Origin of the sequence: Paraburkholderia fungorum, from assembly GCF_046027605.1 — a bacterium.
In the GTDB taxonomy this organism is placed as follows: domain Bacteria; phylum Pseudomonadota; class Gammaproteobacteria; order Burkholderiales; family Burkholderiaceae; genus Paraburkholderia; species Paraburkholderia fungorum_F.
Window position 1 is genome coordinate 1 of record NZ_JAQQEF010000010.1, and the last position, 57,671, is coordinate 57,671.

Sequence of the window (57,671 nt, forward strand, 5' to 3'; positions counted from 1 at the left end):
GTCCGAGTCATTGAGCACGCGAGCGCGTCGAATGTCGTATTCACCCTACGCTACATGCTGGCCAAGCCACGCAAGTAATGTGTCAGTGACGAAGGACTGATTTTCAAGGTTTGAGATGTGGCCGGCGTCGGGTATTAGCATTTGCCGGCAGCCAATCACCGCAGCCATCCGTGCCATTTCCGTTGGCGGGCGCGGAATGTCGAGTTCGCCGCACATGATCAGCGTACTGGCGGCATCAAGACCGGCAAGACTGGCAAGCGCGTCGGACCGCCCGAAAATTAACCGGCCCAACGGTATAACCGACCGTCGCAACTGGTCCGCAGAGAATCCCGCCAGCGCTTTTCGAAACCTTGCGTGCACTTCACCGTCCAGCGTTGCGCCCCGGCGGAAAAACAAAGGCACGATGACGTCGATCATCGGTGCGGGGATGCTGCCAAGCGATTCGATCGCGTTGAACATCTGGGAATATTGCTTGAGCGTCGCATCAGGTTCGGCGCTCCTGTCGGTATCCATCAGGACGAGGCACTTGACACGGCCCGGTTCGCGCAACGCGAGTTCGGACCCCCACATTCCGCCAACCGACAAGCCGACTATCGCGCATTGTCCGATACCCAGGGCATCCAGAAGGCGGCCCGCATGTGTGGCCAAATCGCCAAGCGAATGCGTATTCTCCGGGAGCCGCCCGGATTGCCCGTGGCCCCAAAGGTCCGGAACGATGACCTGATAGTGGCGAGACAACGCGTCGATTTGCGGCGCCCACATTGACGAATCCCACAAGTAGCTGTGCCCCAGCAGTACCGGGAATCCCGTGCCGCGCGTCTGATAGTGGAGCGGCCTTCCTTCAATTTCGATGAATGGCATGTTTGATCAGGTAAAGGTATTGAGTTCCGTGCGGCAGGCTCGCTCCGTCGCAACGAGTGCTGCGTAACAACGCTTGAACCGATCAAGGCATTCCATCGGTTCGTCATGTTCCTGGGGCGCAACATTGTTGAGGCACAGTCGTGCTAGACCGCGGGCACGGGAGGAGAGTTCCGCGTATAGGCCCCGCCGCAAGTCGGCCCGAAGCCATCAGTCAAGCACTTGTGCCACCATCGACCTTCAGACTGGTGCCCGTTATGAACGCCGCGTCGGGGCTTGCCAGCCAGGCGACAAGTCCCGCAATATCGTCGCCTGATCCGTACCGGCCCAACGCAATTGAGCCCCGGATCTGGTCGGCCATCGGACCGTTAGCTGGGTTCATCACCGTATCGATCCGTCCGGGCTGGACGTTATTGATCGTAATTTCCCGAGTGCCAAGATCCCTTGCCAGCGCCCGCGTCATGCTGGTTACAGCACCTTTCGTCGCGGCGTAGACGGACACGCCCGAAATCGGCATGTAGTCGCTGCTGATGCTGCCGATATTGATAATCCTCCCGCCTTTTTCCATGAAACGGAGCGATTCCTGAATGGCGACAAGCAGGCTCCTCACGTTGATGGCCAGCATCCGGTCGATATCTTCCAGTGGGAAGTCGTCGATCAGGCCGCGGCGGAACATCGCCGCGTTGTTCACGAGAATATCCAGTCCTCCGAAGCGTTTCGAGGTCGATCCGACCGCGGCTTTTACCGCTTCCGCGTCGGCACAATCCGCGCGAATTGGCACGCCCCGTCCCCCGGCGCGTTCGATGTCCTCGATGACGCGATCCGCGTCGGCACTCGAGTTCGAATAGGTTATCGACACGGCCGCGCCATCGCGTGCGAGCCGTCTTGCGATGGCCGCGCCTATCCCGCGAGAGCCGCCGGTCACGAGCGCCACTTTGCCAGCCAGTTGTCCTTTAGAAAAAGTCACGTTTGCTCCTTTCAATTGCATTCTCTGCTCGTTTCAGATCGGCCCCGTTTGCCTCGTATATCAGCAAGCGGGAAGCGCGGGTGAGGGGCTCACTTCTGAACCTGGTATCGCTGCGCTGCTGCGACAGGACACGACATGTCGTGTGAAAAATTCTAGCTAGTCTGCGCCGGTCGTACGTGCCAAAATTAGCCAATGAATTAACCCTGTGTGGCAACGTTAGGCACATTTTCGTGTTTATTTGAGACGATGAGCCAATGAAATTGGACCGGATCGACATTGACATCTTGCAGGCGCTACAGCGGGACGCTCATGTCAAGGCTGCGGACCTCGCTGAATCGCTGGGCATTTCGCTTTCGCCGTTCTACCGGCGCATTCGTCTGCTCGAAGAGGCGGGCGTCATTACAAAATATGTGTCGCTTCTGGACCAGGAGAAGGTTGGATTTCCAGTCACCGCCTACGTATCGGTCGCAATGGAAAAATCCGCGGCAAAGCTGGCTGCTTTCGAGCGCGCCCTGCTGGGTTGCGAGGAGGTGATGGAGTGCTATCTGATGACGGGCGCGTTCGATTACATCGTGCGGGTGGTGGCCAGCGACATGGCGGGAATCGAGCGATTCGTGATGACACGGCTCGCGACCATCGAGGGTGTCCGCGACGTCAGCACGTCGATCACCTTGCGGCGCGTCCAGTACAAGACCGTGCTACCGGTTCGCGAGGGCGGAGAGTAAAAAAATATCGATTGACCTTGCGCACGCTCAGCCAGAGCCGCCCAGCAGCCCGCCCGGGCTTCAGTCCCATCTCGACGATCGCCTGAATGACCTTCAGTCTGTCCAGTTCGCGCATGTTCAATGTCACCAGTTCGGCTGCACGCATGACGAACTCCCGACCTCAGACCGGAAGCACCCAGCATGGCACCCGCTGCAAATTCGCTGATTGCGCGAAAGTTATCAAACGGCCGAGCCTTGCTTCAAGCGGCTCTGCGCGCGGCTACCGCCAGATTTTGCATGGAAAGTACGACAACCCCTCCATGCGCTTGGTCTACGCCTGCCGAACAAACTGTAACGATACATCCCCGGATGTACGACATTGGGATGCTGAATTTACGCGGACCATGTATGCCACTTGCGTGCAGCCGAAGATATTCCAAGAGGCTGAGTGCGGCATGACAGCCACTCTTCGAAGCGCTCAGCGAGCGGGTGCGGGCGGCGGTCTCAGGGCGTGCGGCAAATTTCTGAGGCTTGCCCCAGCGGTTGAGATCTGTCCTCTACGCTGCCGGAGTTTCGGCGACATAGCCAAGTCTGGCGCTGATCGCTTGTGCCTCGCGCCGCACGGCCGCAGCGATTGGCCCATCGATCGATGAGTCGAATCCTCCCGTTGCGCCGAGCGCCGTCAGCGTTCCGCACAGCCGGCCGTTGAAGTCGAAGAGCGGCGCAGCGACCGCGCTGATTCCTTTCAGGTTGGTGTCTTTGACCGTTGCACATTGCGCAGCCTGGACTTCGGCTCTGAGCCGCCCGACAGGATCGTTGGCGTCGAGCTGGCCTCGTAGGTCGGCTGGAGCGTGCGCCAGTTCGTCTTCCGCCATTGCCCGGACGCGGGACTCGTCCAGCATCCCCAGAAAGACCCGGCCCGTCGCAGACCACAGCACCGACATTACGGAGCCGACTCGGACGTTGACCGTCACCGGCAGGCCAGGCTCCTCAAAACGCACGATCGTTGGACCCCGGTTACCCATCACCGCGACGAAACAGGTGACCTCAAGACTTTCCCTCAGCAGCACCAGTGACGGCTCGGCCACCCGGATTGGGTCGACCATCCGCATCGCAGCGAGTCCGATCGCGAGACATTCCGTCCCCAGCACATACAACTGGGTGAGCGACTCCTGCGCGACCAGAGATTCTTCCATCAGGCTGACCAAATAGCGATGCACCTTCGCCGGACTCTCGTCGACGTAGGCTGCGAGCGCCGTCAGCGACGCGCGTCCCCCGAGAGTGGCCAGGCCTTTCAGCAAGACCACCGCAGTCGTTGCGGATTGCACCCGCTGGCGGCGTCCGCGCTCCGGTGCGGCGGCTGCTGTCGTCTCGGCCGGCGTGATAACTGAGCTTTTTTTCATGGTTGCATTTTAACGGGGCGCGCCTTGTGGCAACGGATCATCTCGTAAACCCTGACGGCAATTTACGCAATGCGTATTATAGTTACGCAAATCGATCTTACATCCGGAGACTCAGATGAGCGAGACCCTTTCCACGGAGCGTGGCTCCGCCTGTCCCTTTCACCATGGCGCGCGAACTAACCCCAGCCGCACGGGGTCGGGTTGCCCTGTCAGTCAGCGGGCCGCGGAGTTCGATCCGTTCGAAGATGGCTATCAGCAGGACCCGCCGGAGTACGTGCGCTGGGCACGCGAACAGGAGCCGGTGTTCTACAGCCCGAAGCTCGGCTACTGGGTGGTCACCCGTTACGACGACATCAAGGCGATCTTCCGCGACAACCTCACGTTCAGTCCCTCGATCGCGCTCGAAAAGATCACGCCGACCGGCCCCGAAGCGAACGGTGTGCTGGCCTCGTACGGTTACGCAATGAACCGGACGCTGGTGAACGAAGATGAACCGGCGCACATGCCGCGTCGGCGCGCGCTGATGGATCCCTTCACGCCCGAGGCGCTCAGGCATCACGAGCCGATGGTGCGGCAACTGGCGCGCGAGTACGTCGACCGTTTCATCGACGACGGCAAGGCGGACCTTGTTGACCAGATGCTCTGGGAAGTGCCGCTGACCGTCGCGTTGCATTTCCTCGGCGTGCCCGAAGAAGACATGGACACACTGCGCGAATACTCCATCGCGCACACGGTCAACACCTGGGGGCGCCCCAAGCCCGGAGAGCAAGTCGAAGTCGCGCATGCGGTCGGCAAGTTCTGGCAGTTCGCCGGCAAGGTGCTCGACAAGATGCGTCAGGATCCGGACGGCCCTGGCTGGATGCAATACGGCATTCGCAAGCAGAGAGAGCTGCCCGAAGTCGTAACCGACTCATACCTGCATTCGATGATGATGGCCGGCATTGTGGCCGCGCACGAAACCACAGCGAACGCAACTGCGAACGCCATGAAGCTGCTGCTCGAGCATCCTCAGGCATGGCGCGATATCTGCGAAGACCCAGGTCTGATTCCGAATGCAGTGGAAGAGTGCTTGCGGCACAACGGTTCGGTCGCAGCATGGCGGCGTCTTGCAACACGCGACGTGACCATGGGCGGCATCGACATTCCTGCGGGATCGAAGCTGCTGATCGTCACGTCGTCAGCGAATCACGACGAACATCAGTTTGCCGATGCCGATCTGTTCGATATCCGTCGCGAGAACGCCAGCGACCAGTTGACGTTCGGCTACGGGTCGCATCAATGCATGGGGAAGAACCTCGCCCGCATGGAGATGCAGATCTTCCTCGAGGAGTTCACGCGTCGGCTTCCGCACATGCGGCTCTCTGCACAGCGCTTCTCGTATGTGCCCAACACGTCGTTCCGCGGCCCGGAGCATCTGCTTGTCGAATGGGACCCGGCGATGAATCCCGAGCGCCACGACGCTTCAGTGCTTAAGCCGCGTACCGCGGTACGCATCGGCGAGCCGTCGGCACACGCGCTCAGCCGGCCGGTCATCGTCACGTCGGTGTCCCGCGTGACGCCCGATATCGTCCGTGTCAGGTTCGCATCGCCGGATGAGCGGCCGCTGCCGCGCTGGACGGCGGGTTCGCACGTCGACGTTGAATGTGGTGCTACGGGTATCTCGCGCCAGTACTCGCTTTGCGGGGACCCCGGTGTTGCAGGAGCGTTCGAAATCGCAGTGCTCAGGGAGAAGGAAAGCCGGGGCGGTTCGGCGTGGATGCACGATAACGTCAAGGTCGATGCGCAGTTAAGAATTCGCGGACCGCGCAATCATTTCCGACTCGACGAATCAGCGAAGAGGCTAATCCTGATCGCGGGCGGCATCGGCATCACGCCCATCAGTGCCATGGCGCGACGCGCCAGAACGCTTGGCATCGACTATGAAGTTCATTTCAGCGGACGCACGCGGGCCTCGATGGCTTTGCTACCGGAGCTTGCCGAGCTTCATGGTGAACGGCTTCGCGTGTACGTGTCGGATGAAGGCAAGCGTAACGATTTCACTGCACTGAACGTGGAAAACGGCACACAGGTGTATGCATGTGGACCCGTTCGCATGCTCGACGCCCTGCAGGAAGCGAGCGCCACCTGGCCCGATGACTCGCTAAAGGTCGAGCATTTTGAATCGAAGCTCGGCGCGCTCGATCCCGCTAACGAACACGCGTTCGAAGTGGAGTTGAAGGATTCCGGACTCGTTGTGGTGGTTCCCGCCGATCAGACACTGCTCGAGGCGCTGCGCAAGGCGAACGTCGATGTGCAGAGCGATTGCGAAGAAGGCTTATGCGGGTCGTGCGAAGTTCGTGTGCTCGCCGGCCAAGTTGATCATCGTGACGTGGTGTTAACCAAAGGCGAGCGGCAATCCAATACCCGAATGATGACCTGCTGTTCCCGCGCGGCAGGCAGGAAGCTCGTGCTGGAACTTTGAAAACATTTCTTTTGTATTTACTGCCGAGCCGCCAGAACGAACAGGTCGTGAACAAGAGCGGCCGGCTCACCAGGAGACATCCATGAGCAACAAACTTAACGTCAGCGAGTTGATTGACGACGGTCGCTTCGGCATCTATCAGTTAATGATCGTGACGCTCTGTGCGTTATGCCTTGTCATGGACGGATTCGACGTCCAAGCGATGGGTTACGTCGCGCCCGTTGTGATCCGCGAGTGGGGAATTGCCAAGGAGACATTGTCGCCCGTGTTTGGCGCCGGGCTGCTTGGTATGCTGGTTGGTTCCCTTGCGTTCAGCACGCTTGCGGATCGGGTCGGGCGCCGACCTGTGCTGATTGCGGCCACATTCTTCTTCTCGATCTGCATGTTCGCGACGGGATTTTCGCATTCGATCGCGGAACTGGTCGGCTGGCGCTTTGCCGCAGGGCTGGGGCTTGGCTGCATCATGCCGAACGCGATGGCGCTGGCTGGAGAATACAGTCCGCGCCGGATCCGCGTGACGCTGATGATGATCGTGTCCTGTGGCTTTACGATCGGCGGTGTCATAGGGGGGCTCATCACGGCGTCGTTGATCCCGCATTTCGGTTGGCGTGCGGTGTTTTTTGTCGGCGGCGCGATCCCGTTCGTACTCGGCATGCTGATGTGGCTGGCGCTGCCGGAGTCGATCCAGTTCCTGATTTTCCGCAAGGGCGACGCTGAGCATATTCGCCGAAGCCTCGCGAGGATTGCGCCGGCTGTAGCCATTCCCGCAGGTCACGTGTTCGAAGTCGCCGAAGAGAAACCGCGCGGCGTGCCGTTCATAGAATTGTTCAAGGACGGGAGAGCGCGCGTGACGTTACTGCTGTGGATCGTCAATTTTGCCAATCTGCTCGACATGTATTTTCTGTCGAACTGGCTGCCGACGGTGGTGCGCGAAGCAGGCTATACGACTTCGGTTGCGGTCTACGCGGGTACGGCCCTTTGGGGTGGTGGCGTGATCGGCACGCTTGCGCTGGGCCGTATCATTGACCGCATCGGCTTCACGCGTGTCCTTATCACAACCTTCATGCTTGCGATCGTGACGATTGCCGCGATCGGAAATCCGACTGTGCTTGTCTCCGTCGGTGCGTTGTTCCTGTCAATCTTCCTGACGGGCTTTTCGATCATCGGCGGACAGCCCGCACTCAATGCGCTCGCCGCCACCTACTACCCGACGGCTTTGCGATCGACCGGCATCGGCTGGAGTCTCGGGATCGGGCGAATCGGATCGGTTGTCGGTCCGGTGCTCGGCGGCACGCTGATGCATCTGCAGTGGTCGTCGGCGTCGCTTTTCCTGGCTGCGGCCGTGCCCGCATGTGTCTCGCTGGCGGGTGTATTCGCGATCCAGCTTTCGATGCGTGGCCGCATGGGAACGGGTGAGGCAGCGGGCGCGTTACATTAAACCGGCGGCCCCGGGCCGCCTCGTTTCATACAGGGCGAAACTTGCTTTGCGAATGTCATTCTGGTCAAGTGCATCTGACCGTCAGGACATGCCTGAAAACGCTCCATACGGGTCTAAAAGCGGCCCTTCGATCGGGGAATAAAGGGTCCAGGTTGTGTAAAAACGCGACGCGGACGCATTGAGGTTGTGTCGCGATAAGAAGGGCACGTCGAGCCAGTTCGGATATGAAAAGGACTGCTTACATCACAATAGAATAGAATTGCTCAGCAGGATTTCGGGCGATGCCATCGTCTCGCATTTGCCCTTTCCGGATCATATGCATGACTTCTATGCCTGCCAGGATAATCCGGGCGCAGCGAAAATCCTTGAAGCCCATCATCGGCTTGACAATACGTTTGATGGCACGATGATCCTGTTCGACGACATTGTTCAGATACTTGACCTGTCGGACCCTGATGGGCGTTTCCCGTTCAGCGTTGATGGCCTGCAAGGCCGCCAGATTGGCCCCGCTTTTATCCATGGTCACGGTCTCAGGAGCGCCGTTCCGATCGATGGCCTTCTCGAAGTAGCGGCGCGCGGCAGCCTTGTCGCGATGCGCCCGCAACAGGAAATCGACCGTACTGCCGGCCTTGTTCACTGCGCGATACAGGTACTTCCACTGGCCACGCACCTTGACGTAGGTTTCATCCATCCTCCAGCTCTTACCGACCGGATGTTTGTGCTTGCGAAAGGCCTTCTCGAACAACGGTACGAGCTTGATGACCCAGCGATGCACGCTCGAATGATCAACCTCAAAGCCGCGCTCAGCCATCATCTCTTCGAGATTGCGAAGGCTTAGCGAGTAGGCCACGCACCAGCGCACACACAACAGGATCACATCGAACGGATAGTGCAGTCGCTTCAGCACTTTCGCGATCCCTGGGATAATGTTTTGCGCGGCGTCTTGCCCATCATGGCCATCGTAGTCGTCTCAATTTCGGGTGCCGAATTTACATGATCGCCTTAGCGAGACAGAGCCCGAATGTCAGCTTCCGACCGAGGCATGGGACCGGGGTCGACCGCAACTGCCGTTCGGGTGAGCCTTGCCCCACAGGCCGTTCGGGCGACAGCGGCCATTTATCCTTTCGCGTGGATCGGCAACTCGTCGTTCATTGCGGTCGTTGGATACTGCGCCGAAGCAACTCTGTGGTGCGCCCGCGTTCCCAGTGCAACGACTTCCGCTGACGACCCGATATACATAGTCATCCGGAAGGGAGGAATATCAATGGGTTCGGCATAGCCGCAGGCTAACCGCGGGAACTGAAGGTTTGCCCCTGCTACGGCTTCTCCGGCATGACCGATGAGTGATGACTTGTAATTAGCCATTGCGCCCCATCCCAGTGATAGGTGTAGGTGTAACGAGCCTTAACAACCACTCCAGTTCTTGCGAAGGTGAATGTGTAAAGCCCGGCATCCACGGCGGAATTGCACCCCAGTTCAATGTAGCGGAAGTCAATCTTTCCCGATGGACGATCCTGTAGAAAATAATAGAAATAGTCCTCCTTGTCCGCCACCGTCAAGCGCGGCTTGTTGGATACCGTTGGAAGAAGAATGGACCGCTCCGCATAGTTGGCGACGACCTTGTGCGGATCACCGGTTTGCAGCGACTGATTCCATCGCTCGAACAACGCCGCAATCTCCTGATCTGACGTGACCTTACAGCTTTCCGTGCGCGCCGCCGGCGCATTGTTTGACATACCTTGGTTCGCGGCGCATCCGGCGAGCACGACCGCCAGGATAGCAATGGTAAATAGCTTCATGGCAGCACTCTCCTGTCAGGCGGTGAGAGGAAGGCATCACGCTTGAAGTATGGTCCGTCCCGTGCGTGTTAGCCACATTTGACTGACGGCTTCTCCGATCACTGCTTGACGGCGACGGCGGCACGCGACCGAGGATTGCGGTAGGGATGCCCATTACTGAGCACCCCCGCACAGATCCCGGCGTGCCCAATTCGGGCACCGGGCTCCTACCTCGGGTGTTTGACGGCGAAGCGCCGATCAGGCCACGGATGAAGGATTCGAGGGGGCGGAAGCCAGGCATTGGCGATTCGTCTCATTCGCTCCCACGTCATGGCGTCCTTTTGACTGCGCGCCGGAGCATGCGCCGCCATAGATCGGTGACGTGATGTCGGAATGCGACGAGTGCCCGCGAGTTGGTAGGCACCGCGTGATACGCGAAGTATCCGCGAACCACCTGCCTGAGCCATTGCCCTTGCACTGGAATCGGTTCGTGCATGCGCTTCCGCAGCGCCTCCTTGATCTGCCCGAGTCTCGCCCGCATGCGATCCCCTCGGTCTTCCGCTGCAATTGGAAAGCCCCGCGACGAGATCTGCCGCAGATAAAGATGAAACCCAGGAAGGTGAAGGTCTTCGGTCGGCCAAGACCCCGACTCAGGCGGTTGGCCGCTGCATAGCGGCCGAACTCCAGCAGCCTCGTCTTGTCCGGATGTAGCTCAAGCGAGAACTCTTCCAGCCTCGATCGCATCGCGTCCCAGAAGCGCCGCGCGTCGGCTTCGTGCTCGAAGCCAACAACGATGTCATCCGCATACCGCAGGATGATCACGTTGCCTTTGGCTTTCGGGTGTCGTTTTTACCCTTCCCAAGTCACTGCCAAGCCAATACAGCGCGATCTGAAGGGCCGATTTTCTTGAGAACCTCATTCAACATGCGTTTCACACAGCCTCGTTCGTTTTCGGACAGGCTCGATACATAGCGTTTACCCGTATTCAGCAACAGTCCCTTCCTGACATCGGCCTTAATCTTAAGCGCATGCTTACTTAGACTGTAGTCACTGATTTACGAACAGGGCTGTTCGTAGCAGGACAAAACAAAGTCTCGAGGTAAGTATCATGAAGTCCCTTATTCAAGCTGTTGTTGTTGCCGCTGCGCTCGCTGCGCCGGTCGTGTCGTTCGCCCAATCGAATGCGCCTGTCACCCGTGCACAGGTACGCGCCGAACTGGTCCAGCTCGAAAAGGCTGGTTATCACCCCGGCGATGGTGACAACAGCACTTATCCGGCGCAGATTCAGGCTGCCGAAGCCAAGGTGGCAGCACAGAACGGCGCAGCAAATGGTTACGGCGGCGTCGTGAGCGGCTCGTCGGCATCGGGTGCCCCCGCAGTTCGCCCTGCTGCCAATGACGGCATGAAGTCGATCTACTTCGGCAATTAAACCGTCACGTTGGCGAGCCGCTGGCGCCCTACCCGGTTGTGGGGATCGTTAATTGTGCTAGCGGCGATGGCGGGTGATTGACACGTACGACTCCCTGCCTGGTGGTCAGCCCAACGCTGGCTGTCCATTCATCAAAGGCGATCGGTGCGCGCCTGTCAAGTCAGCGAAGGCGAATGTAAAGCTTCTAACCGTCAGTCGTGACAGAGGTTGGAATAATTGCTCCGGTTTCGATGCGACTCACTCCTCCCACGGCAACAGGATCATTCGCCGGAAAGGTTTCTTCGAGCGCCTCATCGAGAGAAGCCTCCGATCGGGACCTTGAGGTTCTTCCGTCTGCAGGGAGGGGGTAAGCGCAGAAGACACGCTGAAATCAGATCGTGATTTTTGCATGACGCAACATTTTCTCTTCCATCTGAAACGGTAGGGAAAAACAAAGCGGCATGGCGACAGGCCGTATCGGCGAAGAACCTGTGCTGCTCTTTTTCAATCCGCGGCTCAGCAACGATTAGTTCTTGCACCCTCTTCCTGCTCCTGTTGCAAACGCGCCCGTCTGTGAAACATAGCGAATCGCCATGCAGATGATTGTGGTGAGTCTTCAGGCACTGTTTCCGAGTCTCGCGAAATGAGATATCACGGCTCCCGCGCTCGGGACGCCCCTCTCAATACACCCGATGCTGTCGGATTGAATGTCTGATGTAGTTTGATTTTACCGTCGGCAGTGCGCTCAACGACGACGGCATCTTTAAGTTGCACCCATAGTGTCCTCAATCATTAGCTAAAGAAAGTCGGGTTAGACTCGCAGCAACAAAGGGCGCTGTCGATTTTTTTCCACACACGCCTGATCCGACGAGGCACCCATCAATTTTTCTACCACTATCGCCCCAGTCTGCGCGCGATCGCCCGCGACCGCTCTTGATACGGGACTTGGACCCCTCTTCGCCCTTAAAAAGGCATTAGGAATTTGACAAACGTTGTCGACCTCCAGAGAAGTAACGTTGGCGTGCGGCCCTGATCGCTGTATCAAACTCCTGTTCCGTCGCGAGGTGCTTATGGTCAACGCTTACCAGCCAACCCTCGCCTGCCTTGCACCATCTTATGCGGCCCTCATCGTATAAGCCACAAAACCACCGCCACAACGAGGCGTCTTCCTCGTTGGCACGACTGGCAGCTTGACGCCGTAGTTGTTCATGATGAATTGTCGACATATCTGACTCTCGGAGTTTCACGTTCGCGATGTCGACGCCCGTGCCGTCCGACTTGACCCGGACTTTTACGTTGTAGTCGACCACTCGCTTCGGGGCTACAAGGATTCTCATTTCTCAACTCCAACAATCGCAACATTCCAAAGGCGAACTTCCGAACTCCAAGGAAGGCGTCCGAAAGACCGACGCTGCCTCCGCTGAATAGCAAAGATGTAATGACTGAGCGAAAATCCCATTCAAAGATCAACGTCTTTAGTCTCTGGCCCCAGCAGCGCACCGATACATGCGATGACGCCGCCAATGCAGAGTAACGCGACCGGTGTGTATTGCATCGGCATGAGCGCGCCGAGCCAGTTCATATAGAACGCGTAAAACGAGGGAATGATGACTGAGAGGCTGTAACCGACTCCGAAGCCTGTGGCTCGAACACCGGTCGCGAAACGTTCATTGATGTAAGTAACGATGACCGCCCACGCAGAACTTACTGTAATCGCCAGTGCGCAAACAACGAGCACGATAACTGGAAGGCCCACACCGGTTGCTCCGATGAGGAAATACAGGAGGGCTGCGCCGACGGTTGCTGTCGCAGCACCAATGAGAGAAAGCATCTTGCGGCGACCGAATCGCTGCCCCAACATACCGGCGCCGATATAGCCGAGGCAAAGAACCGCGTATGCCAGCATCAACGTTCCCGTCATCTCAAACGGCGTCAGATGCAGACTCTTCAATAGCACCCCAGTGGGCAGAAACAGCCCGACGATGTTCTGCGTGAGCCAAAATCCGGTCATCATCAAAAGGACCTGCACCAGATTGCGTCGAGCCTGGCCCGTGACGAGCCGACTAGCAGAAGCTGTCTGCGGATTTCCCGATAATTTGCCTTTCCATACCTGGGACTCGGACACCTTGCGGATGTAATACACGGCAAGGAGCGCGGCCATGGCAGCCCCAAGAACAAACGGAATTCGCCAACCCCATTGGGCGTAGAGGGATTGCGGACCATCCATCGGGAAGACAGCAAACATGATCATCGCAAGAAGGTTGATTGCGACATAGGCAGCCGGAAATCCCGCAAGGATCAATCCGCCCACCAAGCCTCGCTGCTCCTTCTTCGAATACTCGATTGCAAGAGGCAACGCCCCGGTGTATCCACCGCCGAGAAAAATTCCGTCGACGAATCTCAGAATCACAAGGATCCAGTAAGACGCGATCCCAATGGACTGGTACCCGGGGATCAAGGCGATCAGGAACGTCGCAACCGCAAAGCCGCTTACAGAGGTAATCGACGCCGCTCGCCTTCCTACCCGATCCGCAATGCGGCCAAACAGCAATGCGCCTAGTGGACGCCCGAGAAGCGTCATGATGAACACAAGCGACTCTAGGATTACCTGATGGCCTGCAGACACATTCTTTGGCAGGAAATATGCCTGCATCGGCGCGAGAATGATCACCGGAAGGTATATATCGAACATGTCGATAAATTCTGAGAAGACCGCGCCTTTGATGGCACTTTTTCGCCTCTCCTCAATGGTCTGTTCGTTCGTCACGTTCCCAATACCACCAACGCTTGCCGTTTTCATCACAGTCTCCATTTTTTTATACGCTCTAACACGTTCTATGTGCAGATCGATTTCGCCCACGATCGGTTCGATCAGGACTCTCGTCTATCAAATCAATGCTGCTTTTTCATTCGACCCAAACATCCGGGAACAGGTCTCGCCGCCTGCTTAGCCGAAATGCCCGTGGTCCGTCATCGCGCCGCTGCGAAACCACCGGCGCCTTGCAATGCGCTACTTCTTCACGAGTTGACAACTGCTTTCAGACAAGGGCTCAAAACGCCTCTTCCTTCAGAATTAATGTCAACTGGTTCTACCTTCGCTGCATCGGATGCCTGACAGATGCTTGTTGCCGCTGCGAGTGAACAAGTCATCGTGGCTCTAAAGGCAGCGCTCATACCAAACCAATGTTGTGTTTTCATTTCGTGTCTCCTGACGTTCTTCTAGTTAATTTCTCTTCGGACCCACCCTTCAACCGATGACTACCGTCGCCCTCAATAAATAAACTTTGCCTGGCGTCTTGTTATTAGGATGTCTAATTTCGTCGTGCTAGTTTATTTTGTGATCTACGTTATCTAGCTACTATTTGAAGGTAAGGATGACCCTACCGGCGATAGCTCGCCTGTCCACTTCGCTTAGCGCCTGAGTGGCGTTTTCAACCCGCACCTTGAGAGCGACGCGAGCGTTTATTTTACCGGCCTCGAAAAGCTCGTGCAGTTTGTGCTGCACTTCGCTCACGCGTTGCGGCTGACGATCCCGATAGTCACTCCATTGGACACCCGACACCTCTATGTTTTTTACAAGGAGATAGTTGACCTTGATCTGGGGGATTTCACCTGAAGCAAACCCTATTACCACTGCCCTGCCGCCCCATGTGAGGGCCCGAAGGGCGGCGCCGAACACGTGTCCACCGAGCGCATCCAGCACGATATCGGCTCCCCGCCCATCCATAGCATCTTGCACCTGCTTCCGCAGACTTTCCCGGATATCAGGCATTGAGAGGTCAACAACGTGCGAAGCTCCGTCTATAAAGGCTTGCTCAGCCTGCTCGGGACGGTTGACTGCAGCTATCGCAATTCCGCCAAGAGCGCGCACCAACTGCAAGGCGGCCGCACCTACTGCGCCGCTGGCGCCGGTGACCAGGACCGTATCACCGGGAGCAAATCTGCCGCGCTCGCACAGAGCAAAGAAGGCCGTCTGAAATGGCAAGCCGATCGCAACGGCATCATCAAAGGAAATGGATGGCGGCAACGTTACACAATTGCCCACGGGAACTGCCGCGCATGACGCATATGCACCGTATTCCATGTGGGCCACGACTCTGTCACCGGGCTTGAAAGTGCGCACCGCCGATCCCACCTGACGCACGACACCAGCTGCGTCCTTTCCGGGCGCAAATGGTAACGGCGGCAGGTTCTGGTAGCGACCACGGATGACAAGGAGGTCCGGATAGTTAATAGCCGCTGATCGAACGTCCAGCAGCACGGAGTGCTCGCCGACCAGCGGATCCGGGATGTCACCAAACTCGGTCTCTCCCGGCTCTCCGAATTTTCGAACAATCAAGGCTTTCATTCGGCAGCACCCCGTTGCCCTTCGGGTCGAAAGAACACGGGATGCTGGTCCAACCGTGGCGCGTCGATCGTCTGTTCCTGCGAGCGGAACTGTTGATCTACTGGGACAGGCAGAGCGGATATCGACGCCCCTCCGGACAGCTTCACGTTCTTCGCGAAGATCCCGCGATGTTCAAAATGCGGATCCGCTGCCGCGTCGTTCAGATCAACGACACGTGCAACGCAAGTGTCCATGTCAGCGAACTTCTCAAGCCAGAAATTTGCCGGTTGCTGCCGAATGACGGTTGCGATTTTCTCTTTGACTCCGTCTTCCGTGCCCTCTGCTGCGGCAAGTTCAGGCAGACCTATCGCACTTACAAAATTGCGCCAGAATTTTTCTTCGAGCGGCGCGGCGGCGAGATATTGACCGTCGCCCGCTTCATAGATCTGATACCGCGCCGTTCCGCCAGTCACGAGTTCGCCCGCGGGACGCGGCCAACCATTTCCGGTCAGACCCTGGCCCAGGCCCCAATAAGCGAACGTAAAAAGATTGTCCGACATCGACACATCGAGATGCCGCCCCCTTCCGTCGATATCGCGCTGACGCAATGCGAGAAGAATGTTCATCATCGCCGGATACGCTCCGCCGGCGATGTCGGCTACCAGCACTTGCGGAAGGACCGGGGCGCCATCATTGCCACGGGACAAGCCTAGCAAACCGCTTTCAGCCATGTAGTTCAGATCGTGAGCGGCACGGTTTGCTTTGGGCCCAGTCTGACCATAGCCAGTAATTGAACAGTAAATAAGCCTTGGGTTGACTTCTCTGAGTGTCTCGAAACCCAGCCCCAACCTTTTCATGACGCCCGGCCGAAATTGCTCAACCACAATATCGGCTTCGGCAACAAGCGAGATTACCGATTTCACACCTGTGTCGGATTTCAGGTCAACAGCAACGGATCGCTTTCCGCGGTTAAGCAAGCCAAAATTGACACTGTCATCACCGGACTTGGGGGTGTAAGAGCGCATGTCGTCGCCAACGCCAGGCTTCTCAACCTTGATGACCTCCGCGCCCGCTTCGGCGAGCAGCAACGTGCACATAGGACCGGGCAAGAGTGTGCTGAAATCCACCACCTTCACGCCAGTCAGGGGCTGACTTTTCATCATTCGGCTCCTGAGGCGCGCTGATTTGCCACCTGTGCCCGACGCGCTGGCGCGTAAGCCGAATCTCCAAGCGCCATATACAGCGCTGTTGTGACGGCGCAATGATGATGCAGTCCCGTCCGGTTAAGCAACGCAATGGGACCTTCCGGGTATCCAAGCCCAAGGCGCAGCGTCTTGTCCAGATCATCGGCCGTGGCAAGCTTCTCGTCGAGTCGACGCAAAGCGGCGTTGTAGTAAGGACGAACCAGTCGGTCAACGATGCGTCCGGGGAAGTCGCCGCAGACCGCTACGCGAAATCCCGCGGCCTCAAATGCCGCTTTGGCAAGGGCGATGGCTTCGGGATCTGTCGCAGGCTGCCGAACCAGTTCGATCAGGTTGCTCGGATCTGCGTCACCCAGGCGGAATCGAGCAAAGCCCACCACATTTGAACCTTCCTTCCCGGAGTCTTCACCGGTGTGTTGCCCGAGGCATTCCGTGCCCAGCTCGATAGCGACGAACGGCACGTCAAGAGCTGCTTCTCCCGCCTCGATAAACGCTGCGCCCGCAGCGTCACCGACAAACACCATCGCCTGACCACCACTTCCATTCTCAAGAAAAGGGTGGGACGACGGGAAGGAGCGGCTTTCGCCTGATTTAATCACTCGGTAGCTCATCGTCATGCTCCAAACATCCTCGTATCACCATAGGAATGAAATCCCTGGCCCGATTTCTTGCCCAGCCGTCCGGCCGCGATCATGCGACGCACCAAGGGCGGACACGCTGCACGAGGTTCATTGGTCAGGCCGTACATCGCGGCACACAGCAGCCGCTGGGTATCCATACCGATCAGATCAAGCAACTCAAGTGGTCCCATCGGGTATCCCAATGCCGTTTTGATTGCAAGGTCGATATCAGCCGGCTCCGCAACACCCTGCTCGACGAGCCGGATAGCATCGTTGTTAAATGGGATGAGGAAATAATTGAGAATGAATCCCGGGGTATCCTGGGTCCGTACTGGCGTTTGACCCATGGCTTGTGCAAAACGCCAGGCTTCCTCGAACGTGTCGTCGCTAGTGGCGAGCCCAGCGGACATTTCAATCAATTTCATCAGCTGCGCGGGCAGGCAAAAATGCATACCGACGAACCGGTCAGGCCGGCCCGAACCGCCTGCGATCTCAGTGATCGAAATCGTCGAGGTGTTCGACGCAAAGAGTGTATGAGGTGGGCAGACCTTATCCAATCGCGAAAACAGATCATGCTTTACCTGGAGGTCCTCGAACACCGCCTCGATGACCAGGTCACAGACCTTAAGATCCTCCAGCTTCGTAGTGCCTTGCCAGCGCTCCATAATTTCAGGGATCGAGTCCGCGGAGATCTTGCCGCGCTGCGCGGATTTCTCGAGGAAAGCCTTCGTTTGCGCACGTGCGCGTTCGAGCGCGTCTTCTCGCGTGTCATAGACCCAGGTCTTGAAGCCGGCCCGCGCGGCGACAATTGCAATGCCCGCACCCATTGTGCCGGCGCCCGCGACGGCAACAGTTTTTATTGATGTCATTTGCGTCTCCTATTTTGCGATGAAGCTTCGACCGATGAGCTGGCGATGAATCTGGTTAGTGCCCTCCCAGATTTGAGTAATCTTGGCATCACGCATTAGCCGCTCCACGCGATAATCCGAGCAGTAGCCATAACCGCCAAGGAGTTGCACAGCGTCGGTCGAGATTCGCATAGCGGCATCTGACGCGCGCATCTTGAGGATTGATGCCTCAATACCGAAGTCAGTTTCTCCGCTATCCACTCTGCTCGCGACTTGCCACAACAGCGATTCGCACAGCACCAACTCTGCCGCCATGTCTGCGAGCATGAACTGGATACCTTGAAAATCGATGATCTTTCGACCGGACTGCTTCCGTTCATTGATGTACGCCGCCGAGTCTTCGAAGGCTGCACGCGCGATGCCCAACGCGTGCGCAGCGACACTGGGACGTGATCTGTTCAACGATCCGAAAAGGATTCGAAGCCCATCGCCGGGCTGGCCGATCAGATTGGCTCGTGGCACACGACAGTTGTCGAACGAGAGAGACGCCGTGCTTGATGCACGTGTACCCATCTTGTGTTCAGTTCCGGTGACAGAGAGACCCGTAGTTCCTTTTTCCAGGACGAGTACGGAAATGGCATCCTTCCCGTTGTCGATTTCAGACCACTTGCCGAAAAGCAGATACAAGTCCGCAACGTCGCCGTTGGTGATAAAGACCTTGCTCCCATTGATGACGATATCGTCGCCGTCGGGCGTAAAGGTCGTACGCATACCTGTCGCGTCGGAGCCTGCTCCATTCTCGGTGATCGCGAGAGACGCCAGAGCACCTTCGGCGATTCGCGGCAGAAATCTGCTCTTCTGTTCATCGCTCCCATACTCCACGACTGGCTTGATGGCATGAAAGTTGGTTGCCCATATGATGCCCGTTGACGCGCAGGCCGCCGAGATCTCTCGTACGCATGCGGCGTAGCAGGTAAACGAAAGCCGTGCACCGCCATATTCTTCCGGGATGAACATCGCATTCAAACCCAGCTCGTTGATCGCCCTGACGTTGTCCCAAGGAAACGCTCCCGACCGGTCATACTCTGCCGCTCTCGGCGCAATCTGCTCCCGTGCCAGCGCCCTTACGCTATCGACGATCATTCTTTCTTCGTCAGATAGAATGACGCTTGCATCCAGTCTTTCGAGTACATTCATTATTGATATCGCCTTGATACTTCAGTTCCAATTCATGGCTGCCTAAAGCGCCATTCCCTGACCACCGTCCAGGTACAGCGTCTCGCCAGTCATGAACCCTCCGGAGACGGTGAAGAGCAACCTTACCAATTGCGCGACGTCATCAGAGTCGCCGGGCGCTCCAGTAGGAATGCGCTTCGCGAGGAACCGACTAAGTGGCCCGTTCAGGAGTGACTCCTTGTTCAGGTCCGTCGCGATGTAACCCGGCGCAACGTTGTGAACGCGTATTCCCTGGTTTGCCCATTCCACAGCAAGACAGCGCGAGATGGCACCGACAGCGGCCTTCGACGCGCAGTAGGCGGAATTGCGCTTGACGCCAAGCTTGTCAAAGAACGATCCGATATTGACGATGGTTCCACTACCGTTTTCTTTGAGGTACGGATAAGCAATCTGACTGGTCATGAATACGGAAGTAGCATTCGCCGTCATGACCTTCTCGAACTCGTCGATCGGCTGGGATTCCGCATCTCCATCCAGATGTAGGCCCGCGTTGTTGACCAGACCAATCAGAGGCAATCCGGTTTGATGCATCACTTCCGCGATCGCCTGCTTGACTGACTCGTAACTCGTCACATCGCATCCGGCAGTTATGAAGCGCGCACGAATTTCGGGCTCAGAGATGTCCCGGCTCGGAAGTGCACCTGAGCGGGAGAGACATCCGATGACAAAGCCGTCGCGAGCCAGCGCTTCGGCGATTGCCGCGCCAATCCCTCTGCTTGCGCCGGTAACGACGATGCAGCCTTGTTTCATGTTACTCATCCTTGAAAACTGGTTTGCGTTTTTCGACGAATGCGTTCATTCCTTCTGCGGCGTCCGCAGTCTGGTATGCCAGTGTCGACAGGTCCGCCTCGACCCTGAGGCCCTCTTCCAGATTGACCTCGGCAGCGCGTTGTACTGCCTCTTTCGCAAACAGCGATACGCATCGGCTGTAACCCGTAAACTGCGACGCGAATTCGCGACCGATTGCCACAGGATCGTCCCCTTCGACAATCCGGTTGACCAAGCCAATCCGCTCTGCTTCCGTTGCGTCAATTGTCTTGCCGGACATCACCATTTCGAGTGCGCGGGCCTGACCTACCAGCCTCGGCAACCGTTGCGTACCACCATAGCCCGGAATGAGCCCGAGTTTTATCTCCGGCAAGCCCATCCTGGCGTTGGGCATGGCAACCCTGAAAGTGCAGGCCATAGCGAGCTCAAGGCCACCACCGAATGCATAGCCGTTGATAACTGCGACCGACGGAACCGGCAACTTGTCCAGCTTCAGAAAGGTGGCTTGCCCCAAAACGGCGCCATCACGCTGGGCGATCAGGTCTCGATCCATCAGCTCCTTGATGTCTGCACCTGCGCAGAAAGCCTTACTGCCGCTTCCCGTTACAACCAGCGCTCTTGCCTTGGAGTGACCAACCTGATCGAAAACATCCGAGAGCTCATTGAGAACGGTAAAGCTCAGCGCATTGAGTGCATCGGGCCGGTTTAGACGCACCACGGCGATTCCGTCGTTGATATCAAGCATGACTGACACTTCAACCTCCTGCCGTTGTCTTCGCGCGGTACCGTACCGCCTGCGGGGTAAGTCCGCCGCCTCTTACCAGATCCACGAGCTCGCGCTTCAGGATTTTCCCGCTCGCAGTGAGTGGGAACACATCGAGGGAGGCGAAATACTCTGGCATGTCGTATTTGGACAAACCCGCGGCCGCAAGATGCTCCAGCATCGATTCAGCGCTCACAAAAGTGCCCGGCTTGGCAACGATGGCGAGACAGACCTTTTCCCCAAGTCGCTCGTCGTAGACCGGGAATGCAGCCGCACGCTCAGTGTCAGCGTGACGCATCGCGAGTTCCTCGATTCCCGCCGGAAAGATGTTGTGGCCTCCCCGGATGATCAGGTCCTTCTTGCGGCCAACGATCTGCAGACATCCGTCCTCGGTCAGGACCCCCAGATCGCCGCTCATGAACCAGCCGTGCCGATTAAAGGACGTTTCAGTCGCAGCCTGATTATTGAAATAACCAAGCATCAGTACGGCGCCCCGGCCGCCGATTTCCCCGATCTCACCTGGTTCTGCTTCGACGTCGATGTCGTCCTGCTTCCAGAGTTTGATCTCGTATCCGTTGCAGGGACGACCACAGGTAGAAACGATCGTGTCAGCGGTGTCACTCGGCCGCGTGTAGTTATGTGATCCGTTCTCCGTCATACCGTATACATTCTGTGGAGTAACGCCCAAACTCATGAAACGCTGCGCAACATCGCGCGGAATGGCTGAACCCGCCATATAAAAGGTCTTAACGTTTCCAAGCCTCGCGAGGCCTCTTTTTTTAAGGTCAGCGAGAACGTCCATTGCATGAGTAGGAACCCCCATCACGTAATCCGCTTCGGTTTCGACTATCCAGTCGAGGCCTGCGGCGCCTTTCGATGGATCACTCATAATCAGCTCGAGACCGGCTACTAACATCTGCTCAATTGCCACTGTCGCGATGTGGTGACTCATCGGGCTTAGCGACAGCAGTCTCGTACTGCTGGAGTGCGCCCAATCCGCCGCCAGCGCACGACCATTCGCGAGAAGCGTGTTGTCACTGTGCATAACGCCTTTGGGGACGCCCGTAGTCCCAGATGTAAACGCGAGATATACGATCTTGTCCGCATCCAGATCCGGAGCGTGCAGCACCGCCGGAGGAGTGCTTTCGGGGAAGGCGAGTTCATCGGAAATATTGGGATCCGCCTGACGATCAAAGACCATGAGGAGCCCGGCGATCGATCTGGTCCGGTCGAAGATGGATTGCTCGTGGCCATTCGCACCGTAGTCCCGCTCCGCAAAGAGCGCCTTGCACTGGATACGCTCGAGCAGAATCGCTATTTCCTCTACCGTATAGTTCTGATGCAACGACGGTGCGCAGACGTAACCATTTCTTGAGCATGCAAGAAAGACAATAACCGTCTCGATTACGTTGGGAAGCCATACACCCACGCGGTCACCCGATCGCAGACCGCCCCGATGCAGCGTTTCGGCGACGCTATCGGCCCACTCAGTGACCTCCCGCCACGTAAGCCGTCGAGTCGCGTCCCGCAGCGCGTAAGCCGAAGATTGCTCGCGGGCGTGACGACGTGCGAGCGTGTAGAGCGTCTCCTGCTGCCAGACGCCGGTCAGATAGTATTCCCGCGCCCTCTGGGGATTGTGAAGCGTCAATATGTTTTGCATGACGTCCGTCCGAAAGTCGATGAACAGGCGCGGTCAATGACCAAACTTGGATGCGTCCGGCTCACGACGCTCAGAAAACGCCGATGCGAGTTCAGCGTGCTCGTCGGACTCAAGGTAGCCGCGCAGCAGAATGTCATGCGACATGCGGGACAAACCGCTCACACCGCCGTGACGCGCGTTGAAAGCGGACTTGATTGAAGCGAGCGCGAGCGAACCGCGCTGTGCAATTTCGAGGGCATAGGATCGCGTCGCATCGTTCAGTTCGCTATCCGGTACCACCATGTTGATCAGACCCATCTCAAGCGCCTCTCGTGAGCTGATCTTGGGGTTTCGATACCAGATGTCTTTCGCACGCTTCTTGCCGACCAGATCCTCCAGGTACCACGTGCCGTAACCGGCATCGAAACTGCCGACCATTGGCCCGACTTGCCTGAAGACGGCACTTTCCTTGGCGATGGTAAGGTCGCATACGACCTGCAGCACGTTTCCGCCGCCGACGGCAAAACCGTTCACGGAGGCGATAACAGGTTTCTGCAGGCGATCGATGCTCTCGTACATTTCCAGCGTTGGGAGCACGCCTGCGTAGAGCAGTGAGTCTTCCATGCCGTCCTTCCGGCCTCCAGTGCAAAAGAATTTGTCGCCTGCCCCCGTGATGACGATGACCCGTGTGCGCGTTTCTCGACGGATGAGTTCGATGCAGTCTCGAATCTCGTGACACATCTTCTCGGTGAACATGTTTCCGTCATGCGGACGGTTGAGGGTAATTGTGCCGATCGGACCATCTTCCTGATACAGGATCTCTTCGAATTCCATGACTGTCTCCTTTCTGATGCTCAAATGATTTGACGTTCTCTAAGCCCTGCAATGCAGGCTTCGGACATACCCAGTCGTTCGCGCAACACCCGTTCGGTGTCCGCGCCTAAAACCGGGGGCGCGCGGCGATGCACGTCGCTCTTGCCATCAAAGCGAATTCCGAGACCAACTTGCGGCACTTTCCCTGCGGCCCCTTCGACCGAATAAAACAGCCCTTCAGATAGCAGATGACTGTCTCGTACGACCTGGTCCACACGGTTAATGGGGCCTGCAGGGATCCGGTTCTCGTTGAATAAAGCTAGCCAGTACTCGCTCTTGCGACTCACAAGTAGAGACTGAATTGCAACCACAATATCCGCACGCCTGGCGCGCCGGTTCGCGTTCGTTGCCAGCGAAGCGGTAGCACCATATTCCGGCTGACCCACTGCCGTCCAGAAACGATGCCAAATTGCATCGTTACCCAGCCCGAGCGTGATCGGCTCGTCTGCAGTTTCAAATACCTGGTAAATAGCAATGACCGAATCTCGGCCACCGGACCGCGTAACACGTTCACCCGAGCCCAGGTAGGGAACAACTCGTGGCGCCATGAATCGGACCATGCTCGAAACCATCGAAACATCGATGCTCTTGCCGCGCCCCGTTCGTTGCCGCTCGTACAGCGCCGCCAGAGTCGCCAGCGCGACGTCCTGTCCGGCGAGCAAGTCGGCGGCCGGCGTGCCGACTTTTTGAGGACCGCATTCTTTCTCACCGGTCAGATCCATCACACCTGAATACCCTTCCGCAATGAGGTCGTAGCACGGTAAATTCGCCTTGGATCCCTGCGATCCGAAACCCGTCAGCGCGACGTGGATCAGCGACGGATAGCGGGTCTGCAAAGACGCGAAGTCCAATCCGAGTCTCCGCTGAACGTCCTGAACCACGTTCACTACAAGAACATCGGTCGACTCGAGAAGGCCGGCAAGAATACTGCGACCCTCCGGCTGTTTGATATCGAGCGTCAAACTCTCCTTGTTCCGATTGATACTGAGGAACCAGAGGGATTCGCCGTCAAGAAAGGGAGGGCCCCATGCGCGGGTATCATCGCCAGCGCCGACGCGCTCAACTTTCGTTACTTCAGCCCCCAGGTCCGCAAGCAACTGGGTACCGTAAGGTCCAGCGATGGAAGTAGTGAGATCTAAAATCCGGACTCCCTTCAGCAGTTCGAGTCCAGTGGTCGCGTTCGCGGTCGGAAGTGTGTCGAGTGGGCTCATTGCGGTGTCTCAGTCGTTTGCTCCCTATATGCGACAACCGTGCCAAGCTGCTGAATTCAAATGCCCCATCAAGCTGAAACCCATGCCAGCAAAGGGTTTGCGTCATCGTTCGAGCTAAGGTTCGCTGAAAGCGCCCAACTCTTTCGTTCGCAAAAGTGTCCACCACCGAGGACACAGGACAATAATTAGTGTATTCGACTACACTTGCGTGGACAGAAGACACTCAGACGGAGGAGACATGGGATCGCCGACAAACGGCGTGCTTGTGATGGACATGGCCGGCCAGGTGAGATTTGCTGCCGGGCTCGGAAGCGATACATCCGTGATCGATGCCGTCACCGCGATCTGGCGTCGGCGAGCGGCGACACCACTAAAACGCCTGTTCGCTCTCGACGAATCAGAGCAACCGCTGACGGTAGCAACAGTCAGCACCGCTCAAGGCGCCTGCTTCCTCCTTTTCCAAGGGGCGCAGGGCGACGAACTCGCCGAATTCATCGCTAGCGTGGATTTCTCAGACGAAATTCTGCGCCACTTCGTGACCAACCCCTACGAGGCCATCACCGTTGTCGACAAGGACGGGACGCTGCGCTACATCAGCCCAATACACGAGCGGTTCTTCGGCTTACGCCATGGAGAGGGGACCGGAAGGCCTGTTACAGAGGTAATCGAGAATACTCGGCTTCCAGAGGTCGCGAAGTCTGGAAAACGCGAGATTGGACAGGTGCAGGAGATGAACGGGATTACGCGGGTCGTCACCCGTACCCCTATCTTTGACCGCGAGCGGAATTGCGTTGGCGCGATCGGGCAGGTGATGTTCAAAGGACCGGAGGCAATTGAACAACTCAGCGTCGAACTCGCTCGGGTGCGCCAGGAGCTTGCCTTCTATAAGCGCGAACTGTCAGGCATACGCAACCGCGCATACGGGCTTGACCAGATCGTTGGAAATAGCGATCAGGTGCGGCGTCTGAAAGACGATATCGTGCGTGTGGCACCGCTTGACGTGCCTGTGCTACTCGTTGGCGAAAGCGGAACAGGCAAGGAACTGGTCGCGCACGCGATACACCTTCTGAGCGGACGCAGCGACAAACCGCTTGTTCTCGTCAACGCCGCAGCAATGCCGGCCAATCTGGTCGAGAGCGAACTCTTCGGCTACGAAGGTGGCGCATTTACGGGCGCAGATAAGAAGGGACGCAAAGGTAAGTTCGAACAGGCCGACACCGGGAGCCTTTTTCTCGACGAGATCGGCGATATGCCTCTCGAAATGCAGGTCAAGCTATTGCGGGTGTTGCAGGATGGAACATTCGAACGCCTGGGGGGTGACCGTCCCAAGCGCTCCGATTTTCGCCTTATTTCCGCCAGCAATCGCAACTTCGACACCATGATCAAAGCGAATAGCTTTCGGCTCGACCTGTTCTATCGGATCAGCGCGGTGACTCTTCGTCTTCCGCCGTTGAGAGAGCGGCTTGATGACATCCCTTTGCTGGCCGAGAAATTTCTCACTGACTTCGCCACGCGCCATCGGATGGAGAAAAAGATATTAAACCCGGAAGTGATACGCCACCTTCAGGAGCGTTCCTGGCCGGGAAACATCCGGCAATTGCAGCATGCCATTGAGCGCGCCGCAATATTTTCTGACAATGCCTTCCTTGATGTGGAGAATTTCGAACAATCGTCAGTTGAGTCTGACCTCGAGCCTTCCGGCTACCCACATCTTTCGACTGATTCACCGCTCAGCAAAGCAGGTATCCGCGTAGCCAAGGAGAAAGTAGAACTGGATCTGATCAAGGAGGCACTGGCGCAGCACAACGGAAACAAGAAACGGGTTGCAGAAGTGCTCGGCATGTCTCGTTCGTATCTTTACAAGCGATTGAAAGAGCTCGATACGCATTGAACATCGGAAATTGCAAATTGCCTTCGCACCATTGCATTCAGACTCGGCCGTATAGGCGGGGAAGAATCACAGCGCGAGGTTTTCACGACCGGACAATCGCAACATCGATGGCTGCCCTCGATAACCCGCGTTATCGCCGCAAGCCACCTCCCATATCTAAACATGCGAGAACTGAGGGGTTGCAGCCGCCCGTTCCAGGGCTCGAAGGACCGAGATCGACCGATTCTGTTGAAAAGTCGTGTTTTGGTTTGTGGCGCTGGTTTTGGCAGTACGTTTCGAGTTGGAGAATTCAGCGAGACGGCTCACTCACCGTCGCTGCATGCCTTACTGCTTCAGATGTCTCGTACTGAATGATGCGGATATCTCGGCTCCTCGCCGGAACCGCGAGTGGCTTGCTCCGACAGCTGGATTCTGTAACGTACACCACAGGCTCCCGGAAACGGTGCCTGCGTCCGTATTCCGGCTATCAAATCACTTCGACGCCGCGCATCGGGCAATCATCCGTTACCGCGAAAAATGCTTGTTTCGGGCCACCGGCCGCCTGCGCTAGCAGAATTGATGGGCAGCATTAGCGCACGAATGGGCACCGCTAGCAAAATTAACGATCTCCAACAACAGGTGCGCTAGCGGAAATAGCGGACGTCTGGTGGTGGTGAGCATATGCAATCCGCACCACGCAAAATAGACCAAGTATAGATAGCCCCCGACGATACAGAGACGACTGCGGTGGCAGGAAGCGACGCTGTAGCACTGAAAAGAGCGCCCACATCGATCCGGCTAGAGCGAACAGGGTATCGCCAACCCATACTGTCGAGCTGCCGTGCAGCAACCCGGGAGCGGCCGTGACAGCTAGCCCGAATACCACGACAGCGAGGCCGGTTAAGCGGGTTGTGCTCCGACGCACACTGAGAATCACAGTTGCGAGCAGAACCCTGACCAGGGACAACATCCCGAGCTAGATTACCGCTGCGTGGGCCAGTGGCGCGAAGTAATAGCCACTCGCGCTCACGACGACAACTAGAGGCCCGGCAAGTGCGGCAAGGCACATGCCCTTGCGCCAACCCATGCCAGCGAGGCGGTGTGGAGAATGCCGCAACAGCTAGGGCAGCATAAGCAAGCTGGATGTCAGATACCGCAGGAAGGCGAGATCGGGCGCTTTGAGGCCCGAGCCGATACCGTAGCGGGCGACAACAAGGAAAGCCTCCCGAGATCAGCGTAGCGGTGAATTCCAAGGCCAATCCCTGATGGTGCACGCCGGCGCTGTGACCCGCGAAGCTGCTATGGGCGACGCTCACCGCGCTTCTCCTGCGGTTGCGAGGTGTGTCCGGATGAACCTGGCAGAATCTTTGAGTGCACGGCGGGCATCGGGTACGAGGCTCGGAAAGAGTTGCCACTGGTGGACCATGCCGGGCCAAACTTCAACCGAGACTGCGACGTCGTCCATGGCGGCGACTCGCGCGATACGCAGGCTGTCGTCGAGAAGGATTTCCCCTGCGCCGACCTGCAGAAGCAGAGGCGGCACCCCGTGCAGGTCGGCGAACAAGGGCGACGCGTCGGGACTGCGCGGATCGACGCCATGCATGTAAATGCGGGTTACGTTTAGCAATCCGTCGCGGGTTAGTACCGGGTCTCGAGCGGCGTTAGTTCGCGTCGATTCGCCCGACGCGGTCAGGTCCATAATGGGGCTCATCGCGACCATAGAGGACGGCAACGGCCGGTGTGACGCGCGCAGCCGCAACGCCAGTTCTAGCACAAGGTTGCCGCCGGCCGATTCGCCTGCAAGTGCGATATTCGAGGCGGGATAGCCTTGTTGTAGCAGCCATTCGTAGCTGGTGACAGCGTCGTCGATCTGGGCCGGATAGACGGCTTCGGGCATGCGCCGGTAGTCGATCAGCAATACGTCGGCTTGAGCGTCTTTCGCAAGCGTGGCGGCGAGCACACGATGGCTGTCGCTGGATCCGCTATAGAAGCCGCCGCCATGCAGATACAGAATCACACCACGCTTGTGTACGCCGGACGCATTGCGATTGACCGGCGAGATCCACTTGCCGGGCACGCCGTTCGCGTCGACCGTGCGGATCGTCACGCCATCCGGAACCGGGAATCTTGCCATCAGCTTTTCGAAGGCCGCCCGGCGGTCGATGAAGTCGTGTGTACCGACCAGGGATTGTTGACGCATGGAGTTGACGGCAGCGATGCCGTCGCTACGCGACACCGGGGCGCTTTGCGCCTCTGCGCCGCTGGCGGTGAACGCGGCCGCTGCCGCGAAGCCCAGCGTGAAAATGATCAAGGGTTTCATGATTCTCCTTAGACTGGTCGTTATCGACCTCGGGGAGAAGTGTCGCAGCGCGCGGTGCGTCCGGCCAATTCGATGTAGTCGGGTACGCGATAAGTTTCGCTAATCGGGCGGCCCGCCGTCGCGGCGTACAAGGCGGCGCACCTGTGTCCGACGAGCTTCCTCGATGGCCAGTTCGATGAAGTCGAGCACGAGAGGACTACGCTCATGCTCGCGGAAGAAGATCTGCACGGCCAGCGGGTCGAAGCCGTCGACCGGGGAATGCGAGAGCGATTCGGGCACCGAGGCGAAGACGTAGCTTGCGCCGAGCAGTGAGCCCAGCCCTTGATCCACGAGGGCGATGCCGACCTGGGATTGCGTGGTTTCGTAGACAATATTTGGCTTGACGTTAGCGTCGGCGAAGTGGGCGAGCAACGAATCGTAGAGCGGTTCGTTGACGGCACGCGCGGGGACGATGAGTCGCTCACCCGCAAGTTCCTCGATTCGCAGACGCTTGCGTTGTGCGAACCGATGAGTGCGACGCATCAGCAGACTCCATCCGGAGTCCAGCAGACGTTCGGCGCTTATGTGCGCCTTTTGCTCTGCCTGCCCGACAGGTACGCCAAAACCTACGTCGATCTCGTCCGTCGGGAGCGCGGCCATCTGCCGCCCCGCGTTCATCTCGTGCCGAACGATATTGACGTCGGGGTAGAGCGCCTGTAATCGGGTCAGTGCGGGCGGGATAAAGGGCAGGTTGGTGTACTCAACCAGTCCGATCGATAGTGTGAAGTTCTGGGCGCTTCCAGCCTCGCGCGCTGCCCGGAGTGCTATATCGAGCTGCCCGAGCACTTTTTCGATACCGTCGCGGAGGGCCTCCCCGGCAGCCGTCAGCTTGACACCGCGAGGACTCCGGATAAATAGCGGAGTGCCGACGAGTTCTTCCAGCTTTGCAACCTGCTGACTTAAGGCGGACTGGGTCACATAGGCGACATCAGCCGCCCGCCCGAAATGCAGCTCGCGTGCAAGGATTGAAAAATAGCGAAGTTGCCGTAATTCCAGCGCTCTCATTGGGGGCGATCAATGCGTGGCGATCGTCACAAGTTCTGGCTGAAGGTAGCCGCGCAATGCTTCCAGACCGCCATCCGAACCGTAACCGCTGTCCTTGACACCGCCGAAAGGCGTCTCCGCGTAGGCAATCGCCGTATGATTGATTCCGAGCATGCCGGTTTCGACGCCTGCTGTAATGCGGGAGATGTCTTTTGCCGAGTCACTGAATGCGTAGGCGGCGAGTCCGAAAGGGAGGCGGTTTGACTCCGCAATCGCTTCGTCGAGATCGCGGTAGGACAACAAGATCGCGATAGGCCCAAACGGCTCCTCGTTCATCAAGGCGCTATTCCTGTTGAGATCTGCGATCACGGTGGGCTGGAAGAAGAACCCAGGTTCATCGAGTCGTTCGCCGCCCGCGAGGATGGTCGCACCTTGTTCGCTTGCATCAGTCACAAGCCGCTGCATGGCCGCGAGTCTCCGCTCATTATTGAGTGGTCCCATTTTTGTGTCCGGCGCCAAACCGTCGCCCACCTTGATGCTTTTGACCTGTTCCAGGAATGCGGCGGTGAACTCGTCGTACACCGAATCGTCGATCAGAAAGCGAGTCGGTGAGATGCAGACTTGGCCGCAATTCGCGTACTTCGCAAGCACAATCGATTTCGCCGCTCCCTCGAGATCGGCGCTCGCCGTGACGATCACAGGAGCGTGTCCTCCGAGTTCCATCGTGGTCCGCTTCATATGCAGGCCCGCGAGCGACGCCAACTGCTTGCCCACCGGCACCGAGCCCGTGAACGAAATCTTTTTGATAGCCGGATGCGGGATCAGATACGAAGAAATCTCGCTCGGCACGCCATACACGACGTTGACGACGCCCCGTGGCACGCCTGCGTCGACGAAGCACCTTGCCAGTTCCGACGTGCACACGGGTGCTTCTTCGGGCGGCTTGATGATGACCGAACAACCTGATGCGAGCGCCGCAGAAATTTTGCGTGCGACCTGCGTGAGTGGAAAATTCCACGGTGCGAACGATGCCACGGGACCGACAGGCACCTGGATGACGTGCTGCTGAATATCGGGGTGCCTGCTGGGAACGATGCGGCCATAGGTTCGCCTACCTTCCTCGGCGAACCAGTCGATGATCTGCGCAGCGAGCTCGGCTTCGAGCCTCGATTCGGAGAGCGGCTTGCCCTGTTCGACGGTCATCGCGCGGCTGATGTCCTCGGCACGGTCGCGAAAGAGCGCTGCGGCGCGCCGCAGAATATTCGAGCGTTCGAGTGGCGGTGTGCGGCTCCACGTCGTAAATGCGCGCGAGGCCGCGCGGGCCGCACGCTCCAGATCGGCCTCGGTGGCGACAGCAACGCGCCCGATGACGTCCAGGGTCGCCGGATTGTGGTTATCTAGCCATTTGTCGCCGGCGCCGTTCGTCCATGCGCCATCGATGAAGAGATCGACATCGCGCGTCGTATGAGATGGCAGCGTCATGTCACGCCTCCGCGAGTTGCAGGGCGCTCACGTGCGCCGGGCTATTGGGGCTGGCGGTGAGGCCGCCGTCCACGACGAACTCGGCACCGGTGACGTGGCCTGCTTCGTCGGAGGCGAGGAACAGCACCGTGTTGGCGACGTCCTCTGGCTCGGCAATGCGGCCGAGCGGGCTGACCATCCTGCCGAGGTCGTCTACCGTAGCCCCCGCTTTCTGCGCGCCATATTCGGCGATGGCCGTACGCACGAAACCCGGAAACACCGCGTTGACCCGCACCTGGTCATAGGCATATTCGATTGCGACCGTCCTGCTCATGATCCGCACCGCCGCTTTGCTGGCGGCATATGCCGTGCGTCCGGCGATGCCGGTGAGCGCGTTGGTCGAGGACATGTTGACGATCGCCCCGCGGCGTGCTTTCGCCATAAGCGGTGCGAACGCTCGCATGCCCAGAAAGACGCCCTTGGCGTTCACGTTCATCATGCGATCCCATTCCTCGACGGTCGTCTGGGCGAGAGGGCGGATGAGATATACTCCGGCGTTATTTACCAGTATGTCCGGTGTCCGGTACTGGTCGACCGTCCACGCTGCCACTTCACGCCACTGTTCTTCGGAAGTGGTATCGAGCGTCCTGAACGCGCCTGTGCCTCCCTTGCTCCTGATTTCCTCAATGACGCCTGCGCCGCCATCCGCATTCAGGTCGGTCGCGATCACGGTCGCGCCCTCGGCGGCCAGCCGCAGGCTGATGGCACGGCCGATCCCCGACGCCGCTCCGGTCACCACTGCTACCTTGTTACTCAAACGCATGAGACCCTCCTGATCGACCACTTCCCGCTGAGAAAATTCATTATATGGATAAAGATACCATAAAATGGTGCTTGCATAGATTGAGACGCGACTTGCTATCGAAGATGGAGGAACACACACGTGCCTAAACTCGCAACTGGTCAGACGTTGCGGTCCGCAGAGCGTATGCTCGACGTCCTCAAGCTCTTTTCGACCGATGAAGCCTCGTTGACGATGTCGGAGATCACCACGCGGCTCGATCTGGCGCCCAGCACAGTGCGGCGCATCCTCGACGCGCTGGAGAGCAAAGGGTTCGTGAGGCAGGATCCGCGGAGCGGAAAGTATTCCCCCTTTGTCGAGATCGTCCGGCTGGCGGCTGTGGCGGTGCAGGGCAACGACCTCATATCGGCAGCGAGCCAACCGCTTGACGATTTGCGCGACAAGACGGGCGAGAACGTCCAGCTGACCGTACTCATCGAAAACGACGTCGTGTTCGTCGATCGCCGCGTGACGAATCAGACGATCAAGATCTTTAGCCCGATCGGCTATCGTCGGCCGCCCTGGGACGGGCGCGCTTCAGGACAGGTCCTGCTCGCATGGCTGCCCGAGAATCAGGTCGAGGGCATGCTGCCGACGGCGTCGCAATGGCGTCCGGGGCACGTCGCGGGGCTCGCTAGCTCGAAGGCGTTCCTGAAGCTGCTGGTGGACGTGCGCGAAAAGGGCTACGCGATCAACGACGAGTTCACGGAGCGGGACGTGTGGGCGGTCGCGGCGCCCATCCGCGATCACACGCGGCAAGTCATCGCCGCAGTGAGCATTCCCGTGCTGAAGTCGCGCGCGAGTGATCCGAAGCGCGTCGACGAGCTTGTCGACGCCGTGGTCGGGGCGGGCCGGGAAATCTCCCGCCGGCTGAGCTATTTCGAGTAAGCGCCTGTGCCGCCAAGGGGAGATGGAGTGCTTCCGGGCGCGGCCTACATTGACCAGACGTTCCCGTCGGGATAGAGCATGGCGCCTTCATAACGCAGCGCCGGATCGTGGTCGCGCGCGAGCAGCAGCGGTCCGTCGAGATGCACGGCGTCCGCCGCCTGCGCGAGCACGATTCCGGGCGCCATCGACAGCGAGGACGCGACCATGCACCCGACCATGACTTTCATGCCGGCCGCGCGCGCCGCGTCGGCCAGTGCGAGACCTTCGGTCAATCCGCCCGTCTTGTCGAGCTTGATGTTGGCGAATGCATACTTCCTCCTGATGTCGTCCACCGACCGCAGATCGCGGCACGATTCGTCGGCCGCGAGCGGAACCGGGCTCGCATAGCCCAGCAGAGCCTCGTCGGCGCCTGCCGGCAGCGGCTGCTCCAGCAACTCCACGCCTAGTCTCGCGAATTCCGGCAGGAAGGTGTCCAACTGCTCGGGCCGCCACGACTCATTCGCGTCCGCCATCAGCCGCGCTCGCGGCGCCGCCTCGCGCACCGCGAGCACGCGCTCGAGGTCTCCGTCGCCACCGAGCTTCAGCTTCAACAGCGGGTAATGCGCGAATTCGCGCGCTTTCTCGGCCATCTCCCGCGGCTCCCCGAGGCTCAGCGTAAATGCGGTAAGCACCGGCCGGAGCGGCGCGGCGAGTCCAGCTGACGCAGCTACGGTATGGCCGCTCAGGCGGCTGCGCAAGTCCCACAGTGCGCAATCGATGGCGTTGCGCGCCGAGCCGGGCGGCAATAGCTGCTGTAACGCCAGCAGGTCGATCCCTTGCTCGATCGCCGGCCGCGCCGATTCGATCTGCGCGCCGACGCTCTCGATACTCTCGCCGTAACGGCCATAGGGCACGCACTCCCCGCTGCCCACGGCATTGCCCTCCCTGATGCTGACAACGATCGACTCGGCGATCGTCTTCGAGCCGCGGCTAATACGGAATACACCGCGAATCGGCAGGGTGCAGTGCTGCTGTTCCATCGTCCTGCGCTTCATCTCACTCTCCCTCGTTCAGAAAATAGTTTGACACAGCCAAGATTGAACCATATTATGGATTCACAAAACATATTATGGTTTGATCTTATGAATATCGATTCGATAGTGCATGCAGACGAGCCGACCCGGAGGAGCAAACTGACCAGCCTCGCCGACGCCATGATGAGCGTGAAGGCAGGGCAGTTCGTCGCTCTCGGGGGCTTGTGGTTTCACAACAATCCATGCGCGGCGGTGAGAGAGCTTGCGCGGCGTAAAATTCGCGATCTGCATATCGTCGCCGCGCCGCCGTCGAGCTATGCGGTCGATCTGCTGATCGGCGCAGGTTGCGTGTCGCACGCGACCGTGGGGTATGTTTCCTTCGAGCATCTCGGTTTCGCGCCGAATTTCCGGCGCGCGGCGCAGGAGGGCGCTGTGCGCATCGTCGACGCCGACGAGGCCACGATCCTCGGCGGTCTCATGGCGACCGTCGAGCATCTCGACTCGCACCCGGTGACGTCCGTGAAGGGCACTGATATCTGCAGGTCGTCCGCCGCGCCGCGCAATCAGGACGGTGTCGTGGCGCCGGTCGCGATGCGCCCGGACGTGTGCATTCTGCACGCGCAGGAAGCGGATAGGTACGGCAACGTGAGAAGCCTGGGCACGCCGTTTTGCGACCCGCTCTTTGCGAAGGCGTCGAAGTACGTGATCGTCACCGTCGACCGGATCGTAGACAACGATTCGATTCGTGCGCAGCCGCATCGCACCACGATTCCCGGTTATCTCGTCGACGCCGTCGTCGAGGCGCCGTTTGGCGCGCATCCGTGCTCCAGTCACGGCGTCCACGTGCACGACGAAGCGCATATCCGGTCGTACATCAAGGCGGGCGCGAACGCCGACACGTGGAATCGCGATTATCTTGCTCCGTACGTCGAAGCACCCGCGTCGCTCGAAGGCTATGTTGAGCGCGTGGGTGGCGCAACGCGGATTCTTGCGCTTTCGGAGGTGGTGCGATGAATAGCTACAGCAACGACGAGTTGATGACGGTCCTGCTGGCCCGCGAGTTGAGAAACGAAGATCTCGCCGTTACAGGGGCCAGCTCGCTGGTGCCGGTCGCCGCTTGTCTGCTCGCGCAAATAATGCACGCGCCCGACCTGACGCTCATCACGCCGGCGGGCGTCGTCAATCCGGCGCCACCGAGACTGTATCAATCCGCATCTGATGGACGGTGGGTAGAAGGCGCCGAAGCGGTTGGGACTGCATATGACCTCTTCGAAATGTCAGAAAACGGCAGGCTCGACGTGATGTTTTATGGCGGTGTCCAGATCGACCGGCGAGGCAACATCAATCTGACCGGCACGGGTTATGGCACAGACGGACGTCCCACGTTTCGCGGGCCGGGCCTGGCGAATACATCGTTTGCCGTCGTGTCGAAGCGCATCCTGCTCTTCAGTGCGGCACATACGCCGCGGACGTTCGTGGAGAAAGTGGAATTCCTCACGGCGGCCGGACATCTGAACGGTCCCGGCGACCGGGAAAGGCACGGCATAACGACCGAAGGGCCGGTCATGTGCGTCACGCCGCTCGTAACCTTCGAATTCGACACGGAGAAGTGCATGCAGGTCCGCTCGATCCATCCGGGCGTCGATCCCGATGACGTCGTCAGGAACACAGGCTTTCCATTGCGTCTGGCGTCATGGCCTCGCACGGACGCGCCCACATCAGAGGAACTGTCGCTGCTGCGCAGATTCGTCGATCCCAGCGGAGAACTGTCGGCCTGAGCACGGCTGCCGGATCTGGATAGAGCACAAAACACTCGGTAAAACACCATGAATCAGAAAACTTGCTTGAAGGGATTGCGCGTGATCGATTTCACGCGCGTGGTGGCAGGTCCGTACTCGACGTCGATACTCGGCGATCTGGGTGCGGACGTGATCAAGATCGAACGGCCTGGAACCGGCGACGACAGCCGCGGCTGGGGACCGCCGTTCGTCGGCGAAGTCAGCTCCTATTTTCTGGGGCTCAACCGGAATCGGCGCAGCGTCGCTATCGATCTGCAAACCGTGGAAGGCATAGAGGTCGCCAAGCGGCTGGTCGCCGACGCGGACGTGATCGTCGAGAGTTTTCGACCTGGCGTGATGGATCGCCTCGGCCTCGGTTACGAAGAACTGAAAAAGACAAATCCCGGCCTGATCTACTGCGCGATTTCCGCGTTCGGCCAGAGCGGGCCGTACAAGGAGCGGCCCGGCTATGACCTGATGATTTCCGCGCTTGGCGGATTGATGGGCGTGACCGGCAACGCGGACGGAGAGCCGGTCAAAACCGGCGTGGCGCTGATCGACGTGTCGACCGGGCTGCATGCCGCCATCGGCGTGCTGGCCGCGCTTCATCACCGCACCGTGACGGGCGAAGGGCAGCGCGTCGATGCGTCCTTGCTGAGCACCGAGCTGGCCATACTGATCAATGTCGCAAGCGAATATCTCATCGGTGGGAGCATCGCAAAGCCGCAGGGCTCGGGGCACGCGAACGTGGCACCGTATCAGGCGTTTCCGACCGAAGATGGCTGGGTGCTGATGGGCTCGCCCAACGACAAGCTGTTCAGGAAAACGTGCGACGCGCTGGGCAAACCTGAATGGAAGGACGATCCGCGCTTCCTCACGAACGGCGACCGGGTGGTGCACAAGCCGGAACTCGTCGGGATGATCAGCGCCATCACGCGCACCCAGAAGACGAGCTACTGGGTGGACCTTCTGTCGGCGACGGGCGCGCCGGTCGCGCCGATCAACAAGATGGATGCCGTTTTCGAGGATCCGCAGGTCCGGCATCTGGATCAGGTTGCCTATGTCGAGCATCCGCTGTACGGCCGGTATCCCGTGGTGACGTCCGGCCTCCGGTTTTCTGCGACGCCGCCGGTCGTCGGTCCAGCCGCCCCGAGGCTCGGCGAACATACCTTCGATATTCTCGAAGGCGAGCTGGGCATGAGCGCACGTGAAATTGAGCAGTTGATCGAAAGCGGCGTTGTGGAGTACAGACCTGCCGCAGGCAACGAAGTCACAGCAATGGAATCGGCCGCCCCTTCGACGGGACTGGCTTGACCGATCATGGCGCACATGATGCCTGGTGCGCCCGATAAGAATACTGGCAACGGTGTTGTCATGTGAGGACGGTGGAGACAAGACATGAGTACTTTGAACGATTCGATTCATACGAGAGCGGAGCGCGAGGTCGAGGAGAGCCTCGCGCACGATCCGGCGCGCCGGCGCCGCATTGTCATCGGCGCGGGCATCGGCACCGCGATCGAGTATTACGATTTCACGATCTACGCCTTTCTCGCGACGACCATCGCGCAGGTCTTCTTTCCGAAGTCCGATCCGACTGCGGGCCTGCTCTCCACGTTCGCCATTTTTGCGGCGTCGTTCTTTCTGCGACCGTTCGGTGGCATCGTCATCGGCCACCTCGCGGACAGGCTGGGTCGGCGCAAGGCGCTAACGCTGTCAGTCGCGGGCATGGTCGCTGCGAGTGTCCTCATCGGATTCATTCCGTCATACGAAGCGCTCGGCGTGGCGGCGCCCGTGGTACTCGTGCTTTTGCGTTGCATTCAGGCGTTTTCCGCAGGCGGTGAATTGGGCACGGCTGCCTCCTATGTGGCGGAGCAATCACCGATCAACCGGCGCGGCTACCTCACCGGCTTCGTCAATCTGGGAACGGTCTCGGGCACGCTACTGGCGTCGTTCACCGTGGCGCTAACGCGGGCTCTCGTTGTGGAGACGGATTTCGCAACGTGGGGCTGGCGCATTCCTTTTCTCGTTTCGCTGCCGCTCGGTCTCATCGCATTGTTCGTGCGCCTGCGCATGGAGGAGTCGGTCGCGTTCGAGGAAATCGCCAAGGAAAAGGAAATCAAGCGGGCGCCGGCGCTCGGCGTGCTCAAGGCGAGGCCCACTGCCGTTCTCGTGGTGATCGCCCTGGCTTTGACGTCGAACGCGAGCTACTGGACCGTGTTCACCTATCTGAGCACGCTGCTTCAGACGCAGCACGTGGTGGATGCGAAAACAGCGGCATGGGCGACCACGGCGACGCTCGTGCTCGCGGCCGTATCGATGCCGTTCTGGTCGCGTCTTTCCGACCGCTTCGGCCGCAAGAAGATCATGGTTCTGCTTAACGGGCTGTTCGTTGTGAGCGCGTATCCGCTTTTCACTCTCGCCACGCATGGCGCGGTCGTGGGCATCGCCGTGCAGCTCGTCCTCGGACAAATCACCGCGTGCTATCTGGCGAATCTGCTTGCGACGCTCGCGGAAACACTGCCTGCTTCGATGCGTGTCAGCGGCTTTGCGCTCGGCTACAACATCGCTTCGATTCTCGCCGGTGGCTCGGCGGGCTATATCGCGACCTGGCTCGTGGTCAGCACCGGAAACCCGGCATCACCCGCGTTCTTTGTGATGAGCGCGACGGGCATCGCGTTCGTCGCCTCCGTCCTGATGCGTGAGACCGCGAATCGTCCATTGCTTCTGGATCTCTGACGCCGGCCGCGAACGCAGCAGTAGCGGCAGCCGTCACAACAACGCAGGAACGGCGGGTTCGATTAGTTCATATCGATCCGTCCGCAATATATTTAATTAAGACAACTGATTATGAAGCCATTCGATTTGCTCCCCGTACAACGCGATGGAGGGGGTTTGCGCATGCTGGAGGGCATTCGCGTATTGGACCTGACGACCTCCATCGCCGGCCCCTACGCGACCCAATTGCTCGCGGACATGGGCGCGGAAGTGCTGAAGATCGAGAAGCCCGGCGCGGGTGACGACACGCGGGCCTGGGGGCCGCCGTTTCTGGGCACGCAGTCGCTCTGGTTCCTGAGCGTCAACCGGAACAAAGAAAGCATGACCCTCGATATTCGCCAGCCGCAGGGACGGAATATCGTGGATCGGCTCGTCGAGGAGAGCGACGTCATCGTACTCAACATGGGCCCGGGCGTGCAGGCGAAGCTGGGACTCGATGAAATGAGGCTGCGAGCGCTCAACGAGCGCCTGATCCACGTTTCGCTGACGGGCTTCGGCCTCACGGGCACGCGCGCGGACTTGCCCTGCTACGACCTCATTGCGGAAGGCTATTCGAGTGTGATGGATCTGACCGGCGAGCCCGATAGCGGCCCGCAAAAAGTCGGCACGCCTGCGGCGGACCTGCTCGCGGGGCAGGACGTCGCGCTCGCGACCCTGGCGGCGATCATTGAACGGCAGCGTACCGGTAGCGGCAAGGCGATCGACGTGTCGATGGTGGAAAGCATGGTCCGCTTCATGTCGCCGCGCATCGTGCCTTGGCTCGGGAGCGGCGAAGCGGTGACGCGATCAGGCGGGCGCGATTCCGTCATCGCAGTCTACCAGGTGTTCGACACCGGGGACGAGCCGATCACGCTCGGTCTCGGCAACGATGCGATCTGGCGGCGCTTCTGGCAAGCGGTTGGCGATCCCGCGTACGGTCAGCAAGCGCGTTTCGCCACGAACGCGGCACGCAGGGAGCGCCGCGAAGAAATCGTTACCGAAGTCAGCCGCATTCTGCTGGCGCGTCCCCGCTCGCACTGGCTTGCGCTTTTCGAATCACACAGGATTCCCTCCGGACCGATCAACCGTGTCGAACAACTCGTCGCCGATGAAGTGCTGCGCGAAAAGAGCATGTTTTACGCGGTCGAGGGTGCGGACGGGCTCGTTCCCCAAGTGGGGCTGGGCATTCGCTTCGACGGCATCAGCAACGTTCACAGACGAGCGCCGCCCGAACTCGGTCGTGACACTCAAAGCGTGTTGCGGCAGCGTCTCGGGCTGGCCGAAGAGGAAGTTGCTCGTCTCGTCGCGGCAAAGATCATTTGATGGAGGTTTCCATGGCTTACGAAGAGATTCTGTATGAAGAAGATGGCCCGATCGGGACCATCACGCTCAATCGCCCGGACGACGGCAACATGTTCACCGAGCGTATGTGTCATGAGGTCCGCGATTGCATCAACGACATTCGCCGCGAGACGCGCACGCGCGTCATCGTGCTCACCGGGGCGGGCGAGAAGTTCTTCTGCACGGGCGGTCGCAAGGACGGCATGCAGGACTCGAAGCTCTATGCGGGCGTGCTGCCGGTGCTCGAAATGTACGAAAGCATCGACCGTCTGCAGAAGCCGGTGATCGCTTCGGTCAATGGCTTTGCGGTCGGCGGGGGCAACGTGCTGCAAGTCGTTTGCGATCTCACGATCGCAAAGGAAAGCGCGATCTTCCGCCAGGTGGGACCGATGGTCGGTAGCTTTGACGCGGGGTACGGCACGTGGTACCTCGAAGATCTCGTGGGCAAGAAGCGCGCGAAGGAAATCTGGTATCGCAACCAGAAGATCTCGGCGCGTGAAGCGCTCGAAATGGGTCTCATCAACAAGGTGGTGCCGGATGGTGAACTGAAGAGCGCGACGCAGGAATATGCGCTTGAAATCGCCGAGCGCGGCGCATTCGCGCTCGCCTCGATCAAAGGCGCTTTCAATGCGCGGCATGGTGGCGTCGCGGGTCTTTCGCGAGTGACGCACGATCTGCTGCTACGTGCCTACATGGGCAGCGAAGAACAGGATGAACTCGCGCAGTCGTTCGCCGAGCGTCGTTCCCCCGACGCGGGCCGATTCGGTCATTGAAGGGGCGAGGCATGAGCGTCGAACTTTCATTCCGTGAGGACGTCGCATTCCTCACACTGAATCGCCCGGAAGCGCTCAACGCGCTCAGCTTTGGCGTTCTGCGCGAAATATCCAGCGCGATCGACGAAGTCAAGGCGTCCGGCGCTTCCGCGCTGGTCGTTTCGGGACATGGGGACAAGGCGTTTTGTGCGGGCGCGGATATCAAGGAGCTAACCGCACGCTGTCTGGTGGAGCAACGACAGGGAGCGAGCTTCGGGCAATCTGTGTTTTGCAAGCTCGATGAGCTGTCGATCCCGTCGATTGCCGTCCTCAAGGGCTATGCATTTGGCGGCGGCCTCGAGCTTGCGCTAGCGTGCACCTTCCGCGTGGCGACACCATCCGCGAAGATGGGCCTGCCGGAAATCAAGCTCGGTTTGATTCCGGGCTACGGCGGGACGCAACGTCTGCCGCGCATCGTCGGTCCTGCGCGTGCGCTGGAACTCATCATGTCGGGCAAAACGATCGATGCTGAGGAAGCCGCGCGGATCGGCCTCGTCAGCCGCGTGGTGGATGAGGGCGATCCTCATCAGATTGGCGAAGCGTTCAGCCGCCAGTTCACGGGACACAGCAAGATCGCCCTGATGCTGGCGAAGCAGGCCGTCCAAAGGGCATTCGATTCCGCACTCGAAGAGGGGCTGCGTATCGAAGCGGACCTCTCGACGTTGGCGTACCAGACCAACGACGCCGACGAAGGCATGCGTGCGTTCATCGAAAAGCGCAAGCCGGCATTCAGGAATTGGTGAAGCCGGAAAAAGCATGCAAACAACCTAGGTGGAGTAGACGTGACAAAAGTGAATACGGTAACGGTCGCGGGTAGCGGCACGATGGGTACCGGAATTGCCATCGTGGCGGCAAGGGCGGGATTTCGCACGATCGTGTTCGATACGCGCCACGATGCGCTCGATCGCGCCCGGCGGCAAACCGAAGCGTTTCTGAATAAATCTGTGGCGCGCGGCAAGCTCAGCGCCGAAGAGGTCGAATCGATTCTCGCGCGATGGTCGTCCACCACGCGTCTGGAAGACCTCGCGTCGAGCGACGTGATCATCGAGGCGGTGTTCGAGGATTTGTCTGTCAAGCACGAGCTTTTTTCCGCGCTCGACGCGATCTGCAAGCCCGAGACGATTTTCGCCTCGAATACCTCGACGATTTCCATTACCGAAATCGCAGGCGGCTCGGGCCGGCCCGATCGCTTCGTCGGCATGCATTTCTGCCTGCCCGCGCAATTGATGAAACTGGTCGAAATGTCGCCCGGCCTTGCGACGAGTGACGACACCTGGCGGCGCGCGTGGGACTTCACCGGGCAACTCGGCCAGAAGCCCGTGAAAACAAAGGATACGCCGGGATTCATCCTCAACTATTTTCTGATTCCCTATAACAACGACGCGATCCGTCTCGTGGAAGCGGGCGTTGCGGAACCGGCGGAAATCGACAAGGCCATCAAGACGGCGCTGGGCTATCCGATGGGGCCGCTCGAATTGCTCGATCTGATTGGCATGGATACCCAGCGTCTGCTGTGCGAGGCAATGCACGGCTTGACGAACGAGGATCGGGCCGCGTGCCCGCCGCTCGTGAAGCGCATGATCGCGGCGGGCCGGCTCGGCAAAAAAACGGGCCGTGGATTCCACCAGTACACCGACACGAAGATGTTTGGAGCCTGAGATGAGTTATTGCATCAAATGGGCCGGCGCGAGCCGGTCGTTTCCCGAGCGCCATGCGTTCCTCGACAACGCGTCAGCCGAAGGCGATTGCCAGGTCTATCTCGGCGCGTGCGCCGGCAAGGAGTACGTCGACAATCGTGCCAACCTTTGCGCAGACGCAATTGTCGCGATCGAACTGAAGGACGAATGTCTTGGCGTTTACACGGATGAAGCCGAAGCGTTGCTCGACGCGCAACGCGGATCGAAGCGGGTGTTCGGCTTCGCGCGCTTTCGGCTCGGTAAGGCAGCACCCACGCAATTGATCGAGCTCGTCGTGCCGCGCGAGCATGACGAGGCGGCACTGCAGGTGCTCAAGGCGCTTTTCGAGAATGCAGGCTTTGTCGTGGCCATCTGCAACGACTTTCCGGGCCGCATTGTCAATCGCCTGATTCGCCCTTATTACAACGCCGTGCTGCGCCGCTATGACGAGAAGCTCGCCACCGCCGAGGATCTCGATACGACACTGAAAATGGGACTGGGCTACCCGGAAGGCCCGCTTGCGCTGCTCGATCGAACCGGTCTCGCGGAACACGCGGACACCTCGCAGGCGCTCTATGAAGCGCTGGGCGATCCGTCGTTCGCGCCGGCGCGACTTGCCGCGAATGCGCGGCTCGCCGCGAGGGGCAATTCATAGCGGGCAAGCCTGCGCCGCCATGCGTTGCACGACAGAACTCGAAAACCCGAACCATACCTGATGAAAGAAGATTTCATGACGCACGCGCTCGGCATTGTCGGATCCGGCGCGATGGGCCGTGGCATCGCGCAAATCTCCGCGCTGGCCGGCATTGACGTGCATCTCTCCGACATCAATCGCGATGCGGTCGACACGGCGCGCGGACATTTGCGCGACACGCTCACGATGCTTGCCGGAAAAGGCCGCATCACCACCGCCGCGGCGGCCGAAGCTGTCGCGAGAATCATACCCGCGGACTCACTCGAGGCACTGAAAGGCTGCGATGTCATCGTCGAGGCTATCGCGGAGAATCTGGAAGCGAAGCGGGCGCTCTTCAAGCAGCTCGATGCAATGGTGCGCGACACGTGCATTCTTGCGTCCAATACGTCGTCGCTCTCCATTACCGCGATCGCCGCTGCGTGCTCGAAGCCCGAGCGCGTCGCCGGGTTTCATTTCTTCAACCCCGTGCCGTTGATGAAGGTCATCGAGGTTGTCGATGGTCTGCGGGGCGCGCGTTCGACGGGTGACCGGCTGGTTCAGCTCGCGCATCGGCTGGGCCACACGCCGGTGCGCGCGAAAGACATGCCTGGCTTTATCGTCAATCACGCCGGACGCGCGATGAATACGGAAGGGCTGCGCATCGTCGGGGAAGGCATTGCGGACTTCGCCGATATCGATCGCATCATGCGGGAGCAGGCCGGATTCAGGCTCGGACCGTTCGAGCTCATGGATCTCACGTCGCTCGACGTCTCGCATCCCGTCATGGAGTCGATCTATCAGCAATTCTATGAAGAGCCGCGATTCCGGCCTTCGCCTTTGACGGCGATTCGCCTTAGCGGCGGTCTGGTTGGGAAAAAGACCGGTGAGGGCTTTTACAAGTACGTGGATGGCAAGCCCGTACCGCAGCCAGAAGCCGGAATCGCGGCGGACCTTCCAGAGCGCGTCTGGGTGAGTTCCCGCGATGCCATCGCGCGCACGCAGATAGCCGGTTTGATTTCGGCGGCCGGCATCACGATGGAGAAAGGTGATCGGCCGTCGGAACATGCGGTGATTATCGTGGCGCCACTCGGCAAGGACGCCACGACGGCCGCGATCGAAGAAGGACTCGACGCGACGAGGGTCGTCGCGCTCGATTGCCTGCTTCCTGTCGGCGAGTGCTTGCGCCGCACGCTGATGACGACGCCCGTCACAGAAGCGCGGTTCCTTGAAGCGGCCCGAGCGCTCTTCGCACACGACGGCGCAGCCGTGACGACGATACGCGATTCCAATGGATTCGTGGCCCAGCGCATCGTGGCGAGCATTGTCAATGTGGGCTGCGATATAGCGCAGCAGAGAATTGCCTCGCCGGAGGACATCGATCGTGCCGTCACGCTCGGGCTGGGATATCCGAAAGGCCCCCTGGCGCTAGGCGACGCGATCGGGGCGGCCAGAATTATGGAGATCCTGAGCAATATGCAAGGCGCGCTTGGCGATCCGCGATACCGCCCTTCGCCCTGGCTGAAGCGGCGCGCGCAACTCGGGACGTCGTTGACGCGCGCGGACACCTGAGCGCGGAGGAACTCAAGTAAAGGCATCACGCGGCGGGAATCGGGCGCATTCACTTCTTGTCGCTAAACAAAAGCAATACAGGAAAAACCTGTCGTTATATTAGTACACCATATAAACCATATGTAGTAAGGAGACAGCATGAAGAAGTGTCACTTCTGGGTTGGTCAGATCATCACGCTGGCGGCTGCGAACGCAGCTCACGCGCAGAGTTCAGTCACGCTTTATGGATTGATCGACACCGGCATCAACTATACGAACAGCGCCCAAACGGGCAAAGGCGCGAATGGGGCTCTCGAAGGCAAGTCGCTGGTGAACATGACGGACGGCTCGACGCGAGGTTATGGCAGTCGCTGGGGCCTCAAAGGATCCGAGGATCTCGGCAGCGGACTTTCGGCGATCTTCACGATCGAGAATGGTTTCAACATTGCGAATGGCGCGCTCGGGCAGGGCGGAGCGATGTTCGGCCGTCAGGCTTTCGTGGGACTCAGGAGCGACACGTTCGGCACGATGACCTTCGGGCGGCAGTACGACTCGCAGGCCGACTTCGTGTCGAACTATTCGCCGTTCCTCGTTGCGGGGATTTCCGGCACGACACCCGGCGACGTGGACGGTCTTGGCCACACGCGACGCGTCAACAACGCGATCAAGTACTTGAGCCAGAACTATCGCGGTCTGACGTTTGGTGGCCTGTATTCACTCGGCGGTAAGGCTGGCGATTTTACCGGCGGACAGGTGTGGGCGCTCGGCATGGGCTATGAGGCCGGTGGGTTCTCCGTTGGGGTGGGGTATTTCAACGCGCGCGATCCGAATCTCTCATCCTTCGGCGACAACCCGAATTCCGGCGGCGCGGGAACGAACAATATGGGCTCGTTCGGTTCGGCGACCTCACCCGAATCCAACCCGATCTACGCGGGCTATGCGTCCGCGCATACGTTCGAAATCTATTCGGCGGGCGCGAGTTACAAGCTCGGCAAGACGACGCTGGCGGCATCGTTCAGTCATTCGGCATTCGAGAACCTCGGTGATCTGGAAGCCGGTCCCAGTCCGTTCGACTACAGTGGCACCGCCGTCTTCAATACGGCGACGGCAACGGTTTCCTACTTCGCGACGTCCGCTCTCCAGATCGGTGGAGGCTACAGCTACACGCATGGCGGCGGCGCTGGAGGAAATGGATCGGCGACCTATCATCAGGGCGTTTTCTCGGTGCAGTACTTTCTCTCGAAACGGACCGAGGTCTATTTCTACGGTGTCTATCAGGTTGCTTCCGGTACCGATTCGCTGGGCCAGCCGGCAGTCGCGAATATCGACCTCATGACGCCGTCGAGCACGAACCGGCAGTTCGTCGGCCGCGTTGGCATCGTTCAGCGCTTCTAAGGCGTTCCCGTTGCGTGCGGCGTGAATTCGCGCCGCACGTACGAGGTCTCGAGAGGATGGAGGAGTGAGGAGACAGCTATGCAAGAATCCGCACAACAGAGCATCGACGCGTTCATCGACGCCCAGCCGGTATCGGCATTTCAGCGGTGGATCATTTTTTTCTGCTTCCTTGTCGCGTCGTTGGACGGATTCGACGCCGCGTGTATAGGATTTGTTGGGCCGGCGATTCGCGCTCACTGGCAACTCTCCGCGGTCGCGCTTTCGCCGGTATTCGGCGCCGGCCTATTTGGAACGATGGCGGGCGGCGTGCTGCTGGGCCCCTCAGCAGACCGCCTCGGTCGCAAGACCGTGCTCGTTTTCTCGGTCTTGCTGTTCGGTCTCGCTAGTCTTGCATCCGCGTTTTCGCCCGACATTCATTTCCTCACTGTGATGCGCTTCATCACGGGGATTGGTCTCGGCGGCGCGATGCCGAATGCGATCACGCTGACCGCTGAATATTCGCCGGCAAAGAAACGCTCGAGTTACGTGACGTTGATGTTTTGCGGATTCACAATCGGAGCTTCCGCGGGCGGGGTGCTGACGGCGGCAATTGTTGACACCACAGGATGGCGAGGCGTTTTCGTTGCGGGCGGCACTTTGCCATTGGCACTCGTTCCATTTCTGCTGGCGTGCCTGCCCGAATCCATCCGATATCTTCTTCTGCTAGACGGCGCCAGATTCCATGTGCGGGCAACCTGTATTGCGTCGCGGCTTGCCGCGCCGGGCGTCCACGTGCCCTTGCTGCGCGCGGGCGAAACGATGCCGCGCTCGCCCGTGGGTGCGCTTTTCGCGGAAGGCGCGTTGACCGGAACGATGCTCATCTGGACGATATTCTTCAGCAGCCTGCTCATTATTTATTTGCTGACTAGCTGGATGCCCGTCCTGCTTTCGAGTGCTGGCATACCGCTGAAAGCGGCAGCGTTGATATCGATGATGCATCAGGTGGGTGCCGCATTGGGCAGTATCTGGCTCGGGCGGCAAATGGATAAATTCGATCCGCAACGTGTTCTCGCGTGGTCGTATTGTCTGGCCATACCGAGCATTGCGATTTGCGCGTTCGCCGGAACCCACAAATCGCTGATCGTGTTATCGGTATTCGCGCTGGGCTTCCTGGTGAGCGGCGGAAACATCGGTGCATACGCGCTCGTTTCGAATTATTACCCGACGAGCAGTCGCTCGACCGGTGTCTCGTGGGCGAACGCGGTTGGAAGAATCGGCGCCGCGCTCGGGTCGATGGCGGGCGGCGTCATGATGGCGGAGGGCCTGAAACTTCGGGGGATCATTCTCACGCTCATGCTGCCAGCGATTGTCGCGACTGTCTCTTTGTTCGTGCTCGGAATCGTTCGTTCGAGGCACCACCGCGAGGCGGCGGAAAACAGCGACGCATGTCCATTGCTGACCGACGGCATGCCATGATAAGTCATTGACGCGCTGAAGAAGCTGGCATGACGTTAATGCCAACTTCCCGCGAGAGTGGGTACAGGTGAGGTCCAGTCGCAGCATTCAGGAGGGGGAGATGGAAAACCATATCGACACAGTCGGCATCATATTGCATCACAAAAACTTGCCTGTAGGCTGGAAATTCAGAATCTTGAATCGAACGACTCAGGACGCGGACGTCTGCGCATTCGTGAGCGTGACGCATCTGACGCAGGTGTTGTTCACTGACATGGAGTGCACGCATACAAAGTCCGGGATCAAAGGACGGGCCGGGTCCGGACGGACTCGTCGACTGCTTCGCGGAGGGTTCGCTGGTTCAGTCCACGTTTCCGAACACAGGGCGGCCCCTCCTTCGAAAGGAACTCGACATCAAAACCCCCGCCTTCGTCAACGATTCGATCCACGCGGAGGTGGGAGTCATGGAGGCGCGCTGTTCGAGGAGTTGGCCAAACTGTGGACGGGTCCGACTGTGCAACCGGGTGCCCAGGCAGGACGATTCCTGTCGATGTGTGCACCGCTCCGAATCATGCGGTCTGGCGATTCAGGCGGGATTTGAAGCATGGTTCCGCTCGCTCGCGACGCATATATAAATGCGACTGAACTGCAGACGATTATCGATCGGTCGCCATTGAATCAATGGCTTCGCATGTCGGTAAGCGCCGTCGACCCCAGCTTCGTGAAAGTCACTATTCAATGGCGGGAGGAACTGATCTCCAGCCCGGAGCGCCAGTCGATACACGGCGGCATTCTCGCCACCTTGATCGATGGGGCGGGAAATTATGCGCTGGCTGCGAGGATCGGCAGAGCGGTTCCGACCATCAACCTGCACGTCGACTATCACAGGCGCGCCGTGGCAGGTGACTTACTGGCCGTGGCCTCGCCCATACATATCGGCAAAACGATCTCGACGGCGGCAGTCGAGATTTATGATCGAGAGGACGTGCTTGTCGCAAGTGGGCGCGGCACGTACTTCACTGGTGCGGTTTCTGGCTGAGGTCCTGGGCCGACGCGCGGGTCGCCGGCAAGCAGGCGTTCAGGCACTTAGAGCGCTCCGCGGGCGGTTTGTACGCCCCGATGCAAGCCGTGACGTAGCGCGGCAAACGAAACGGTCACTACGACCCCTGTAGCGACAGCAAGCGCGCCGTCGGCGAGCGTTCCGGTGAATGGTGCGGAACTTGTCTGGTGACCGCAGGCTCGGATGCTGATGATGACGGTCGTGAAGCGGTGACTGTGATAAAGCGATTTCGTTTTCATCATCGCCTCATTTTGCCGCCGCCTCACCATCAACCTGACAGCGCCCCGCGGATCGGCAATAACCGGTCCACGGGTGTGGATAAACTAGGGTCTCGGGAATCCGAAGGTATCGGCGAGTTCACGCACATCGGTGAATCGCGGTATCTCGTTCGATATTTCGGCAGCCATGGTCGCCGCCGTAACGGCTCCCGACGCTCCGCTGGCCGGCGCTGCAGGCACCGGTATCGGACATGCGCTGCCGAACGGTCCCGGGGCGACCGGAATCGCCGGCGCGTCAGTACGCGCCGGATGAGTGAAATCCAGAGCGTACGCAAGATTGAACGTGCCGGGAGCATTGCCGCGTACGCCGAGCGGGTCGATGCCAAAGCGCCATTGAATCAGTTGGTGAATGGAACTCGGGTCAAACGGAAAGCGCGTCACGGTCGCCGCTGGAACACGCGGGCCGAGCAATACGCAAGGCACGCGAAAACCCAGCTTTCCGTCGTTTCCAAGCGTCATTTCCGCGTCGCTCATGGGACGCGTCGGGGGGACCACGTGGTCGTGGAAGCCGCCCCATTCATCATAGACGACAATCATCAGTGTTCGGTCCCAGTTCGGCCCGGTCCGCAGTGCGTCGTAGATCTGACCGAGCAGGGCTTCGCCGTTGCGAATGTCCGCGTGCGGATGATCGTCTGCCGAGACGCCCTGCGCTTCGCCGGAGAAGATCGGATCGATCATGCAGAACGAGGGCAGTGTACCGTTCGCGGCCTGCGTCAGAAACTGCGGGAACATCTGGGATATGCCCGTGTAGCGGTTCCCGAAGAGCGCGGTGAACGGCGTGTCGTGATAAAAATAGGTGGCGCTGACATTCTTGGCGGCCAGCTTGTCCCAGATCGTCGGCAACGTCGAGATGGTCGTCGTGTTGCTAAGCCGATCCGTTGCGCCCGCATGCAGATAGATGCGGTTGGGGAACGTCTCGGACAGGATGCCACTGAAGTAGAAATCGGAAACCGTATATTGGCTTGCTACTCCTCGAAAGAAGTCGAGGTCGGCAGCCTGATAGAAGCCGATCGGCAGTAAGTCACCTTGCGTTTGGCTCGTCGCAGTCGACAACAGGAAGCCGTTCATCGCACCATTGGCAAGGTGGATCCGCCCACCGGCAAAGCTATGGTTAGGATCCGCAAAATTGCATGCCTGGAAGCCGTAGTCGGGATTGGCGGACAATAGGAAAGGCGCGTGCTGCTGTGCGAAGTTGTCGGTGAACAATTGGTTCGGCGGCATTCCCTCTGCGCCCGGCACCCAGCTCATGAAGTGATCGAACGAACGGTTCTCCATCGTTACGAGCACGATGTGGTCGATGCCCGAAGTCGTCGGATCGGGCAGTACCGGGCGCGGTAACGTATAGCGGTTCGTGCCGCCAGGTGAGGGAATCTCATTTGCCGATGTGCTGCCGGTACTCGCAGTGGTGCTTCCGGCCTGACCGACTGTCGCGCTGCTGCCGCCGTCGGAGGCCCCTCCGCATGCCGACAGCGCAAGTGCACCCGTGCCTGCGGCGAGGCCGGCAAGGAAAGTGCGACGGTCGATTCCACTCTTGTTTTTTTCACCGCTGTTCAATTTGAACTCCTTTGCATGAAATGGAGTACGAGACGATTGCGCCACGAACACAACGCTATTAATTGCGCCGTCAGCGACGCAACCGACGTATCCCGTGAACGTCGTCTCATACCAAAAGCGCTGATTTTCTAGCCGAAAAATGACAGCCATCTGACGCGTGGGTAACAAATGCCCGGCGGTGACGCAAATAAAAATACTGTGTGAATGGAATAAAAATGGCTCTGAATCGTTGGGAATCTGTGTCGGTGAGGGAACCGAAGAAGTGTTTAACGATGGAACACTGGCGACTGGCTTATCTGGGCATGCGGCGTATGCCGCGCAATCTCAGCGAGTTTGAACTCGCCACGTTCTTCACCTTCTCGTCAAAAGAGCGGGCATTGATCAACGCGCGCCGTGGTCCTCTGTACCGGCTCGCGCTCCCGTTGCATTTCGACTTCGTGCGGATGACGGGCGCCACGCTCGATGCTTACCAGTATGTCCCCCGATCCTGTGCAGACACCTGGGCAAGCACCTCGGGATCGAGCCGCCAGACCTTGGAACGCTACGCACTCTCTACGAAACGCGTCTTTTCGCTGCGCCCGGATTCTTCTCGGCGGAATCGAACTCATACATATGATCGTCAAGGGACAAATGAAGTGCTCTCGCCGAATCCATCCGTCTGCCGCTGACCAATTCTACGACTTGGTAAAATAAGCACTGCTTCGCATAGCGAAATAATTTGCTCCTCGAGTCTTATCGCGACAAAACCGAAAAAGGCAATAGACGCAACGGACTTAACACGCAAATAGAATCGGCGGCCGATGATCCCGAACGGGGACGAATACGCCAATGCAATTCGCCAGCTCGCCGATCGGCTATACGGGACAGTAAGCCCACTCGGGCTTATCACCGGGATTTGAAAGACGCCTGGCGGCGTCCTTCAAGTCGTGTGAAGTGCCAGGAGGGACAGCTCGAAATCAGCGTTTAGAACCGGTGACGCAAGCCGATCGCCGCGACTAACTGCTTGTTAGTCGAAGACTGCGTCATACCGTAGACGCCAGCGTTAAATATAGAGTTGCCATTGCCGCCGCCGACGAGCTGATAGACCGCTTGCGCGTACATTTCGGTGCGAGCCGAAAGCTGGTAATCGGCCTGAACCACAAAATTGTTCCAATGCGGGTCGGCCGCACGTCCGGTTGATCCGCCCGAAAACGCACCCATGGTGTACGTGTAGGACGCACCGAAGCTAAAATCGGGCCGCACAAAATAGCGACCGTTGATTTCGAAGTTGTCGAATTTCATCGACTGGCCCGAGATGGTGTTGCTGGCGCCGAAAAGCGAGCTGATGTCGTAGGTAACGGAATGGGTGTAGACGAGACCGACGGAAGACTTGTCGCCGAACTTGTACTGAGCACTGGCGCCCCAGATTTGTTGGTCGCCGCCCCCCGCCAGTTGGTCGCCGTCGTTTATGCTCGACGCGCCTGCCGCGTTCGGCGATGCCGCGTTACGGTTGAGTTGAAGATATGCGGCCCCAATATTGATCGGACCGTTGGAATAGCTGGCGCCCAAGCTGTATGCGTTGTTGTCCCCGCCTTCGCCCGCCATGTTGGAGAACGCATACATCGCGCCGGCCTTGAAGCCGCCGTACGAGATGCTGCTGAACTTGACAGAATTGTTCAGACGCAAGTCGTTGTCCAAGTTGTCATTGTCGTACGGGTGGGAGGCAAGATTGCCGCCGAAACCGGATCCCGTCCCGCTATTCGGTGCGACGTAGTCGACAATGAAATCGTATTGACGGCCCAGCGTAAGCATTCCGTACTGGTTGGAACTGAGACCAACCCACGCCTGGCGGCCGAACAGGTCCGTTTGCGCGGCTGTTGAATTTTTCAGCGCGCCATTGTTCACCGTGAAGCCGTTCTCCAAGTCGAACACGGCGTGCAGACCGCCGCCGAGATCCTCATTGCCGCGCAAGCCCCAGCGCGAGGTACTTAGGCTTCCAGAGGTCAGCAGAAATTGACTGGCACCTTGGCCGGTGCCGGTTTTCGCGTTGTTCGCATAGACCACGCTCGTGTCGATGATGCCGTAAAGCGTCACGCTGCTTTGCGCATGTGCTACCCCTGTCAAAAGCATGGCGCATGCAATGGCCAGATTCTTCAACTTCATTTCAGATACCCCGATAACGTAAGTCGTTCCCTAACAGGCGATTCATGATCGCCAATGCAAAAACGTGCGGAGTATAAATTTTGGTCGATGCGCCACAGCTGGAAGGCACAGTTTCAGAAACCTGAACAAAGTGTCATGAATGTTTAGCAATCGATCGAGAAGCGGGGCTGACGCACGTTGGCACAACGAGACGCAGAAGATACGGCGCTGCATTGCACGGTCTCCTGTCTCGTGTCCGCCACATTTGCAATTAAATCCAAGATTACAAAAATATAAATACGCCTGAAACAGAAAATGATTAGTAAGGTTATTCGTAACATTGTGCGTCTCACGGTTTCACCGTTTATTCGGCTTTATCGAATGCGCGTAGGGCGCGGTGAAGGCGCGCTTAGTGATCGCCGTGAGGCGTGGGTCGGACGCGGCGATCTATGGCCGGTGTCTCGGCGAGTCGTGGAGAACCGCGGCCCCCTATGACAGAGGCGTCTTAGCGAAGCGGACGCGGCTCACGTGGATGGTCAGAGGCGCGGCACGAACTCCGCGTCGGCTTCGCTAAAAATTCTTTGAACTAACCCGCTCCGCCGTCGTTGACGGCTATGAGCATCGAATCAAGGTAATGACGGCGGCGTTGGGATGACAGAGCGGACGGCGGAGTGGAAGATGCGCTCGGCGTTAGGGCGAAGCGAAGTAATCACTGGGTCCACTCGAACGTGCCATGTCACTCGTCGAAAACGAGTCGAGGCGCGCACTGGTTGCAAAGGTCGGCATAGGGAGGCCGACCTGTCCGTGCAGCGGGGAAACTCGGTATAGTTCGAGAGCGTGGGCATTTCGGTTGCCCCATTCTCATCGCAACCCACCACCGGGTCCGGTACGACAGCGGTCGGTTCTGTTATCGATATCAGCGCCTAAAGCACCACCGCATAGGAGTCGACCAGCCGTGCCTGGCCGAATTGTGCCCGGCTAGCGGTCGAATTTATCGTCATGTAATTCGAGGGATTGCTTTCGCGATCCGGCCGGGAAAATTCTTTCGCTCACGAAGGTGAGAATCAATGGTGAGCGAGTGTCGACTCGCGCTTAGGTCAACATTGGAGTCAAGTCCGGGTCGCCTTTGGCCATAGCTCGCTGATAAGCGGCTCGCGCGCCGATGCGCCCAAGATACGCACGTATGTTGGGATAAGGTGCGAGATCAACCGGATGGAACAGGCGCATCGTGGTCAGTGAGAAGACGCTCATGATGTCGGCTGCGGTGAATTCGCTTCCGGCGAGATAGTCGTTCTGCGCCAGCCGCGCTTCGACCAGCGCGAGCGCTTTGTCCAGTCGTTCCTGCACCGAGGTTTGAACGGGATGATCCGGTGCCAACCCGCACCGTTCCACGATCATCGATCGGCCCATCACCGGCTGAAGGTTGCCGTTGGCAAAATGGAACCAGTAAAGATACGACGCGAAATCGGCATGGTTCGGCCCATGCCGCAAACGTCCGCGACCATGTCGGGCGAGGATGAATTCAACGATAGCGGCCGACTCGGCGAGCAACAGCCCGTCGACCTCAATGAGGGGCGCCGCGCCGAGCGGATGCAGTGCCTTCAGATCCGGCGGCGATAGACGAGTGACCGGGTCGCGCGTGTATTTCTTGAGCTCGTAAGAAACGCCCAGTTCTTCACAAAGCCAGACGATCCGTTCTGATTGGGAGTGACCGAGGTGATGGATTTTCAGCATGGAGCTTCCTTGAAACGCGCACGGAACGCGTGGAGAAACGTGATGTGGAGGCGTAACCCGCGGCCACCGGAAAGCGCCCCATCGTTCTCCGGATTGTCGCCGATCCCGGCCGCAACGTCGAGTGACGGCTAATGGCCGGTGCCGTTGAAAAAGTCGCTGCTCTGCTTTTTCAAATCACCGCTGAGAAAAACGACCCTGAGCACGCCATAGTTGCGCCACGAGGCGGCGCGCGGCGCCTTGACCGGCACAGCACTCGCCTCGACCACCGCATCGACACCGTACGAGCGCTTCAGAGTACGCGCGGCCCCTTCGAGATCGCTTTGATTCGCTGCCTAGACTGGAGATTCGCTGATATAGCGGCTGCGCACCAGAATGATCACGATGGCGGGCATCGCGCCGAAGCCGAGTGTCAGACGCCACAGCCAGCCCAGTTGATGCTCGGGCATGCGCGGATATCCAGCAACCGTGGACTGGTCGGCGATTCGACGGCAATGACGCTGCGTTCGCCGGCCGCTGCCTGGAACGCGAGCAGTGTGCCTTCCGTGCCGCTTCCCGCCGTGCTCCATGCCGCCGGCTGGAACGGCCATGTCGGCGATATTGCGGCAACCTGGCTTGGAATCGCATGTTCCCGATGATCCGGATAGGGCAATCGACCAGATCATCACGTCCGCGCGCAGCGTCGAGCGGGTGCGGACGGCATGCTCGACGACGTTCATTCGGCGCAAGTGATTTTCGATGGCACGGCCGGCGAGCGGATCATCAATACGTTTCATCCGCCTCGCGAACGTGACACAGCCTTTCCGTCCACCGTGATCGCCCACTTGGCCTGCTGGTGCCAGAGCATCTCGCGCACGCCGTTGGCCGCGAGACGCATGCTGACGCTCGAGATGTCTTCCAGAATCGCAAAGTCGCCCTGCGTCACTTCACCTGCCCATCCGCCGTTCTGATAGCGCTTGTGCGCGTTGATCTGTCCTCCGGGCGGCCGCTCCGGCTTGCCGGACGAAACTGTTTTGGCGGTGGCGGCCACGCCGAGGGCGGCCGCCGATGCAGTAGCGCCTGCCAGAACTTCGCATTTAGACAGATCAGTCATCGTGAATCCTTTGCCTGTGATCAAAGCGCGATCGATAAGTTGATTCGAGTTATTGCGTAGTGGGTATAGATAATCAGGATGCTTAATCTATATGGTTTTGGGGCGCGGCTTTTACGGACCAGTCAAAGCCGCTCAGGCCGCATCCTCAATCCGGTTCGCCAACGTCACCTGGCGAGTGGTGAAGCGCAATCGGATTGAAGGGGATCGTCTGTTTCGAGGTCGGCAGATCCGCCGTGCTCCAGCTGCCGCCCACTGCGCCAATCAGCCCGACAGCTGCCTGTAGTTGGCGGGTCTGCACCTGAACGCTCGCAAGCTCGCTGCTCAGTGCGGCAGCCTGCGCGACCGTCACACTGAGGTAGTTGTCCAGACCGTTGGTATAGAGGCGCAGCGCGAGGTCCTGCACCTTGAGCGCGGCCTTGAGCGCATCTTGCTGCTGGGTGTTCTCCGTGACAAGACTGTTCGTCAGCAAGAGCTGGTCTTCGACCTCGCGAAACGCTTGTAGCGCAGTCGCGCGGTAATTGTCTGCGGCCTGCGCGAACGCCGACTTGCTCTGCTGTTCCTCCGCTCTGCGCAGGCCACCCTCGAACAGCGGCAGCATGGCCGATGCGCCGATCGACCAGAGGCTGTTGGACAGGGAAGCGAGGCCGCCGAAGGCATCGTCCTGGAATCCCGCATTGGCGCTCAACTGAATGTTCGGATAGAACGCCGCGCGCGCGATGCCGATCGCCGCGTTTTGCGCCGCCATTTGCCGCTCGGACTGTGCGATATCGGGGCGCCGTTGCAGCAGGGCGGAGGGCACGCCCACCGGAATCCTGGGAATCGCCAGGGATCCCAATTGTTCGGCGGGCAGGCTGAACGTCGACGGGTTTTCGCCTGCGAGCACGGCGATCGCGTGTTCGAGCACGCCGCGCTGCGCCTCGATGTCGGTATCGGCCGCCTGTGCCGAGGAGAGTTGGTTCTGAGCCCGCTCGACGTCGAGACCTGCCGCAATCTTCCCCGCAAAACGCAGCTTCGTGATCTTGAGCGCTTCGTCGTAATAGGCAAGCGTTTTCGTATAGACCGCATGCTGCGAGTCGAGCCCACGCAGCGCCATATAGTCATTGGCCAGTTCGATTTCGAGGCTCAATCGTGCTGATGCCACCATCGCGGCAGTGGCCTGGGCATCGGCCTTCGCATAGTTGGTCCGATTCCGAATCTCGCCCCAGAAATCCGGCTCCCACGACAGGGCCGCCTGGTAGCCGAGCGAAGCTTCCTCACTCGGCCCGGATCCACCGACGCGGAACAGTCGGTGCTCGGATTGGCGGTTCTGCGATCCATACGTTTGGGCGCTCAACTGCGGAAACAGCTGCGAGCGGGCCTCGCCCACGATGTCGCGCGCCTGGGTATAGGTCTCTTCAGCCGCCTGAAGGTTCGGATTGGCGGCATTCAGGCTTGCTTCCAGATGATTGAGTTGTTCATCGCCGAACATGGTCCACCAATCACCCTGCGTGAGCTGCGCTTCCGGATTCGCGAGCGCGAAGGGGCCCGTTCCTTTGTAACTGGCGGGCAGCGCCATGTGCGGCGGCGCATAGGCCGGCGCAAGACTGCATCCGGCAAGCGGACCGAGCAGCATCAGGACCGTGGCGACGGCAAGACGGCAACGAGGATTGAAGTAACGCATCATTTCGGCTCGCTCGTGGCAGCTGCGACGTTGCCTTGCGGATTCCCGCCTGAATGCGCCGGCTCAGCTGCCGCAGTTCGGACTTCCGCTTCCGGCGCGACGCCCGGTACGCCGCTGACGATTTGTACTTTCTCGCCCTCGAGGGTGCCCGCGGAAGGATTGGCGATGAAGCGATCCGCGGGTTTCAGGCCAGAGAGCACCTGAACGTTCTGGCCAAGATTCAGCCCGAGCTTGACGTTCTGGAGGTGCACCCTGTTATCCGAATCGATGACCGCCAGTTGCATGCCCTGGTCGCGGAACAGCAGCGCCTGTTCGGGCACGACGAGCACGCTCTGGTCGGTGGGCACGACAAACCGAACCGTCGCATAGGTGCCTGGCCAGAGCAGATGATCCGGATTGTCAGCCACCAGTTCCGTGACGACGGTTCGCGTCTGCGGATTGAACGCATTGGCGGTGGTCAGGAGCGTCGCCTTGAACTCGCGGCCCGGATACTGGGCCAGCGTGAAGGTCGCCTCGAGGCCCTGCTTCAGCATGTCCGCATAGTCCTGCGGCACGGAAACGAAGAGTCGCATCTTGTGTATATCCGCTACCGAGAACAGCTCATCCGCCGTCCCCCGGGAACTGACGTCACCGCCGGCGGCGTTCACATAGTTGCCTACGTCCGTGTCGCGCGAGGTGACGACGCCGTCGAAAGGCGCCACGATATTCTTGAACCCCTCCAGCGCGTGGTAGCGCGCGAGGTCATGCTGGGCTGCCAGCACTTGAGCCTGCTTCGCCGCGGCATCCGCGACTTTCACGTCCACCTCCTCCTGCGCGACAGCTTCCGTACCCGCAAGCGCCTTC

Annotated in this window: 47 protein-coding genes and 4 pseudogenes (1 of these 51 running past the window's edge); 21 read left to right on the top strand and 30 right to left on the bottom strand. The window is 59.2% G+C overall.

The window, feature by feature from the left end:
* Nucleotides 1-45 precede the first annotated feature (45 nt).
* Together PQR53_RS17855 and PQR53_RS17860 are read right to left on the bottom strand one after the other, a co-directional pair.
* Nucleotides 46-861 (bottom strand): alpha/beta fold hydrolase, encoded by an 816-nt coding sequence (locus tag PQR53_RS17855; RefSeq protein ID WP_408456282.1) that lies wholly within the window; start codon nucleotides 859-861, stop codon nucleotides 46-48.
* 211 nt (nucleotides 862-1,072) lie between these two features.
* Nucleotides 1,073-1,846 carry an SDR family NAD(P)-dependent oxidoreductase gene (locus tag PQR53_RS17860; RefSeq protein ID WP_408456285.1) on the bottom strand — a complete coding sequence of 258 codons (774 nt, stop codon included), beginning with the start codon at nucleotides 1,844-1,846 and terminating at the stop codon, nucleotides 1,073-1,075.
* A gap of 233 nt (nucleotides 1,847-2,079) precedes the next feature.
* Between PQR53_RS17860 and PQR53_RS17865 the strand changes: the two genes are divergently transcribed.
* The gene (locus tag PQR53_RS17865) at nucleotides 2,080-2,550 is read left to right on the top strand and encodes an Lrp/AsnC family transcriptional regulator (RefSeq protein WP_408456288.1); all 471 of its coding nucleotides are present in this window, start codon (nucleotides 2,080-2,082) and stop codon (nucleotides 2,548-2,550) included.
* Between the two features lie 536 nt (nucleotides 2,551-3,086).
* On the opposite strand, the gene PQR53_RS17870 is transcribed toward PQR53_RS17865, so the two are convergent.
* On the bottom strand, nucleotides 3,087-3,932 hold the full coding sequence (locus PQR53_RS17870) for an IclR family transcriptional regulator (protein WP_408456291.1): 846 nt from the start codon (nucleotides 3,930-3,932) through the stop codon (nucleotides 3,087-3,089).
* 115 nt (nucleotides 3,933-4,047) lie between these two features.
* On the opposite strand from PQR53_RS17870, the gene PQR53_RS17875 reads away from it, so the two are divergent.
* Both PQR53_RS17875 and PQR53_RS17880 read left to right on the top strand, forming a co-directional pair.
* A complete protein-coding gene (locus PQR53_RS17875) occupies nucleotides 4,048-6,393 on the top strand; it encodes a cytochrome P450/oxidoreductase (RefSeq protein WP_408456293.1) in 2,346 nt (781 codons plus the stop codon).
* Between the two features lie 82 nt (nucleotides 6,394-6,475).
* Nucleotides 6,476-7,831 carry an MFS transporter gene (locus PQR53_RS17880; protein WP_408456295.1) on the top strand — a complete coding sequence of 452 codons (1,356 nt, stop codon included), beginning with the start codon at nucleotides 6,476-6,478 and terminating at the stop codon, nucleotides 7,829-7,831.
* A gap of 238 nt (nucleotides 7,832-8,069) precedes the next feature.
* Here the strand turns inward: PQR53_RS17880 and PQR53_RS17885 are convergent.
* The 3 genes from PQR53_RS17885 to PQR53_RS17895 all read right to left on the bottom strand — a co-directional run bounded on the left by PQR53_RS17885 (nucleotide 8,070) and on the right by PQR53_RS17895 (nucleotide 10,431).
* Nucleotides 8,070-8,782, bottom strand: a protein-coding gene (locus tag PQR53_RS17885) for an IS6 family transposase (protein WP_408456924.1) whose coding sequence is annotated in 2 segments (ribosomal slippage) — nucleotides 8,070-8,755 and nucleotides 8,755-8,782 — 714 coding nt in all. Because the reading frame shifts where the segments join, the coding sequence is not laid out codon by codon here.
* A 365-nt stretch (nucleotides 8,783-9,147) separates the two neighbouring features.
* Nucleotides 9,148-9,630: a DUF4440 domain-containing protein gene (locus PQR53_RS17890; protein ID WP_408456298.1), complete on the bottom strand. Its 483-nt coding sequence runs from the start codon at nucleotides 9,628-9,630 to the stop codon at nucleotides 9,148-9,150.
* 237 nt (nucleotides 9,631-9,867) lie between these two features.
* On the bottom strand, nucleotides 9,868-10,431 hold the full coding sequence (locus PQR53_RS17895) for a reverse transcriptase domain-containing protein (RefSeq protein WP_408456301.1): 564 nt from the start codon (nucleotides 10,429-10,431) through the stop codon (nucleotides 9,868-9,870).
* A 286-nt stretch (nucleotides 10,432-10,717) separates the two neighbouring features.
* On the opposite strand from PQR53_RS17895, the gene PQR53_RS17900 reads away from it, so the two are divergent.
* The gene (locus PQR53_RS17900; protein ID WP_408456304.1) at nucleotides 10,718-11,038 is read left to right on the top strand and encodes a DUF4148 domain-containing protein; all 321 of its coding nucleotides are present in this window, start codon (nucleotides 10,718-10,720) and stop codon (nucleotides 11,036-11,038) included.
* 1,216 nt (nucleotides 11,039-12,254) lie between these two features.
* Here PQR53_RS17900 and PQR53_RS17905 read toward each other — a convergent pair.
* The 12 genes and pseudogenes from PQR53_RS17905 to PQR53_RS17960 form a co-directional block, all read right to left on the bottom strand.
* Nucleotides 12,255-12,354, bottom strand: a pseudogene (locus PQR53_RS17905) (electron transfer flavoprotein subunit beta/FixA family protein); the annotation flags it as partial.
* Between the two features lie 122 nt (nucleotides 12,355-12,476).
* Entirely contained in the window at nucleotides 12,477-13,817 is a 1,341-nt protein-coding gene (locus PQR53_RS17910; protein ID WP_408456927.1) for an MFS transporter, read from the bottom strand.
* A gap of 558 nt (nucleotides 13,818-14,375) precedes the next feature.
* Nucleotides 14,376-15,365 carry an NADPH:quinone oxidoreductase family protein gene (locus PQR53_RS17915; RefSeq protein WP_408456306.1) on the bottom strand — a complete coding sequence of 330 codons (990 nt, stop codon included), beginning with the start codon at nucleotides 15,363-15,365 and terminating at the stop codon, nucleotides 14,376-14,378.
* A complete protein-coding gene (locus tag PQR53_RS17920; protein ID WP_408456309.1) occupies nucleotides 15,362-16,507 on the bottom strand; it encodes a CaiB/BaiF CoA transferase family protein in 1,146 nt (381 codons plus the stop codon). The genes PQR53_RS17915 and PQR53_RS17920 overlap by 4 nt, the downstream gene beginning before the upstream one ends.
* Entirely contained in the window at nucleotides 16,504-17,163 is a 660-nt protein-coding gene (locus PQR53_RS17925; protein WP_408456312.1) for a 3-hydroxyacyl-CoA dehydrogenase family protein, read from the bottom strand. Before PQR53_RS17925 ends, PQR53_RS17920 begins: the two co-directional genes overlap by 4 nt.
* Nucleotides 17,160-18,035: a 3-hydroxyacyl-CoA dehydrogenase family protein gene (locus PQR53_RS17930; protein WP_408456314.1), complete on the bottom strand. Its 876-nt coding sequence runs from the start codon at nucleotides 18,033-18,035 to the stop codon at nucleotides 17,160-17,162. The genes PQR53_RS17925 and PQR53_RS17930 overlap by 4 nt, the downstream gene beginning before the upstream one ends.
* Before the next feature lie 9 nt (nucleotides 18,036-18,044).
* Nucleotides 18,045-19,211, bottom strand: a complete 1,167-nt coding sequence (locus PQR53_RS17935) for an acyl-CoA dehydrogenase family protein (protein ID WP_408456317.1) — start codon at nucleotides 19,209-19,211, stop codon at nucleotides 18,045-18,047.
* A gap of 42 nt (nucleotides 19,212-19,253) precedes the next feature.
* A complete protein-coding gene (locus PQR53_RS17940; RefSeq protein WP_408456320.1) occupies nucleotides 19,254-20,000 on the bottom strand; it encodes an SDR family NAD(P)-dependent oxidoreductase in 747 nt (248 codons plus the stop codon).
* 1 nt (nucleotide 20,001) lies between these two features.
* Nucleotides 20,002-20,763 (bottom strand): enoyl-CoA hydratase/isomerase family protein, encoded by a 762-nt coding sequence (locus tag PQR53_RS17945; protein WP_408456323.1) that lies wholly within the window; start codon nucleotides 20,761-20,763, stop codon nucleotides 20,002-20,004.
* Between the two features lie 10 nt (nucleotides 20,764-20,773).
* A complete protein-coding gene (locus PQR53_RS17950; RefSeq protein ID WP_408456326.1) occupies nucleotides 20,774-22,441 on the bottom strand; it encodes a class I adenylate-forming enzyme family protein in 1,668 nt (555 codons plus the stop codon).
* Between the two features lie 33 nt (nucleotides 22,442-22,474).
* Nucleotides 22,475-23,254 (bottom strand): enoyl-CoA hydratase-related protein, encoded by a 780-nt coding sequence (locus PQR53_RS17955; protein WP_408456329.1) that lies wholly within the window; start codon nucleotides 23,252-23,254, stop codon nucleotides 22,475-22,477.
* A 20-nt stretch (nucleotides 23,255-23,274) separates the two neighbouring features.
* Entirely contained in the window at nucleotides 23,275-24,504 is a 1,230-nt protein-coding gene (locus PQR53_RS17960; protein WP_408456332.1) for a CaiB/BaiF CoA transferase family protein, read from the bottom strand.
* Between the two features lie 238 nt (nucleotides 24,505-24,742).
* Here PQR53_RS17960 and PQR53_RS17965 point away from each other — a divergent pair, with 238 nt between their 5' ends.
* Entirely contained in the window at nucleotides 24,743-26,395 is a 1,653-nt protein-coding gene (locus PQR53_RS17965) for a sigma-54 interaction domain-containing protein (RefSeq protein ID WP_408456334.1), read from the top strand.
* A gap of 1,291 nt (nucleotides 26,396-27,686) precedes the next feature.
* On the opposite strand, the gene PQR53_RS17970 is transcribed toward PQR53_RS17965, so the two are convergent.
* From PQR53_RS17970 to PQR53_RS17985, 4 genes are all read right to left on the bottom strand, one after another.
* A complete protein-coding gene (locus tag PQR53_RS17970) occupies nucleotides 27,687-28,694 on the bottom strand; it encodes an alpha/beta hydrolase (protein WP_408456336.1) in 1,008 nt (335 codons plus the stop codon).
* A 99-nt stretch (nucleotides 28,695-28,793) separates the two neighbouring features.
* Nucleotides 28,794-29,738: a LysR family transcriptional regulator gene (locus tag PQR53_RS17975; RefSeq protein WP_408456339.1), complete on the bottom strand. Its 945-nt coding sequence runs from the start codon at nucleotides 29,736-29,738 to the stop codon at nucleotides 28,794-28,796.
* A 9-nt stretch (nucleotides 29,739-29,747) separates the two neighbouring features.
* Complete coding sequence (locus PQR53_RS17980; protein WP_408456342.1) at nucleotides 29,748-31,199, bottom strand: NAD-dependent succinate-semialdehyde dehydrogenase; 1,452 nt, start codon at nucleotides 31,197-31,199, stop codon at nucleotides 29,748-29,750.
* 1 nt (nucleotide 31,200) lies between these two features.
* Nucleotides 31,201-32,001, bottom strand: coding sequence for an SDR family NAD(P)-dependent oxidoreductase (locus PQR53_RS17985; protein WP_408456345.1), 801 nt, complete (start codon nucleotides 31,999-32,001; stop codon nucleotides 31,201-31,203).
* A 165-nt stretch (nucleotides 32,002-32,166) separates the two neighbouring features.
* Between PQR53_RS17985 and PQR53_RS17990 the strand changes: the two genes are divergently transcribed.
* Entirely contained in the window at nucleotides 32,167-32,907 is a 741-nt protein-coding gene (locus PQR53_RS17990; RefSeq protein ID WP_408456348.1) for an IclR family transcriptional regulator, read from the top strand.
* A gap of 44 nt (nucleotides 32,908-32,951) precedes the next feature.
* Here PQR53_RS17990 and dgcA read toward each other — a convergent pair whose 3' ends face one another.
* Nucleotides 32,952-33,941 (bottom strand): N-acetyl-D-Glu racemase DgcA, encoded by a 990-nt coding sequence (dgcA, locus tag PQR53_RS17995; protein WP_408456351.1) that lies wholly within the window; start codon nucleotides 33,939-33,941, stop codon nucleotides 32,952-32,954.
* 87 nt (nucleotides 33,942-34,028) lie between these two features.
* Here dgcA and PQR53_RS18000 point away from each other — a divergent pair, with 87 nt between their 5' ends.
* The 13 genes from PQR53_RS18000 (at nucleotide 34,029) to PQR53_RS18060 (ending at nucleotide 48,370) form a co-directional block, all read left to right on the top strand.
* A complete protein-coding gene (locus PQR53_RS18000) occupies nucleotides 34,029-34,934 on the top strand; it encodes a CoA transferase subunit A (RefSeq protein ID WP_408456354.1) in 906 nt (301 codons plus the stop codon).
* On the top strand, nucleotides 34,931-35,698 hold the full coding sequence (locus tag PQR53_RS18005; protein WP_408456357.1) for a CoA-transferase subunit beta: 768 nt from the start codon (nucleotides 34,931-34,933) through the stop codon (nucleotides 35,696-35,698). The genes PQR53_RS18000 and PQR53_RS18005 overlap by 4 nt, the downstream gene beginning before the upstream one ends.
* 48 nt (nucleotides 35,699-35,746) lie before the next feature.
* Entirely contained in the window at nucleotides 35,747-37,012 is a 1,266-nt protein-coding gene (locus PQR53_RS18010) for a CaiB/BaiF CoA transferase family protein (RefSeq protein WP_408456360.1), read from the top strand.
* An 84-nt stretch (nucleotides 37,013-37,096) separates the two neighbouring features.
* Nucleotides 37,097-38,434, top strand: coding sequence for an MFS transporter (locus tag PQR53_RS18015; protein ID WP_408456363.1), 1,338 nt, complete (start codon nucleotides 37,097-37,099; stop codon nucleotides 38,432-38,434).
* A gap of 111 nt (nucleotides 38,435-38,545) precedes the next feature.
* Complete coding sequence (locus PQR53_RS18020) at nucleotides 38,546-39,775, top strand: CaiB/BaiF CoA transferase family protein (RefSeq protein ID WP_408456366.1); 1,230 nt, start codon at nucleotides 38,546-38,548, stop codon at nucleotides 39,773-39,775.
* A gap of 11 nt (nucleotides 39,776-39,786) precedes the next feature.
* Entirely contained in the window at nucleotides 39,787-40,566 is a 780-nt protein-coding gene (locus PQR53_RS18025; protein ID WP_408456368.1) for an enoyl-CoA hydratase-related protein, read from the top strand.
* An 11-nt stretch (nucleotides 40,567-40,577) separates the two neighbouring features.
* Nucleotides 40,578-41,348 (top strand): enoyl-CoA hydratase/isomerase family protein, encoded by a 771-nt coding sequence (locus PQR53_RS18030; RefSeq protein ID WP_408456371.1) that lies wholly within the window; start codon nucleotides 40,578-40,580, stop codon nucleotides 41,346-41,348.
* 39 nt (nucleotides 41,349-41,387) lie between these two features.
* Nucleotides 41,388-42,263, top strand: a complete 876-nt coding sequence (locus tag PQR53_RS18035; protein WP_408456374.1) for a 3-hydroxyacyl-CoA dehydrogenase family protein — start codon at nucleotides 41,388-41,390, stop codon at nucleotides 42,261-42,263.
* Nucleotide 42,264: 1 nt separating this feature from the next.
* Nucleotides 42,265-42,936, top strand: a complete 672-nt coding sequence (locus PQR53_RS18040) for a 3-hydroxyacyl-CoA dehydrogenase family protein (protein WP_408456377.1) — start codon at nucleotides 42,265-42,267, stop codon at nucleotides 42,934-42,936.
* A 60-nt stretch (nucleotides 42,937-42,996) separates the two neighbouring features.
* The gene (locus PQR53_RS18045; protein WP_408456380.1) at nucleotides 42,997-44,523 is read left to right on the top strand and encodes a 3-hydroxyacyl-CoA dehydrogenase; all 1,527 of its coding nucleotides are present in this window, start codon (nucleotides 42,997-42,999) and stop codon (nucleotides 44,521-44,523) included.
* Nucleotides 44,524-44,661: 138 nt separating this feature from the next.
* Complete coding sequence (locus tag PQR53_RS18050; protein ID WP_408456383.1) at nucleotides 44,662-45,897, top strand: porin; 1,236 nt, start codon at nucleotides 44,662-44,664, stop codon at nucleotides 45,895-45,897.
* Nucleotides 45,898-45,975: 78 nt separating this feature from the next.
* Nucleotides 45,976-47,352, top strand: a complete 1,377-nt coding sequence (locus PQR53_RS18055; RefSeq protein ID WP_408456386.1) for an MFS transporter — start codon at nucleotides 45,976-45,978, stop codon at nucleotides 47,350-47,352.
* A 583-nt stretch (nucleotides 47,353-47,935) separates the two neighbouring features.
* The gene (locus tag PQR53_RS18060; RefSeq protein WP_408456389.1) at nucleotides 47,936-48,370 is read left to right on the top strand and encodes a PaaI family thioesterase; all 435 of its coding nucleotides are present in this window, start codon (nucleotides 47,936-47,938) and stop codon (nucleotides 48,368-48,370) included.
* A 344-nt stretch (nucleotides 48,371-48,714) separates the two neighbouring features.
* Here the strand turns inward: PQR53_RS18060 and PQR53_RS18065 are convergent, their stop codons facing one another.
* Nucleotides 48,715-50,223, bottom strand: a complete 1,509-nt coding sequence (locus tag PQR53_RS18065) for an alkaline phosphatase family protein (protein ID WP_408456929.1) — start codon at nucleotides 50,221-50,223, stop codon at nucleotides 48,715-48,717.
* Between the two features lie 311 nt (nucleotides 50,224-50,534).
* Here PQR53_RS18065 and PQR53_RS18070 point away from each other — a divergent pair.
* Nucleotides 50,535-50,717 (top strand): annotated as a pseudogene (locus tag PQR53_RS18070) (DUF4158 domain-containing protein); the annotation flags it as partial.
* 70 nt (nucleotides 50,718-50,787) lie between these two features.
* Nucleotides 50,788-50,916, top strand: a pseudogene (locus PQR53_RS18075) (IS6 family transposase); the annotation flags it as partial.
* 270 nt (nucleotides 50,917-51,186) lie between these two features.
* Here PQR53_RS18075 and PQR53_RS18080 read toward each other — a convergent pair.
* The 6 genes and pseudogenes from PQR53_RS18080 to PQR53_RS18105 form a co-directional block, all read right to left on the bottom strand.
* Nucleotides 51,187-52,365, bottom strand: coding sequence for a porin (locus PQR53_RS18080; RefSeq protein WP_408456391.1), 1,179 nt, complete (start codon nucleotides 52,363-52,365; stop codon nucleotides 51,187-51,189).
* Between the two features lie 1,071 nt (nucleotides 52,366-53,436).
* The gene (locus PQR53_RS18085; protein WP_408456392.1) at nucleotides 53,437-54,078 is read right to left on the bottom strand and encodes a glutathione S-transferase family protein; all 642 of its coding nucleotides are present in this window, start codon (nucleotides 54,076-54,078) and stop codon (nucleotides 53,437-53,439) included.
* A 197-nt stretch (nucleotides 54,079-54,275) separates the two neighbouring features.
* Nucleotides 54,276-54,533: pseudogene (locus tag PQR53_RS18090) on the bottom strand (MFS transporter); the annotation flags it as partial.
* Nucleotides 54,534-54,847: 314 nt separating this feature from the next.
* Complete coding sequence (locus tag PQR53_RS18095; protein WP_408456395.1) at nucleotides 54,848-55,168, bottom strand: cupin domain-containing protein; 321 nt, start codon at nucleotides 55,166-55,168, stop codon at nucleotides 54,848-54,850.
* A 145-nt stretch (nucleotides 55,169-55,313) separates the two neighbouring features.
* On the bottom strand, nucleotides 55,314-56,831 hold the full coding sequence (locus tag PQR53_RS18100) for an efflux transporter outer membrane subunit (RefSeq protein WP_408456397.1): 1,518 nt from the start codon (nucleotides 56,829-56,831) through the stop codon (nucleotides 55,314-55,316).
* A protein-coding gene (locus PQR53_RS18105; protein WP_408456399.1) for an efflux RND transporter periplasmic adaptor subunit crosses the window boundary here: on the bottom strand, nucleotides 56,828-57,671 show its 3' portion. Its footprint extends 434 nt past the window's final position; 844 of the gene's 1,278 nt are visible here — the last part of the coding sequence; the start codon falls outside the window, past its right edge; the stop codon is at nucleotides 56,828-56,830. Before PQR53_RS18105 ends, PQR53_RS18100 begins: the two co-directional genes overlap by 4 nt.

Bases quoted from the DNA above. Each gene is read 5' to 3' on its own strand.
- PQR53_RS17855 (WP_408456282.1), bottom strand. From the start codon at position 861: ATGCCATTCATCGAAATTGAAGGAAGGCCGCTCCACTATCAGACGCGC.
- PQR53_RS17860 (WP_408456285.1), bottom strand. From the start codon at position 1,846: ATGCAATTGAAAGGAGCAAACGTGACTTTTTCTAAAGGACAACTGGCT.
- PQR53_RS17865 (WP_408456288.1), top strand. From the start codon at position 2,080: ATGAAATTGGACCGGATCGACATTGACATCTTGCAGGCGCTACAGCGG.
- PQR53_RS17870 (WP_408456291.1), bottom strand. From the start codon at position 3,932: ATGAAAAAAAGCTCAGTTATCACGCCGGCCGAGACGACAGCAGCCGCC.
- PQR53_RS17875 (WP_408456293.1), top strand. From the start codon at position 4,048: ATGAGCGAGACCCTTTCCACGGAGCGTGGCTCCGCCTGTCCCTTTCAC.
- PQR53_RS17880 (WP_408456295.1), top strand. From the start codon at position 6,476: ATGAGCAACAAACTTAACGTCAGCGAGTTGATTGACGACGGTCGCTTC.
- PQR53_RS17890 (WP_408456298.1), bottom strand. From the start codon at position 9,630: ATGAAGCTATTTACCATTGCTATCCTGGCGGTCGTGCTCGCCGGATGC.
- PQR53_RS17900 (WP_408456304.1), top strand. From the start codon at position 10,718: ATGAAGTCCCTTATTCAAGCTGTTGTTGTTGCCGCTGCGCTCGCTGCG.
- PQR53_RS17910 (WP_408456927.1), bottom strand. From the start codon at position 13,817: ATGAAAACGGCAAGCGTTGGTGGTATTGGGAACGTGACGAACGAACAG.
- PQR53_RS17915 (WP_408456306.1), bottom strand. From the start codon at position 15,365: ATGAAAGCCTTGATTGTTCGAAAATTCGGAGAGCCGGGAGAGACCGAG.
- PQR53_RS17920 (WP_408456309.1), bottom strand. From the start codon at position 16,507: ATGATGAAAAGTCAGCCCCTGACTGGCGTGAAGGTGGTGGATTTCAGC.
- PQR53_RS17925 (WP_408456312.1), bottom strand. From the start codon at position 17,163: ATGACGATGAGCTACCGAGTGATTAAATCAGGCGAAAGCCGCTCCTTC.
- PQR53_RS17930 (WP_408456314.1), bottom strand. From the start codon at position 18,035: ATGACATCAATAAAAACTGTTGCCGTCGCGGGCGCCGGCACAATGGGT.
- PQR53_RS17935 (WP_408456317.1), bottom strand. From the start codon at position 19,211: ATGAATGTACTCGAAAGACTGGATGCAAGCGTCATTCTATCTGACGAA.
- PQR53_RS17940 (WP_408456320.1), bottom strand. From the start codon at position 20,000: ATGAAACAAGGCTGCATCGTCGTTACCGGCGCAAGCAGAGGGATTGGC.
- PQR53_RS17945 (WP_408456323.1), bottom strand. From the start codon at position 20,763: ATGCTTGATATCAACGACGGAATCGCCGTGGTGCGTCTAAACCGGCCC.
- PQR53_RS17950 (WP_408456326.1), bottom strand. From the start codon at position 22,441: ATGCAAAACATATTGACGCTTCACAATCCCCAGAGGGCGCGGGAATAC.
- PQR53_RS17955 (WP_408456329.1), bottom strand. From the start codon at position 23,254: ATGGAATTCGAAGAGATCCTGTATCAGGAAGATGGTCCGATCGGCACA.
- PQR53_RS17960 (WP_408456332.1), bottom strand. From the start codon at position 24,504: ATGAGCCCACTCGACACACTTCCGACCGCGAACGCGACCACTGGACTC.
- PQR53_RS17965 (WP_408456334.1), top strand. From the start codon at position 24,743: ATGGGATCGCCGACAAACGGCGTGCTTGTGATGGACATGGCCGGCCAG.
- PQR53_RS17970 (WP_408456336.1), bottom strand. From the start codon at position 28,694: ATGAAACCCTTGATCATTTTCACGCTGGGCTTCGCGGCAGCGGCCGCG.
- PQR53_RS17975 (WP_408456339.1), bottom strand. From the start codon at position 29,738: ATGAGAGCGCTGGAATTACGGCAACTTCGCTATTTTTCAATCCTTGCA.
- PQR53_RS17980 (WP_408456342.1), bottom strand. From the start codon at position 31,199: ATGACGCTGCCATCTCATACGACGCGCGATGTCGATCTCTTCATCGAT.
- PQR53_RS17985 (WP_408456345.1), bottom strand. From the start codon at position 32,001: ATGCGTTTGAGTAACAAGGTAGCAGTGGTGACCGGAGCGGCGTCGGGG.
- PQR53_RS17990 (WP_408456348.1), top strand. From the start codon at position 32,167: ATGCTCGACGTCCTCAAGCTCTTTTCGACCGATGAAGCCTCGTTGACG.
- dgcA (WP_408456351.1), bottom strand. From the start codon at position 33,941: ATGAAGCGCAGGACGATGGAACAGCAGCACTGCACCCTGCCGATTCGC.
- PQR53_RS18000 (WP_408456354.1), top strand. From the start codon at position 34,029: ATGAATATCGATTCGATAGTGCATGCAGACGAGCCGACCCGGAGGAGC.
- PQR53_RS18005 (WP_408456357.1), top strand. From the start codon at position 34,931: ATGAATAGCTACAGCAACGACGAGTTGATGACGGTCCTGCTGGCCCGC.
- PQR53_RS18010 (WP_408456360.1), top strand. From the start codon at position 35,747: ATGAATCAGAAAACTTGCTTGAAGGGATTGCGCGTGATCGATTTCACG.
- PQR53_RS18015 (WP_408456363.1), top strand. From the start codon at position 37,097: ATGAGTACTTTGAACGATTCGATTCATACGAGAGCGGAGCGCGAGGTC.
- PQR53_RS18020 (WP_408456366.1), top strand. From the start codon at position 38,546: ATGAAGCCATTCGATTTGCTCCCCGTACAACGCGATGGAGGGGGTTTG.
- PQR53_RS18025 (WP_408456368.1), top strand. From the start codon at position 39,787: ATGGCTTACGAAGAGATTCTGTATGAAGAAGATGGCCCGATCGGGACC.
- PQR53_RS18030 (WP_408456371.1), top strand. From the start codon at position 40,578: ATGAGCGTCGAACTTTCATTCCGTGAGGACGTCGCATTCCTCACACTG.
- PQR53_RS18040 (WP_408456377.1), top strand. From the start codon at position 42,265: ATGAGTTATTGCATCAAATGGGCCGGCGCGAGCCGGTCGTTTCCCGAG.
- PQR53_RS18045 (WP_408456380.1), top strand. From the start codon at position 42,997: ATGAAAGAAGATTTCATGACGCACGCGCTCGGCATTGTCGGATCCGGC.
- PQR53_RS18050 (WP_408456383.1), top strand. From the start codon at position 44,662: ATGAAGAAGTGTCACTTCTGGGTTGGTCAGATCATCACGCTGGCGGCT.
- PQR53_RS18055 (WP_408456386.1), top strand. From the start codon at position 45,976: ATGCAAGAATCCGCACAACAGAGCATCGACGCGTTCATCGACGCCCAG.
- PQR53_RS18060 (WP_408456389.1), top strand. From the start codon at position 47,936: ATGGTTCCGCTCGCTCGCGACGCATATATAAATGCGACTGAACTGCAG.
- PQR53_RS18080 (WP_408456391.1), bottom strand. From the start codon at position 52,365: ATGAAGTTGAAGAATCTGGCCATTGCATGCGCCATGCTTTTGACAGGG.
- PQR53_RS18085 (WP_408456392.1), bottom strand. From the start codon at position 54,078: ATGCTGAAAATCCATCACCTCGGTCACTCCCAATCAGAACGGATCGTC.
- PQR53_RS18095 (WP_408456395.1), bottom strand. From the start codon at position 55,168: ATGACTGATCTGTCTAAATGCGAAGTTCTGGCAGGCGCTACTGCATCG.
- PQR53_RS18100 (WP_408456397.1), bottom strand. From the start codon at position 56,831: ATGATGCGTTACTTCAATCCTCGTTGCCGTCTTGCCGTCGCCACGGTC.